Genomic DNA, 57,671 nt, shown 5'->3' with positions numbered 1-57,671 from the left:
CCGTGCTGGCGGTCGGGGTGCTGGTGTCGGTGTTCCAGGCGGCGACGCAGATCAACGAATCGACGCTGTCGTTCGTGCCCAAGATCGTCGCCGCCGTGCTGGTGCTGGCGGTCGCCGGTCCCTGGATGATCACGACGCTGGTCGAATACATCCAGCGCACGCTGCAGAGCATCCCGCAGGCGCTGGGTTGAGGCGGGGCGGCCCTGGATCCCGATGATCTCCTTCAGCGAAGCACAACTGCTCGCCTGGATCAATCCGATCCTGTGGCCGTTCATCCGCACGCTGGCGCTGTTTGCCGGGATGCCGGTCTTCAGCCAGCGTCAGGTGCCCGCGCGCGTGCGCATCGGACTGGCGTTGTTCATCGCGGTGGCGGCGCAGCCGTCGCTGCCGGCCATGCCGGTGATCCCGCTCGACTCGCTGCCGCAACTGCTCTCCGTGACGGGTCAGCAGTTGCTGATCGGGTTGGCGATGGGCTTCGCGGTCCGGGTCGTGTTCGCCGCGCTCGAATTCGCCGGTGAGCTGATCGGCTTGCAGATGGGGCTGAACTTTGCCGGTTTCTTCGACCCGTCCACCGGCTCGCAAGGCACGTCGACGTCGCGCTTCCTGGGCTCGATGGTGGCCTTCCTGTTCGTCGCGATCAACGGGCACCTGATGCTGATCAACTCGCTGGTCGAGAGCTTCCAGGCCTTCCCGGTCGGCGAGGAACCCTTCCGCTTCCTGCGCGTCGCGCAACCGCAGGTGTGGGGCGCGGAGATCTTCCGCATGGGCCTGTGGATCGCGCTGCCGCTGATCACGATGCTGATGTTCGTGAACCTCGTGCTCGGCATCATCTCGCGCGTGGCGCCGCAGCTGAACGTTTTCTCCGTCGGTTTCCCGCTGACGGTCAGCATCGGCCTGGTGGGCCTGGTCGCGACGCTGCCGCTGATGCATCAGCCGTTCATGATCGCGCTGGAGCGGATGCTGGCGGCGTTCAACTGAGCAGCCGGCGACACGCGCCGGCCGATGCCTCCCGGCACCGGCCGACTGATCCCGTCAGAGCTCGCGCAGCGCCGTGGTGACCGGCAGGCTCGCCGCCCGCACGGCGGGGAACAGGCCGCCGATGAAGCCGATGGCCAGGGCCCACTTCAGCCCCTCCCACAGCAGCTGGCCCGAGACCCGCAGCTCGAAGCTGAGCTTGCCGACGGACCCGGCCGCCATCGTCGACGCCGCGTGCCCGTTGAAGATCAGGTACGCGATCCCGCCGCCGATCATGCCGCCGATCGCGGCCAGCAGCATCGTCTCCAGCATCACCGCGACCACCACCGGCAGTCCCGGGAAGCCGATCGCGCGCAGCGTGGCGATCTCGCGGGCGCGCGTCGCGACGGCCGCGAACATGGTGTTCAGGGCGCCGAACACCGCGCCCACCGCCATGATCGATCCGACCACGATGCCGATGATCCGCAGGATCTTGGTCATCTGCTCCGACTGCTTCGCGAAGAACGCCAGCGTCGTCGTCGCATCGACCTTCAGCTGCGGATTGGCTTCGAGCGCCGCCTTGAAGTCCTTGAAGGCCTTCGCATCGGTCAGCTTCACGGTCACCGAGTTGCGGCTCGCGCCACGTCGGTAGGTCTCGGCGACGACCGGCGCATCGGCCCACAACTCCGATTCCATCGAGTCGCCCGACGCGAACACCCCCGCCACCGTCCACATCTGGCTGCCCAGGCGGATCTGCTTGCCGGGCTCCAGGCCCTCGAACTGACGCGCCGCACCTTGGCCGACGATCAGCTCCTTCAGGCCCGGCTGGAACTTGCGCCCGGCGACGATCCTGACCTGCGGTCGCACCGCGAAGGCCTCGTCGCCGACGCCGCGCATCTGGACGCTGCCCTCCTCGTCCGTCTTCGTGCCCTTGACCGGCAAGTTGGCCGCGACCACCGTCTCGGCCGACAGCAGCGGCTCTCCCTTGGCGGACTTCGCCACGCCGGGCGCCTGACCGATCTGCGTGATGTCGTCGCGCGTCATCACGGACGCCACCTCCGCCGCGGACGCACCGCGCAGCACGATGGCCGTGTCCTCGCTGCCGGACTTGCGCAGCGTCTCGGAGTAGCCCTCGGCCATCGCCAGCAGCGCCACCAGCACGCCGACCACGCCCGCGATGCCCACGACGATCACCGCCGACGAGCCGATCCGCTGCGGCAGCGTGCTCACGCCGACGCCGGTCACCGAGCGCGCCTGCGCGCCGCGCCTCGTCAGGAGCAGCCACAGCACCAGCAGCACCGCCAGGCCGAGCGCGCCGACCCACGGCAGCATCACCCACGCCACCAGCACGAGCACCAGCAGCAGCACCAAGCCCAGGTTCTTCAGGAATTTCATGGTCAGGCCCTCCCCGCCAATGCATCGGTGATGTTGAGCCGCATCGCGTTGAGCGCCGGCAGCGCGCCGACGATCACGCCGAACAGCACCATCAGCCCGACGCCCGTGGCCCAGCTGTTCAAACCGGCCGCCGGCAGGTTCAGCGTGCCGCCGCTGCCCGCGCTGACCGCCGGCCCGATGACGCTCGCCAGCCCGAGTCCGATCACGCCGCCGATGACCAGCAGCAGCACGGACTCCGCCAGCACCATCGCCAGCACGCTGTGGCCGGAGAAGCCGATCGTCTTCAGCACGGCGATCTCGCTGGTGCGCTCGCGCACCGCCTGCATCATCGTGTTGCCCGACAGCAGCAGCAGTGTGAAGAACACCGCGCCCATGATCGAGCTGACGATCAGGCCGATGTCCGCCACCTGCTTCATCCACGAGGCCATCGCCGCCTGCTCGGTCTGGGTGCGGGTCTCATGGTCCGAGTTGGCCGAGATCGCGTCGATCGCCTTGGCCACGCGGTCGGCCTGGTTCGCGTCCGCCACGCGTGTCACGTACCAGCCGACCTGGCCCTGGTTGTACGGCGTCGTGTCGTCGAAGTATTTCCAGTTCAGCAGGAACATCTGGTCGTACCAGCCGCCGGACTTCTTGTCCGCGGCGTGGATCAGGCCGACGATCTCGAACTGCCAGTTCTTGCTGCCGCTGCGATCCGGGAAGATCGTCGACTGCAGCGGGATCTTGTCCCCGACCTTCCAGTTGAAACGCTTGGCCAGGCCCTCGCCGACCAGCGCGCCGATGCGCGTCGACGCGAAGGCCTGCTTGGCCTGGTCGGTGACCACCATCTCCGGATACATGTCGAGGTAGTTCGGCGCGACGGCGAAGCTGAAGACCTGGTTGTGCGGATCCTGGTAGGCACCGCCGAACCAGTTCGCGAAGGTCACGAGCTTGACGCCGTCCACCGACTGGATGCGCTGCGTCAGCGCCATCGGCAGGGTCTGGATGAAGGACAGGCGCGAGCCCGTCTGCAGCCGCGAGGCGCCGTTGGCGGACTGGCCGGCCTGGTCGAAGGACGTGCGGACCGCATCCAGCAATCCGAACAGCAGGAACGCGGTGATGATGGACACCAGCGTGAGCACCGTCCGGAGCTTGCGCCGGAACAGCGCCGCCCAGATGAGGTGAAGGTATTTCATGGCGAGCCCTTTCTAACGGGACTGGACCTGGACGCCGCGGCGTCAGGCGGCCGCGGACACGGTCTGCCCGACCAGGGTGCCCTTGTCCAGGTGCAGCGTCTGGCGCGCTCGCTCGGCGGCCTTGGGATCATGGGTGACCATCACGATGGTCTTGCCGTGGTCCCGGTTGAGCGCCTGCAGCAGGGCCAGCACGTCCTCGGCCGACTGGCGGTCCAGGTCGCCGGTGGGCTCGTCGCAGACCAGCAAGGTCGGATCGGACACGATCGCCCGCGCGATCGACACGCGCTGCTGCTGCCCGCCGGAGAGCTCCGTCGGCTTGTGGCTGGCGCGGTCCGACAGGCCCACCAGCTGCAGCGCGATCGCGGCGCGCTTCTTGCGCTCCGCCGCGGACAGCTTGGTCAGCAGCAGCGGCAACTCCACGTTGCGCTGCGCCGAGAGCGTCGGCATCAGGTTGTAGAACTGGAACACGAAGCCGACCCGGGCCGCGCGCCATTTCGCCAGCGCGGCGGAATTGAGCTGGTCGATGCGCTCGCCGCCGATGGCGATGCTGCCGCCGCTGGGCTGGTCCAGTCCGCCGATCAGGTTCAGCAGCGTGGTCTTGCCGGAGCCCGACGGGCCCATCAGCGCCAGGAACTCGCCCTGCCGCACATCCAGGTCGATGTGGTGCAGCACCTCCACCTTCTGCTTGCCGCGGGTGTAGACCTTGGACAGGTCACGGATCTCGATCAGGTTGCTCACGGTGACTCCTCGCATCAACGGTTCATTCACGGGCCCGGGGCTCGCGGCCCCTGGCGCTCACTCGCCGGCCTTCAGCTTGATCTGGCCGCCGTCCACCAACTGTTCCGGCGGATTCAGGACGACGGGCTCGCCGGCCTTGAGGCCGTCCAGCACCACCGCCTGATCGCCCACCGGCGTCCCCTGCTTCACCTTGCGCGCCGCGGCGTTCTGGCCGACGACGACGAAGACCACCGCCGCGCCGTCCCGGGACGTGACGGCGGATTTCGGCACCAGCACGCCCGGCGGCGGCGCGGTCTTCGCATCCGCCTTGGCGGCCAGGAAGGACACGCGCACGCCCATGTCGGGCACGACGCGCTGGTCCTTCTGCTCCAGCGCCACACGCACCTTGACCGTCGCCTTGCCGCGGTCGGCCGCCGGCACCACCGCGATCACGTGCGCGGGGATGCGCCAGTCGGGATAGGCGTCCAGCACCGCTTCGGCCGGCATGTCGCCCTTGACCTGGCCGATGTAGGCCTCGTTGACATCGACATCCACTTCCAGCGATTCCATGTCGACGATGGTGCCGACACCGGTGCGGGTGAAGCCGCCGCCCGCGGACAGCGGCGAGACGATCTCGCCGACCTGGGCCGCCTTGGCGGTGATGACGCCGGCAAACGGCGCCTTGACCACCGTGTAGTCGAAGTTGACCTGCGCCTGCGTGGCCTGCGCCATCGCGGCCTCGGCCTCGCGGCGACGTGCTTCCAGCTGGGCGGCGGTGGTCGTCACCGCGGTGCGGGCCTGTTCCGCGGCCTGCTTCGTGGACATGCCGCTCGCGGCCAGTTCATCCTGGCGCCTCAGGTCGGACTGGGCCTGCGCCAGCTGGGCGCGCGTCGCGTCGATGTTGGCCTGGGCGCTCTTGACGTTGGCGCGCGCCATGTCGAGCGCCGCGCGCAGAGCGTGATCCTCGAGCCTGGCCAAGACCTGACCCTTGGCGATCCGGTCGCCTTCCTCGAAGAGCACCTCGGTCAGGGTCCCCGTGATCTGCGTCGAGACCGTGGCCGAGCGGCGCGCGGTCACATACCCGGTGGCCTGCAGCACCGCGCCGCCCCCGGCGCCTCCCCGCGGCAGCGCGTTGGTGGTCGCCACCTCCGGCACCTGCGACTGGGTCCACCACCACCAGCCGCCGCCGGCCAGCAGCCCGAGGACCACCAGCACCCCCAGCAGCACCCAGACCCAGGTCGGCGGTCCGCCGCCATGGTCGTCGCGCTCGTTCCCCTGGATGCGCAGCTCTTTCAACAGTGCGGTATCGATGACGGCCCCCTGTGTGTCAGTACGGGGCGCATTCTCCGAGGCGCCCCCTCCTCGTCAATGCTGACTTGCGATGAATGGCGGCTGGCTGGCGTGAACGTCCCCGGATGACGACGAACGGGGATGGCGGATTTCGACCGGGCCGTGGACTCAGCTCTCGACCAGGCCGTTGCGGATGGCGTAGACCGTCAGTTCGGAGTTGTTGGACAACGCCAGCTTCTCCAGCACCCGTGCGCGGTACACGCTCACCGTCTTCGGGCTGAGCATCAACTCTTCGGCGATGTCGGACAGGCGCTTGCCGGACGCGATCATCACCAAGGTCTGCAACTCGCGGTCGGACAGCTTCTGGTGCGCCTGCTCCGGCGCCGGCGCGGTCAGGCTTTCGACCAGCATCTGCGCGATCTCGGGGGTCACGTACTTGCGGCCCTGCGCCACCGTGCGCACCGCCTGCACCAGCAGTTGCGGATCGCCGCCCTTGTTCACGTAACCGAAAGCCCCGGCGCGCAGCGCGCGGATCGCGTACTGGTCCTCCGGGTACATCGACACGATGAGCACCCGCGTCGTCGTACCCTCGTCCTTGAGCACGTGCAGCACGTCCAGCCCGCTGCGGCCGGGCATGTTGATGTCGAGCACCAGCACGTCGCACTGCTTGTCGGCCGCCAAGGTGCGCATCAGGCTGCGCAGCTCGCCGTAGTCGCCGGCCTCGCCGACCACCTCGATGTCGGGCGCGTCGGACAGGGTGTCGCGGATCCCCCGGCGGATCAGCGCGTGGTCGTCGCAGAGGATGACTTTGATCATAGGGCGCCCCACGAAGAGGGGTCATGCCCCGCACCGGCCGGGATCGGATCCCCGTCGTCGTCCACGTCGAAGTCGCCGAACACGCCGCGCAACGGCACCGACAGGATCAGCGCCGTGCCCTGCAGGCCGCTGCTGAGGTCGACCCAGCCTCCCACCGTCGCCGCCCGCTCCCGCAGCCCTCGGATCCCGAAGCTGCGCGCCTTGCTCAGATCGCCCGGCGCGACGCCGTGACCGTTGTCCTTGATCTCCAGCGTCAGCACGCCGCCCTCCATGCTCAACTCCACGTCGACCTTGGTCGCCCCGGCATGCTTGGACACATTGGTCAGCGCCTCCTGCGCGCAGCGGTAGGCCACCAGCGGCACGCCCGCCGGCAGCTGGAACTGCTCGCCGACATGTCTCACCGCGGTGGCGATGCCGGTCCGGCGTTCGAAACGCGCGGCCAGCCACTGCACTGCTGCCAGCAATCCCTGTTCCAGGATGGCCGGCCGCAGGTTGTGCATGATGCGCTGGCTCGATTCAATGGCGCTGGTGACGGTTTCCAGCGCCGATTGCACGCGCTGCTGGACGTCCTCGTCCCTGCTGTGCCGGGCAATCCAGGCCAGGTCGAACTTCAGCGCCGTCAGCGAACCGCCGACGTCGTCATGGATCTCACGGGCGATCGCCGCGCGTTCCATCTCGACACTGGTCTGCAGGTGCCCCGCCAGTTCGTGCAGCTGCTGCTTGGACTTGAGCAGTTCACGGTCCGCCTCCTGGCGCGCCAGTTGGGCCTCGCAGGACTCGATCGCATGCAACAGCGCCGGCGCCAGCCGCGCCAGATTGTTCTTGAGCAGGTAGTCCGACGCCCCGGTGCGCATGGCCGCCACCGCCGTGTCCTCGCCGATCTCGCCCGATACCAGCACGAATGGCAGCACCAGGTGCCGCTGCTTGAGCATGTCCAGCACGACCAGGCCCGAAAACCCCGGCAGGTTGTAATCGGAAATCACCGCATCCCAGGTCCGGTCGAGGGCCGCCTCGATATCGGGCAGCGTGTCCAGCCGCGTGATCTCGAATCGCAATCCGGCCCGTTGCAACTGGGCCAGGATCAGTTGGTGATCCAGGTCGGAATCCTCGATATGAAGCAGGCGCAGGGAGCGCTCGGCCAGGGGGAGAGTCGGCATGGCCGGGAGTATGCCAAGTTTGTCGCGCATCCCTCATCTATGCCATCGAGCCCCCCGCTTTATTCATCTGGAAACCGTAGAGTCTTGGGTTTACCCTTATCGAGATTTGTCACGGTCTCGTCGATGAACTTCCGATCTGAGCTATTGGGACGACTTTGCACGGTTAGTCCCGTCGACAGATGCGTGGCAAAAGCCGAAGATTCTTGCCAGCCGACAAGTCCGGGCGCATGTTTGAGTTGGGCAGACATGAAGACGCACCAGGACACCCCTATGTGGAGCCAAGATGCAAATCGATGAGACGTCGGTCGAGCCGGAAGGCACAGGACTGATGCCGCTGCTCGCCGCTGCCGAGCTGCAGGACCATCTGATGACGGTCAACAACGATCTCGAGCGCCTGCAGCGCCTGCTCGACGACGCCTGCGAGGCGTTGTCGACGCATTTCTTCGGCGCGTCCGGCCTGGTGGACCAGATGCGCGAACGCCTGCCGGAAGCCAGGGACCAGGATGCGCTGCAGCAGTTGATGCTGCATCTGGCCGGGGCGATCACCGCGCTGCAGTTCCAGGACATGTCGACGCAGTTGATCGCGCACACCAGCCAACGGCTGCGCAACTGCTCGGACCAGCTCGCCCGGGACACCTTCGGGGACGACGAGGACGGCCTGGCCGTCGTCGAGACCGCCCCGCTGCGCCCCAATCCCGTCACGCAGGACGAGATGGACGCCGGCTCGGTCGAACTGTTCTGAATGTTCCATCGATCCGTCCGTTAGGTCACGAAATCACCGGGCACCGTCACCAGACCGCCCTCAAGGTCCTCAAGAATCTTCAGGTCCACCCGAAAACCGCTTGTCATCCGGAGAACTCAAAATGCCCTCGATCCTCGCCGTAGACGATTCGGCCTCCATGCGCCAGATGGTCTCGTTCACCCTCAAGAATGCGGGTTTCAACGTCGTGGAGGCGGTGGACGGGCAAGATGCTTGGGAGAAGTCGTCGCAACGCGATTTCGACCTGGTGCTGACCGACCAGAACATGCCCCGGATGGACGGCATCAGCCTGACCAAGAAGCTGCGCGACAACCCCAAGTTCAAGACCACGCCGATCCTGATCCTGACCACCGAGTCCAGCGATCAGATGAAGCAGGCGGGCCGCGCAGCGGGCGCCACCGGATGGCTGGTGAAGCCTTTCGACCCGGCCAAGCTGATCGAGGTGATCGGCAAGGTGATCCGCTGAAGGCAAGCTGGAGAGATTCATGGGAGATATGACCTCCGAGGGCGCCAACCTGGGCGCAGGCATCGACCTGAGCCAGTTCTACCAGGTCTTCTTCGAGGAAGCCGGGGAGAACCTCGACAACATGGAACAGCTGCTGCTGAACCTGGACATCGAGAATCCGGACGACGAGCAGATGAACGCCATCTTCCGCTGTGCCCACTCGATCAAGGGTGGCGCGGCGACGTTCGGCTTCAACGACGTGGCCGAGCTGACGCACCAGATGGAAACGCTGCTAGACAAGCTGCGTCGCCATGAACTGGCGCCGACCTCGCCGATGGTGGACGTGCTGCTGCAGTCCGGCGACGCGCTGAAGGCGCAACTGGCCCGGCATCAGGGCTCGGGCGCCGACGCGGTGGACACGTCCGCCCTGCTGAGCAGCATCCGCACGCTGGTGGAAGGCGGCACGCTGGACGGCGTCCGCGCGCCTGCACCCGCCGCCGCCGCGCCGGCCCCCGCGCCGAAGGCGGCTGCACCGGCCGCCGCGCCGATCAAGTCGACCGTGCGCCAGCTCGAACTGCTGGTCGGTCCGCTGAGCGACGCCGCGCAGGCCGACAACCTCGTTGAGCTGTTCAAGGAAATCACCGACCTCGGCACGATCGAGCCGCTGGACGGCGGCATCTCCGCCGACGGCATGCGCCGCTTCAAGGTGCTGACGAGCAGCACCGACAACGATCTGCTGGACCTGTTCACCTTCCACGTCTCGCGCGAGCAGGTCAAGCTGCTGCCGCTGAGCGAAGGTTTCGGCTTCCATGAAGGCGCCCCCGGCGCTCCGGTGGAAACCAAGAAGGACGAGGACCCCGGCTACGGCTTCTTCGACGACGCCCCCGGCGTGCCCGAAGCGACCGCCGCCGAAGCCAAGGCCGAAGCGCCCAAGGCCAGCGTGCCGGTGCCCGCCGCCAAGCCGGCCGCGCCCGCGCGCACCGAGGTCGCCCCTCGCGCCGGCGGCGCGAGCCCGGACCAGTCCACGCTGCGCGTGTCCGTCGAGAAGGTCGACCAGCTGATCAACCTGGTCGGCGAGCTCGTCATCACGCAGGCCATGCTGGCGCAGAACAGCCGCAACCTGGATCCTGGCCTGTACCAGCAGTTGGCGTCCGGCCTGGCCGACCTGGAGCGCAACACGCGCGACCTCCAGGAATCGGTCATGTCGATCCGCATGATTCCGATGTCGGTGGTGTTCAACCGCTTTCCGCGCATGCTGCGCGACCTCGCGGCCAAGCTCGGCAAGAAGGTCGAGCTGGTCACGCAGGGTGAGGCCACCGAACTGGACAAGGGCCTGGTCGAGAAGATCACCGACCCGCTGACCCACCTGGTGCGCAACAGCTGCGACCACGGCATCGAGTCGCCCGCCGATCGGGTCGCCAAGGGCAAGCCCGAGCAGGGCACCATCACGCTGGTCGCCTCGCACCAGGGCGGCTCCATCGTCATCGAAGTGCGCGACGACGGCCGCGGCCTGAACCGCGAGAAGCTGATCCGCAAGGCGCGTGAAAAGGGCATCGACGCGCCCGACACCATGACCGACCAGGAAGTCTGGGGCCTGATCTTCGCGCCGGGCTTCTCGACCGCGGACCAGGTCACCGACGTTTCCGGCCGCGGCGTCGGCATGGACGTGGTGAAGAAGAACATCACGTCGCTGGGCGGCACGGTGGAGATCGACTCCGCCGAAGGCTACGGGATGAAGGTCTCGGTCCGCCTGCCGCTGACGCTGGCCATCATGGATGGCATGAGCGTGGGCGTCGGCGAAGAGGTGTACATCCTCCCGCTGTCGTCGGTGGTCGAATCCTTCCAGGTCCAGTCCGACACCATCAAGACCGTCGGCGGTTCGGGCCGCGTGGTCGAGGTCCGCGACGAGTACATGCCCGTGGTCGAGCTCGAGCAGGTCTTCAACGTGCCCCGCTTCGACTTCGAGCACGTCAGCTCGATCATGGTCGTCGTCGAGGCCGAGGGCGGCAGAGTCGCCATGCTCGTGGACGAGCTGCTCGGCCAGCAGCAGGTCGTGGTCAAGAACCTGGAGGCGAACTACCGCAAGGTGACCGACGTCTCGGGCGCGACCATCATGGGCGACGGCCGCGTGGCGCTGATCCTGGACGTGGGCAGCCTGGTGCGGCGATCGCGTCATTGAGCGACCCGCGCATTTCTGAATCAGGGAGGACGTCGGCTGCCAGGCCGATGTCCAACGCATAAGAGGTAGACATGAATTTCAGCGCGTTGATGCGTCAATTCAGCATCCGGACCCGCATGATCGGCGCGATCGGCATCGTGCTGGCGCTGCTGATGGTGGTCGGCAGCGTCGGCCTGTTCGGGATGCAGTCGATGCGCGGCCAGACGCAGGAGTTTCTCCAGAAGTCCACCGCGCGCGGCAACCTGATCGGTGATCTCACGGGCACGATGGGCAAGCTCCGTGTCCATGAGAAGGACATGATCATCAACTACGAGAAGCCCGAGGTGGTGAAGGATCGCCACGCCAAGTGGGATGCCGCCCGCAAGAAGGCTTCGGAACAACTGGCCGAACTCTCCAAGCTCAGCGGGGCCGACGACCAGGACGCGATCAAGAAGCTGCAGACCGCGCTCGAAACCTACGCCGCGAAGTCCGCGAACGTGGTGACGCAGCTGGAAGCCGGCGCCTACGACCACGCCGCGGTCGCCGACCGTCTCCTGCAGCCGGCCAAGGACCAGGTGGTCGAGGCCGAGAAGCAGCTCGACGAACTGGGCAAGCGCCTGGAAGCCGAGTCGGAGACGATGCGCCAGGGCATGGAAAGCACGCAAGGCGGCGTGCTGTGGACCTTCGGCCTGGTGCTGGTGTTCGCCGCGATCGTCGTGGTGCCGCTGACGCTGCTGAACATGCGGACGATCTGCGCCCCGCTGGCCGACGCCGAGGCCCTGGCCGCCGCGATCGCCGAAGGCGACCTGTCGCGCCCGATGAAGCCGGTCGAAGGCGTCGACGAGGCGTCCAAGCTGATGCGCTCGCTGCACCACATGCAGGAAGCGCTGCAGTCGATGGTCGTCCAGCTGCGCACGGCCGCCGATTCGATCCGTACCGCGTCGGTCGAGATCGCCACCGGCAACCAGGACCTGTCCAGCCGTACCGAGCAGACCGCGTCCAACCTGCAGGAAGCCGCGTCTTCGCTGGTGCAGCTGACCGGCACGGTCAAGCAGACCGCCGACTCGGCACGCACCGCGAACCAGCTGGCCTCCTCCGCGTCCGGCGCGGCGGCCAAGGGCGGCGACGTGGTGAGCCAGGTCGTCTCGACGATGGACGAGATCAACGCCAGCTCCAAGCGCATCAGCGACATCATCGGCACGATCGACGGCATCGCTTTCCAGACCAACATCCTGGCGCTGAACGCGGCCGTGGAAGCGGCGCGCGCCGGCGAACAGGGCCGCGGTTTCGCGGTCGTGGCCGGCGAGGTCCGCTCGCTGGCACAGCGCAGCGCCGAGGCCGCCCGCGAGATCAAGACCCTGATCGGCGCCAGCGTCGAGCGCGTCGAGACCGGCTCGCGTCTGGTCCAGGAAGCCGGCAGCACGATGAGCGACATCGTCTCCAGCGTGCAGCGCGTGACGGACATCATCGGCGAGATCACCGCCGCGTCCAGCGAGCAGAGCGACGGCATCAGCCAGGTCAACCAGGGCGTCAGCAACCTGGACCAGATGACGCAGCAGAACGCCGCGCTGGTCGAGCAGTCCGCCGCCGCCGCGGAAAGCCTGAAGGACCAGGCCGAGCGCCTGGGCGGCGTGGTCGACCGCTTCCGCGTGTCGGGCCATGCGCCGGCGCTGTCGGCGACCGCGTTCACGGCCAAGTCCGGTGGCATCGAGTCAAAGCCGGCGGCGGCTTCGAGCACGGCGCCGACCGCTCCTCGCGCGGCGACGTCCACGGCCACGGCGACGTCGATGTCCCCGGTCAAGCCGGCGGCCAGGCCCGCTGCCGCGAAGGCCACGCCGGCAAAGTCGGCAGCGCTCGGAAAGCCGGCCTCCGCGACCGCCGCCAAGTCCACCACCACCACGACGGCGGCCAAGCCGGCTGTCGCCAAGCCCGCGACCTCGCCCAAGGCCGCGCCCGCACCGTTCACTCCCAAGCCGTCAGCACCGGCCACCACCGCCGACGACGGCGACTGGGAAACCTTCTAATCAGCCGCACGAGGTCAACACATGGAAATCGTCCAACAAACCGGCACGCAAGTCGTGCAAGCGAACTCCGGCGCGCTGGTACCGCAAGGCGCCGCGAACGCCGCGCCCGCCAGCGGCGAATACCTGACCTTCCGCCTGGGTCAGGAGGAATACGGCATCGACATCCTGAAGGTCCAGGAGATCCGTTCCTACGAGCAGCCGACCCGCATCGCCAACGCGCCCGACTTCATCAAGGGCGTGGTGAACCTGCGCGGCGTGATCGTCCCGATCGTCGACCTGCGCCTGAAGCTGGGCTGCGCGACGGCCGAATACAACAGCTTCACCGTCGTGATCGTGCTGAACGTCAAGAACCGCGTCGTCGGCGCGGTGGTGGACTCGGTGTCCGACGTGCTGGAGCTGAACCGCGACGTCATCCGCCCGGCGCCGGAACTCAGCGCCAGCACCGTCAACACCAGCTTCATCATGGGCATCGGCGCCGTCGCCGAGCGCATGCTGATCCTGATCGACATCGAGGGCCTGATGTCCAGCGCGGACATGGGACTGATGGACGCGGTCACGATGGCCTGACCGAACGACAAGACGCCCGGCCGCCCGGGCGTTTTTTTGATCGGTGCGCGCCGTGACGGCGCGTGAAGAGAGAGCGTGGTACGTGGGGGGACGGCGCCAGAGAGCGTAATGCCCGGCGCCGGCAGCAGCCAAGGAGCCCGTTCATGTTCGACTCGATCAAGACCCGGCTGATCGCGCTGGGCGTCGGCATCGTCGCCCTGACCTTGCTGGCGATCACCGTCGCCAACTATGTGACCGTGCGGGGCCATACCCGTCAGCAGGTCTCCCAATCCCTGGACGAACTGGCCGCGGCGCGCTCCGACGCGATCCGCCAGTGGGTCCGGTCGCAGCGCGACATCGTCGCCTCCCTGCAGCCGGCCGTCGCGGCGGCCGATCCGGTGCCGCTGCTGCAGCAGGCGGCGAAGTCGGGGCGGCTCGAGGCCGCCTACGTCGGCTTCGCCGACAAGAAGATCGTCTTCAACACCCCGCAGAACCTGCCGGCCGACTACGACCCGACCGGGCGCCCCTGGTACACCGGCGCGGCCTCCGCGTCAGGCATCGTGCTGACGGCGCCCTACATGGACGCCTCCAAGGGCCGGCTCGTGGTGACCTTCGCCGCGGCGGACAAGAGCGGGGGCGGCACCAAGGCCGTCATCGCCACCGACGTGTTCCTGGACGACGTGGTCGCGACGGTCCAGGCGATCAAGCCCACGCCCGGCGGCTTTGCGTTCCTGATGTCCAAGGACGGGAAGATCGTCGCGCATCCCGACGCGAAACTGGTGTTGAAGGGCGCCACCGCCATCTCCGAGCAGTTGACGCCGCAGGCGCTGGCGACGGCGCTGGATCCGGCCGCGGGATGGGTGGAGGCGTCGGTCGGCGGCGACACCTTCCTGGTCAGCGGCACGCCGATCGCGGACAGCGACTGGCAGCTCTTCGTCGCGGCGAAGAAGGACGAGGCCCTGGCCTCCCTGAGCGCGCTGCTGCGCACCGCCGTGATCACCGCGCTGATCATGATGGCGATCGCGGCGCTGGCGATGACCGGCACGATCAGCGCGATGCTGCGCGGCGTGGACCGCGTGCGCGCCGCGCTCGACGACATCAGCGCCGGCGACGGCGACCTGACGCAGCGCCTGCCCGCGGGCGGACGCGACGAGGTCGGCCGGATCGCGTCCTCGTTCAACCTGTTCGCCGAGAAGATCCAGCGCATCCTGATGGACGTGCGGTCGGCGAGCAACTCCATCACGACCGCCTCCAGCGAGATCGCGATCGGCTCGCAGGACCTGTCGCAACGCACGGAGGAGACAGCATCCAACCTGCAGCAGGCGGCGTCCTCGATGGAAGAGCTGACCGCGACGGTGCGCCAGACCGCCGATGCGGCGCAGACGGCCAACCAGTTGGCGTCGAGCGCGTCCAGCGCGGCGGCGCGCGGCGGCGAGGTCGTCGGCCAGGTGGTCTCGACGATGGACGAGATCAACGCCAGCTCCAAGAAGATCAACGACATCATCGGCACGATCGACGGGATCGCCTTCCAGACCAACATCCTGGCGCTGAATGCGGCGGTGGAGGCCGCGCGCGCCGGCGAGCAGGGCCGCGGCTTCGCGGTCGTCGCGAGCGAGGTGCGCTCGCTGGCCCAGCGCAGCGCCGAGGCGGCCAAGGAGATCAAGACACTGATCGGCGCGAGCGTGACCAGCGTCGAGGCCGGCTCGCGGCTGGTGCGGGCGGCGGGCGAGTCGATGAACGACATCGTCGGCAGCGTGCAGCGGGTGACCGACATCATCGGCGAGATCACCGCCGCGTCGACCGAGCAGAGCAGCGGCATCGCGCAGGTCAACGATGCCGTCGTCCAGTTGGACCGGATGACGCAGCAGAACGCGGCGCTGGTCGAGGAGTCCGCCGCCGCCGCGGAGAGCCTGAAGGACCAGGCCCACCGGCTGACCGAGATCGTGTCGGTCTTCCGGCTGGGTGCGGAAGGCATGGCGTCGGTCGCCCCGACGGCGAAGCCGCCCAAGGCGGCGATCGCCGCCCCGTCGTTCCCATCGTCGAAGGCACCGTCCTCCAGTCCGCCGGCCGCCTTGACGAAGCCGCCGATGACGAAGCCGGCGGCCAAGGGCGCCCCCAGGTCCCCCGCTGCCCCGACGCCGACGGCGCCCAAGCCCCGGCCGACGCCATCGCCGAAGCCCACGACCGCGGGGGCAGTCGCCCCGCCGCTGACGCGGCCGGCGCCGGCGGCCGACGACGGCGACTGGGAGACGTTCTGAGGCAGAGAATGCAGGTCTCGTGCACGGCGGGTCCGGCTTGATAGCCGGGACGCCGCCCCCACGATAGAAACCTCCCGCGCATCCGCGCGCGAAAGGCTGAGACACTGTCCCGGCATTTCGTCAGATTCACGAGGCCTGCATGACCGATACCGCCGCCGCGCCCTCCGCCGCGAACCCCTTGCTCTCGACCGCGTCGTTGCCCGACTTCGCCGCGATCGATCCCTCGCACATCCAGCCCGCCATCGCCGATCTGCTGGCCGAGGCCCAGAAGGCCCTCGATCGGGTCACCGCGCCCGATGCCCCCGCCGACTACGATTTCCTGTCCCGCACGCTGAACGTCGCTTCCGAGCGCCTGGGCACCGCCTGGGGCGCCGTGGGCCATCTGAACGCGGTCGCCAACACCCCGGCGCTGCGCGAGGCCTACAACGCCATGCTGCCGGCGGTGACCGAGTTCTACACCGCGCTCGGCGCCAACGAGGCGCTCTATGCCAAGTACAAGGCGATCGCCGCCCTGCCCGGCCTGACGCCCGAGCGCGCGCAGCTGCTGAAGCACGCCATGCGCGATTTCGTCCTGTCCGGCGCCGAACTGCAGGGGGCGGCCAAGGAGCGCTTCGCGAAGATCCAGGAACGCAGCGCCGAACTCGGCCAGTCCTTCTCCGAACACGTGATGGACGCGACCGACGGCTGGAGCTACCTCGCGAAAGCTTCCGAACTGAAGGGCGTACCGGCGGACGTGATCGCCAACGCCCGCGCCGCGGCGGAGAAGGACGGCAACACCGATCCCGACACGCACAAGCTCACGCTGCACTTCCCCGTCTACATGCCGGTGATGCAGTACGCCGAAGACCGCGCGCTGCGCGAACGCCTGTACCGCGCCTACGTCACGCGTGCCAGCGAGCTCGGCGACAAGCCGGAGTGGGACAACGGTCCGCTCATGCAGGAACTGCTGATGCTGCGCCAGGAGGAAGCCCGGCTGCTGGGCTTCGCCAGCTTCGCCGAGGCCTCGCTGGTGCCGAAGATGGCGACCTCGCCCGCGCAGGTGCTGGACTTCCTGCGCGATCTGGCCGGCCGCGCCCGCCCGTATGCGCAACGCGATCTCGACGAGCTGCGCGACTTCGCCAAGGCGGCGTTGCGCATGGACGACCTGCAGGCCTGGGACCTGCCGTTCGTGTCCGAGAAGTTGAAGGAAGCGCGCTACGCCTTCTCCGACCAGGAGGTTCGGCAATACCTGACCCTGCCGCACGTCCTGGACGGTCTGTTCCGCATCGTCGACCGCCTGTTCGGCGTGCAACTGGTGCCGGCGAAGGCCTCGGTGTGGCACGAGTCGGTGCAGTTCTGCGAACTGCGCCGCGATGGCCGCCTGATCGGACAGGTCTACCTGGACCTGTACGCGCGCAACGGCAAGCGGCCGGGCGCGTGGATGGACGAGGTGCGCAGCCGCTGGGCGCGGCCGGACCTGGCGGGCACCGGCGCGGAGCAGATCCCCGTCGCGCACCTGGTGTGCAACTTCCCGCAGGGCGCGGACGGCAAACCGGCGCTGCTGACCCACGACGACGTCACGACGCTCTTCCATGAGTGCGGTCACGGGCTGCACCACCTGCTCACGCGGGTGGCGGAGCTGGGCGTGTCGGGCATCTCGGGCGTCGAGTGGGACGCGGTCGAGCTGCCGAGCCAGTTCATGGAGAACTTCTGCTGGGAATGGGAGGTCATCCAGCAGCTTTCCGCGCACGTGGACACCGGCGAGCCGCTGCCGCGCGCGCTGTTCGACAAGATGCTGGCGGCGAAGAACTTCCAGGCCGGCCTGCAGACGCTGCGCCAGATCGAGTTCTCGCTCTTCGACATGCGGCTTCACGCGGAGCCGGGTTCGGAGACGCGCGTGGAGGACCTGCTGGCCGAGGTGCGCGACGAGGTGTCGGTGCTGCCGCCGCCCGCCTTCAACCGCTTCCAGCACAGCTTCTCGCACATCTTCGCCGGCGGGTATGCGGCGGGCTACTACAGCTACAAGTGGGCGGAAGTCCTCTCGGCCGACTGCTGGAGCGCCTTCGAGGAGGAAGGCGTGTTCAACCCGGCGACGGGCCGCCGCTACCTCGACGAGATCCTGTCCATGGGCAGCGTCCGCGACGCGATGGACAACTTCAAGGCCTTCCGCGGCCGCGAGCCGCAGATCGACGCGCTGCTGAGGCATCAAGGCATGGCCTGACCCCGCGATCCCGGGGACCTCGTCAACCGCGAGGCCCGGGCACGCGTTCCTCCCGGAACCGAGGGAAACCCGGTGGCGCCGGCGGCTTGAGCCGCTGGCAACATGGCGGCCAGGGCGCGGGCGACAGACCGGCGCCCTTCGAGGGAGACATCGCATGCTGAATCACCGATCGCGCCGCATGTCCGGCGCGCTCAGCCGCGCCGCCGCGGCCTGGGCCCTGCTGCTGGGCGCGAGCGCCGTGATGGCGCTGTCGCCGGTCATGCCGCCACCACCCCCCTCGATGAAGCCGCCACCGGTGGCGCCGCCGGTCCGCTGGATCTCGATCCAGGCCGCCGACGCCAGCACGCCGATCCGGCTGCGACAGGTGTCGGTGCAGGGCCGCATCAGCGGCAGTTCCGCGGTCTCCCGCGTCGAGCTCACGCTGTTCAATCCCAACGCCCGGGTGCTGTCCGGAGAACTGCAGTTCCCGCTCAACGGCGGCCAGACGGTGACCGGCTTCGCGCTCGACATCAACGGCGTGCTGCGTCGCGCCGTGCCGGTCGAGAAGGCCAAAGGCCGCCAGGTCTACGAGGACACCATCCGCAATCGCGTCGATCCGGCCCTGCTCGAGGTGACCGAGGGCAACTTCTACAAGCTGCAGGTGTATCCGCTGCCCGCGGGCGGCACGCGTCGCGTGGTGCTCGACATCCGCGAATCGCTTGAGAGCGCCGGCGCCGAGGCGTCGCCGGTTTGGCGGCTGCCGCTGCAGTTCAACGGTGCCGTGGACCGCCTGGCGGTGGATGTGCGGATCGACGGCGCCCCGCCGGCGCAACTGGCCGCCTCATGGGGCCCGGAGCCGCTGGCCGTCGCGCCGGCACCGGACGGCGGCAGCCGGTTGCGCGTGCTGCGCGATGCGGCGGAGGCCTCCGGCGAACTGCGCATCGCGCTGCCGGGCCGCCTCGCCGCGCCGGCCGTGACCACGGAACGTTTCAAGGGTCGGACCTATGTCCTGGCCGAGGTGCCGGTCGACACGGCGCCGTCGCCGCGACCGGTCCCGCGCACGGTGGGCCTGGTGTGGGACGCGTCCGCGTCGGGCGCCGCGCGGGACCACGATCGCGAGTTCGCCCTGCTCGACGAATGGTTCCGGGCCCTGCGCTCGGTCGAGGTGCGGCTCAAGGTCGTGCGCAACGACGCCGAACCGGTGGAACGTTTCGTCATCCGTGACGGCGACTGGCGTGCGCTGCGCCAGCGCCTCGAACGCGTGCCGTATGACGGCGCGACGGCGCTCGGCGCGATGGACACGCCCGACGGCAGCGACGTGACGCTGCTGTTCTCGGACGGCGTGGGCACCTGGGGCGCTGGCGGATGGCCGACGACGGGCAAGCCGCTGTTCGCCTTCTCGGCCTCGGCGGGCGCGGCCGAAGCGGCGCTGCGCCGCGTGGCCGAATCGCGCGGCGGGGCCTACGCGGACCTGCTCACGACGGACACCGCCGAGGCGGCGCGCCTGATGGCCGAAGAGCGGCCTCGCGTGCTCGAGGTCAGCGGACTGGGCGCCGGCGAATGGGAAACGGGATCCATGTTTCCGCAGGCGGGCCGACTGCTGATCGCTGGCGTCATGACGCAACCGCAGGCGACGATGAAGGTGCGGCTCTCCACACCCGGCGGCGCGCCCCGGTCGATCACGGTGCCCTTGCGCGTTGCAGCCGCCGAGCCGATCGCAGCGACGATGCCGTCGACGTCCACCGACACGGCCGAAACGTCCGAGGCGTCCGAGACGTCCGAGACGTCCGAGACGTCCGGGGCCGCACCCGCCGTCGGACTCGCCGCCTATCGCTGGGCGAGTTTCCGCCTCGGCCGGCTGGATGCCGACCGCGCGGCCCAGCGCCAGGCGATCCGCCGACTGGGCATGGACTTCGGGCTGGTGACGCGCGAGACCTCGCTGATCGTGCTGGACACGGCCGCCGACTACGTCCGTCACGACATCGAGCCGCCCGAGGACCTGCGCGCGGAATGGGAACGGCTGATGGCCACGCGCACGGCGACGCGCCAGGGCGATCGCGCGGAGGCCCGCCGCGACCTGATCCAGCGCTTCGAGGACAAGGTGCTGTGGTGGGCTGAGACACCGGCCCTGCGTGCGGCCGCCCGGCAGGTGGCCGAGCAGATCGCGGGCAAGAACCGTCGCGACGCGTCGGCACCGCGCCCGTTCGAGCCGCCGATGCCGATGTCGGTGCCCCCGCATCAGGAATTCAGGCCTGCGCCGATGATTGCGCCAACGACCCCTGCGCCTGCACCTGCACCTGCACCTGCACCTGCACCTGCACCTCCACCGATGTTCCGTCCGGCAGCGCCTGCTCCGGCCCCGGCTCCGATGGCGCCGGCCCGCGTCCGTCCCATCGCCGCGGAGTCCTCGCGGACGGAACGCGCGGTCGCGGAGGCCCCCGCTCCGATGGCGGCCGCTGCGGCGGCACCGGCCCAGCGTATGCGCGCGGCTCCCACGACCCCAGGCGCGCCGCAGGCCGGCGACGGCGACATCGCGCTGCGCGCGTGGCAGCCCAACGAGATCTACGCGCAGCGCCTGAAAGGCGCCGCCGACAAGGATGTCTACGCGATCTACCTGGACGAGAAACCGTCCTACCTGCGCAGCTCGGCGTTCTTCCTCGACGTGGCGGACCGGCTGATCGAACGCAAGCAGACCGCGCTGGGGCTGCGCGTGCTGTCCAATCTCGCCGAGATGGACCTGGGCAACCGCCAGCTGCTGCGCATCCTGGCCTACCGGCTGAAGCAGGCGGACCGTCCGCGCGACGCGATTCCCATCCTCGAGGAGGTGCTGCGCCTGGCCCCTGACGAGCCTCAGTCCTACCGCGACCTCGCGCTGACCTGGGCCGACGCGGGCGAATCGCAGCGCGCGGTGGACCTGCTGGCCGAAGTCGTGAACCGGCCCTGGCAGAACCGTTTCCCCGACGTCGAGCTGATCGCGCTGGCCGAGCTGAACGCCATCGCCGAGCGCTCGCGGCTCCAGGGCAAGGCACTGGACCTGTCGGCGATCGACGCGCGGCTGCGCCGCCCGCTGCCGCTGGCGCTGCGCGTGGTGATGAGCTGGGACGCGGACAACACCGACATCGACCTGTGGGTGACCGATCCCGACGGCGAGCGCGCGTACTACGGCAACGCGCTGACGCGCCAGGGCGGACGCATGTCGCGGGACTTCACCGGCGGCTACGGCCCCGAGGAGTTCTCGCTGCGCGTGGCCAAGCCGGGGACCTACACGGTGCAGGCCAACTTCTTCGGCCACCAGCAGCAGGTGATCGCGCCCTCGACGACGATCATGGTGCGCCTGTCCACCGGTTTCGCGACCGCGCGGCAGAAGGACCAGGACATCGTCCTGCGCCTGAGCGGCCGCGGCGACGGGGTCGTCGTCGGGACCTTCACCGTGAAGTGACGGTCGCCGCGGGAAGCGGTCCGGCGCCTGCGATCAAGCGCCGGGCTTGCGCCACGGCACCGTCTGGATGAGCCGCTTCGCGTCCTCGGGCGGCAAGGCCTTGGCGAACAGCCAGCCCTGCGCGACCTGGACGCCGAGTTCCTCCAGCAGGACCGCCTGCGCCTCCTCCTCGACGCCTTCGGCCAAGGTCTGCTTGCCGAGCGCGTCGGCGAGGCCGACGATGGTGCGCACGATCTCGCGCGATTCGCGACCGGCGCCCAGGCGCATCACGAAGCTGCGGTCGATCTTCAGCGTGTCGAACGGGAAGCGGTGCAGATAGGCGAGCGACGAGTACCCCGTCCCGAAGTCGTCGATCGACAGCTTGAAGCCCATCCGCGCCAGCTCCTGCAGCACTTCGGCGCTGCGCTGCGGGTTGGCCATCGCCATGCTTTCCGTGACCTCGAGCTTGAGCTGCGACGCCGGCACGTCGCCCAGCGCCTTGAGCGTCTCGCGGGCGTCGGTGAGCAGTTCGTCGTCGCGCGCCAGCTGCACGCCCGACACGTTCACCGCGATCTCGCCCTTGAAGCCGATCTCCCGCCAGCGGCGCAGCTGCAGCGCCGCCTCGATCAGCGTCCAGCGGCCGATCTCGACGATCTGGCCGCTCTCCTCCGCCACCGGGATGAAGTCGCCGGGCATCACCAGGCCTCGGGTCGGATGCTTCCAGCGGATCAGCGCCTCGAAGCCGAGCAGCGCCCGGTCCGACAACCTCACGAAGGGCTGGTAGTGGAGCTGGAACTCGCCCGCCTGCAGGCCGCGCGCGATGTTCTCCTTCACCCAGCGCCGCGATTGCTCGACCAGCTGCCGCGCCGGATCGAACAGGCGGGCATGGCCGGCGCCGGCCGCCTTGGCGCTGGCCAGCGCGCTTTCCGCGGCGGACATCAGATCGTCCGGACTGAAGTTGCCCTGCCCGGTGAACGCCCAGCCGGCGCACGCGGTGAGGCGGTGCGCGCCGGTGTGCGGGGAGATCCCCCTCGCCGAGGCTGCGGAGGCCGCCGAGGCCGCTGCCGCCGCGCTGAGCGTGCCGGTGCCGGCACCCTCGTCGACATCGACATCCAGGGTCTCGAACAGATAGGGTTCTTCGATGCGCGCCAGCGCCCACTCGGGCACGCGATCGACGAGCGCGCCGGCCTCGATGCGGGCCTCGAAGAGCACGCCGAACTGGTCCGCGCCCAGCCGCGCGACGACACGCCCGGCGCGCGCCGTCCGTCCGGAGGCGCCGGCCAATCGCCGCGCGCTCTCCACCAGCACCGCATCGCCGGCCATCCAGCCATGGCGCTCGTTGAACGCGCGGAAATCGTCCAGGCCCACCAGCGCGACGCCGATCGGGACCCCAGGCGTCGGATTGGCCAGCCGCTGCGCCACCAACTCCATGAACAGCGCGCGGTTCGGCAGGCCGGTGAGCCGGTCGTGCAGCGCCTCGTGCGCGACCTGCGCCTGCAGACGTTCGTTCTCGCTGATGTCGGTCAGCGAACCGGCCATGCGCACCGGCTTGCCGTCCTGGCGCACCGCGACGCCGCGTGCCAGCAGGGCCCGCGTCTGACCGCCCTGCTCGAAATGCAGCACGTGGTGGAACTGGAAACTGCGGCCCTGCAGGTGCGCGTCGAGATCGGCCCGGAACAACCCGGCCGCCGCCTCGTCCAACGGGCGCGTGAAGCGGTCGATGCCGGCAGGCGTCCCGTCCGATGCTGCGCCCGATGAAGTGCCCGATGACGTGCGCCGCGCGAGGCGGCGCCAGAAGCCGCGCTTCAAGCCGTCGGCAGGTTGCTCGCCGGGCGCGCGCGCGTCGCCCATCAGCGCGAGCCAGCGCGCCGAGACGTCGAGCCGATCGTCGGCGATGTCCCAGTCCCAGAGCCCGTCGTTGGCGCCCAGCGCGGCCAGCGCATAGCGCTCCTCGCTCACGGTCAGGCGCCGGAGCGCCTCGCGCCGTCGGGACTGATCGGCGAGCGCGCGCAGCGTCAGCGCGGCCAGGCTCGCCGCTGCCACGGCCAGCAGCGGCGCAGCCAGCGACAGGACGAGGTGTTCCTCCTCGAATGCCCACTGGGCGCCATAGAGTCCTCCCCCCACCAGCAGCGCCACCGCCGGCAGTCCGCGCCACAGCGGCCCACGCGCAAGCAGCAACGCGCACAGCAGCGGCAGCGCCAGCAACGCCCCCAGCTCCGCGAGCGACGCCCACGACGGGCGTGTCAGCGTGCGTCCGGTCAGGATGTTGTCGACGACGGTCGCCAGCCGCTCCATGCCGGGCAGGCCGGCGTCGAAGGGACTCGGGAAGTGGTCGCCGGCGCCGAGTGCCGACACGCCGATGATCACGATGCGGTTGTGCAGCGCTTCCTCGGGCACCTTGCCGTCGACGAGGTCGGCCATCGACACCGACGGGAAGCTGCCCGTTGGACCGTAGTAGTTGACGCCCTGCCGCGACAGCAGATCCAGCGGGACGCGCAGCGACCCCCAGCGCAGATCCCGGCTCCAGCGCAGCGTGGCCTCGGACCAGGGCTGACGCATCGCGTCGCCGGCGATGCGCACGGCCAGCGACGGATAGACCTCGCCGTCCAAGGGCAACGCCGGCAGGTCATGGCGCAGGGCGCCGTCGGCCTCGCGCACCGCCTGCACGTGGCCCAGCGAGGTCGCCGCGGACAGCAGCGGCTCCGGCGGTGCGTCGGCGCGCTCGGGCAGCAGCGCGCTGCGCGGCGCCCCCTCGGCCCGCATGAAGGCCTGCGCGAGCAGGCCGCGCGGCGCGTTGCCAGCGGGGCCGGAGGATGCGGAGGATGCGGAGGATGCGGAGGATGCCGAGGACGCTGAGGACGCGGCAGGGGCCGCCGCAGCCGCGCCGCCGTCGGCGCTCGCCGCCGGCGGCAGCGCGAACGGCAGCAAGACCGGCGCGCCACCGCGCATGGCGGCCGCGAGCATCGCGTCGCTGTCCGGCTTCGCGTCGAGCAGCAGCATGTCGACGGCGATCAGGCGGGGCTGGGCCGCCTTCAGCCGCGTGATCGCGTCCGCGAGCAGCGGACGACCCGGCGCCATGCCGCCGAAGCGCGCGGCGCTGGCGTCGTCGAAACGTACCAGCGTGATCGGATAGGTCGTGCCCGGCGCGAGCCGGCCGCGCCACTGCGCCTGCGCGTCCTGCACCAGGCCGTCCAGGCGCGACAGCGGCCCGGACTGGAAGCGGGAGATCCACAGCATCGCCGCGGCCGCCGTCACCAGCAGCGCGACGATCAGTTGAGCCCAGGCCCAGCGCGACGGCCAGCGCAGGACACCGCGCTGTCGCACCCGCGCGGCCCTGCCTGATCGCAGGTTCAGGGAGACGTTCGAAGCCATGCCCACACCGCGTCGCGACGGGCCCGTCATCAGACCCCCGACAGGCGGTCCAGCGCCGCACGGACCCTGTGCGCGGGCCATGGCGTCGCCGCGGTGCAGCCTTCCGAGACCTCGCAGTCCGTGCCGCCGGCCCGCTCGACGACCACCGGCACCTGCGCGCCCAGTCCGCGGGTGCGGCCCGCGGCGCGTGGTCCGGGCGACACGGCGACCTGGCCGGACTGCACGTGCACCGAGGTCTGCTCGTTGTCGCCGACCTCCACGAGGAACTCGGTGCCCCGCACCGCCGTCACCGCCGACGGTGTGCGGACTTCCCATTTGCCGGAGCCGGAGGGCGTGACCTTCTGCCCCAGCAGACCGCGTTCCAGCAGCAGGGACACGTCGCGGGCGCCGTCCGCATAGCCTGGCATCACGCCCGTGCCGGCGTCGGTGCCGAGGTTCAGCCGGGTCAAGGTCAGTTGGCTGCGATCGCCGACGACCAGGCTGGACCCGTCCGGGCAGCGCAGCCGCACGCGGCCGTTGTCGCCGGTGCGCAGCTGGGCGCCCTCGCCCACCTTGTCCCCGAGCCTCAGCGGCTGCGCCTGGCCCGCGACGACGCGCGTCGCGTCGCCCGCCAGCGCGGCCACCTCGCAGGCCTGCGCGCGCGCGGCCAGCGCGACCATCGTCATCGCCGCGATCAGCGCGGCATCCCTCATCACGTGTTTCATCGTTGTTGTCATGGTGTGCTCGTCACGGAGTGAATGCGGCGGCCGACATCATCACTGCGCCGGGTCGCCGAACAGCGCGTAGGCCGCCCAGTAATACGGATGCGTCCAGCGGCCCTGCCCCTCCTGGCCGTCGACGAGCTGCAGCTGCGCCCGGCGCAGGCCGGCGGCGCGCGTGTCGGCCGGCTGCAGCGCGGCACTGGTCAGCGCGGCGGCGGACGCGGACTCCACCGCCCAATGCGTCGCCAGCACGGACCGCGCGCCGGCGAAGAAGAAGCCGCGCACCAGCCCCGACATCGCCGCGCCGCCCTGCTCGCCGGCCGCCGTGTTGCAGGCCGACAGCAGCACCCACTGCGCGTTCATGCGCAGCGTGAGCACGTCGTCGAGCTCCAGCAAGGGCGACGCGGAGGCGTCCGTCTCGGCGGCCAGCGCCAGCGCCGGCTTCGAGATGCCCGGCAGCTCGCCCGGCATCAGCCCGTGGGTCGCGAAGGCCAGCACGCGTCGATCGGCCAGCGGCGTGGCCAGCACCGCGCTGCGCGTCGCCGCCGCGCCCAATCGCAGGTCGGCGGCGGGGTCGGCGCCCAGCGTGCGCGCGATCGCGAGCAGCTCCGCGCGCGTCTCCGGCAGCGGCGGGATGTCGGCATACCGGAAACCGAGCTGGGCGTCGTAGCTGCCGGCCGCACGCGTGGGCGTCGGGGCGAGCAGATGCCGCCCCGTCGCGCCGGGTTGGCCCTGCGCGGCCAGCGCGGCGGGCGGGGTCTTCCTGGTCTGCGTGGTCTGGGTCTGCGGGATCTGCGTGGCGGATGACTGGGCGAGGCCACGATCGAACACCGGATCACCGAAGCCGAGCAGCGCCTTCGGCGCCGCCGTCGGCGGCGCGGCCCGACGCAGCGCCTGCAACGACGCGCCGGACGGCAACTGCACGACGGCCTGCTGCCGCAGCAGCCAGGCCACGGGCCGCCCGGCGGCGGGCGCCTCGGTCACGAGCGCCGCGAGCGGCAGTCCCGCCAGCGGCCCGTCGCCGGCGACGATCAAGGTGTCGAGCCCCTGCCGGTTCAACGGCGCCAGCAGGTCGCGATACAGCGCATGCAATTCCGGCAAGGCCTGGGCGAGCGGCGCCTCGCGGCCCGCCGGCATCGCGCTGAGGTCGATGCGCTGGCGCAGCGCCTTCACGCGCCGGCCAAGCACGGCCGCGCCCTCCGGCACCGCGCGGAATTGCGCCGGCGCATCGGCGCGCAGCAGCCAGATGAGCGTCTGCTCATCGAGCGCGTGCACGACCAGCAGTCCTTCGCCCGGGCGCAGGCGGCCGCTCAGCGCGGCAGCGCCGGGCGTCGCCGGCGTGATCAGGTCCGCATACGCCGGATAGGCGGCGGCCAACTGCTGCCGCTGCGCGGCCAGCGCCTCACGCGCCGTGGCGGCCGCGCCCTGCTGCGCCCGCAGTTGCTGGCGCAACGCCTTCAGCAAGTCCTCGCGGGGCTTGCGCTGGTCCTTCGGCAACGCCTTGAAGGCCTCGCTCGACAACTCCTTGCGCAGCTTGTCCTCGTCCGCGATCAGCGCGGCCACCTGGCCGTACTGCCCGGAGGCGGCCTTGCGCAGCGTCTGTTCCTGGTCCAGCAGGCCGCGCAGCTCGGGCGTCGACGCCAGCATCCGCGCGGTGCTGTCGGCCAGCGCGCGCTGCGTGCTGCCCAGCTTGCGCCGGTCGGCGATCTGCAACGCGCGGTCGATCATCGCCGGCGGCAGCACCTCGCCCGCGACCGCGCGCCGCGCCGCATGCGCGAGGAACTCGTCGAACGCGAGCCCGAGCACGAAGCCGCGGAAGCCGCGCGCATCCAGATCCACCCAGCCGTCGCTGCGGTCCAGCGTCGCGGCGAAGAGCTGCTCGTAATCGCCCATCGCGCCGCTCGCGTCCCCGCGCAGCAGCCGCACGACGGCGCGCACCCCGGCGCTCTCGCGCGTCTGCGGATGGTCCTGGCCGTAGATCCGCGTGCGGTAGCGCAGCGTGCGCTCGGCCGTCTCCAGCGCCTCGTCCAGCCGGCCGGCCTTGGCCGCCAGCAGCGCGATCAGTCGGTTGTCCTGCGCCCGGCTGCGCGCGACGCCGTCGCCGCCGAGCTCCTCCAGGAACTGGCGATAGGCCTGGTCGGCCTCGACCCATCGCTTGAGGCCGAGCAGCGCGCGGACGATCTCCTGGCGCGCGAGCCAGCGCGTCTGGCTCGCCGCCGAGGCGTTCGCCCGGGCGAGCATCGCCTCGGACTGGCGCGCCGCCGCCAAGGCCTCCTCGTGCTGCTGCGACGCGTTGAGCGCGGTCGCGGCACGGTAGTGCCAGCGCGCGCCGGGGCCCTCCTCGAGTTGCCCTGCCCGCCACAACGCGAGGTTGTCCTGCGCGATGTCGGCCGCCTCGCGCGTGCGGCCCTGCGCGACCAGCGCGTAGACCAGCATCCCCTGCGAGCCGTCCAGCCAGCCCTGCCACTGCCGCAGCGTGTCCGCGGCGACGCGCGGCCCGCTGCCGGCCCGAAGCAGTTCCCGCGAGCGGGCGACCGCCTGACGCAGCGTCGCCACCGCCGCCGCGCCATCGCCGGTCAGACGCTCGACCTCGGAGCGCACCTGCAGCCGGTCGATCGTCAACGGCAGCCCGGGCTGCTGCTGGAGCGCCTCGGCCGCGAGCGCGTCAGCGCGGCGCCACGCACGCAGCATCACGTTGCGATCCTGGCCGCCGTTGGCCAGGAAATAGGTCTGACGCAGCGCGACGCCCGCGCGCGCCGCCGCGCTCAGCTGCCGGTCGGCCAGCAGTGGTTCGCAGGCCGCCAGCGCGGCGCCGGAGCTGCCCCAGGTGTACTCGGTGATCAGGTAGAGCCGGATCCAGCCTTCGCCATCGGGCCGGCCTCGGCCCAGCGTCATCAGCGCCCGGGCGATCTCGATCTGCCGGGCGCGGTCCTCGATCCGCCGCGCGGCGTGCCACTGACGCTGCAGCAGCGCATAGCGCGCGTCCGGCGCGTTCGATGCGTCGGGCAGCGGCTCGGCCAGCAGGCGCCGCGCCTCCTCCACGCCGAGCCCGCCCGCCAGGGCGTCCTGCGGATCCAGCTCCTCGGCGGTCGCGCTGCCGGACGTCTCCTCCTGCGCCTGCACGGCGGGGACGAGCGGCCCCAGCGCCGCGCAGGCGATCGCCCACGACGCCATCCGGCGCCCCAAGGCTCGTGCCGGCGCGCATCGACGCGGCGTCGGTGTCCGGCGCGTTCCCAACATCTTGTGCGGCTCCTGTCCGGCCTGCGCCGGGCTGGCAGCCATCCTAGGCGAAGGCCCGCAGCCCCCCAACACCGCGAGTGCGGTGTCGACGGCCCATGGACGGCCCATCGACGGCCCCTTTTCCGCCGCTGACAGCCCATCCGCACGAGGCGACGCGGCCTTGTCCGACAGACCGCCCGCGCCCTCGTCTCTTAAGGTGGATCAACGGCTCTCGGGCCAGCGATGGAGTTCGCGATGCGTTTCTTCCCGCCCCTTCCCCATCCGCCGGTCGGGCGGATGTTCCGGCACTTGAAGCACCCGTCGACGTCCCACGGCGCGCTGTTCTGGCTCGCCCACGCGGCGGTCCTGCTGGGGCTGCTGCTCATGGCGACCGAGGTGTCGGCGCAGCAAGGCGCCGGTCTGCGCGCGCAGTACGAGCAGCTCGCGCCGCAGCTGGCGCGCAGTCCGTTCCAGCGTCCGATCGTGCTGAGTTCGGCCGACGACACCGAGCGCCCCACGGGCGAGATGCACGCCGTGGTCGAGCATCCGTTCGGGGCGCTGTCCGGCGCGCTGCGCAACGCGGACGCCTGGTGCGACCTGCTGACGCTGCCGGCCAACGTCAAGCGCTGCGCCGTCGAGGATGACCAGGCACCCGGCGCGACCCTGCACATGGCCGTCGGCCGCAAGTTCGACCAGCCGATCGAAGACGCCTACGCGCTCGACTTCCGCTTCCACGTGCTGGCGGCGCAGCCGCAGTACCTGCTCGTGGAGATGAGCGCGAACAAGGGGCCGATGGGTACCAGCAACTACCGCCTGACGCTGGAGGCGGTGCCGATCGATGCGAAGCGCTCCTTCGTGCGGCTGCGCTACGCCTACGTGAACAACTTCGCCGCGCGCGTCGCGACCAGCGCCTACCTCTCCACCTCGGGCCGGGACAAGGTCGGCTTCACCGTCGTCGGCCGTGACGGCGACGGCCAGCCGCGCTACGTCGGCGGCATCCAGGGCATCGCGGAGCGCAACACGATGCGCTACTTCCTGGCGATCGAGTCCTACCTGGACACGCTGCCGGCGCCGGCCGAGCAGCGGCTCGACAAGCGCCTGCGCGACTGGTTCGCGGCCACCGAGCGTTATGCGCGCCAGCTCCACGAGCAATCGCTCGAGGAGTACGTCGCGATGAAGCACAAGGAGGCGCGCCGGCAGGTCGCCATCGCGCCGGGCGAATGAGGGCGAATGGGCGAGTGAATCCGCGAGTGCGGCCGGTGACGCGGCGCCCGCCTCAGGGCGCGCCGCGCGCCGGCGATTCGATCTGACGCGCGGCCCACTGCGCGCCGACCAGGATCGACGCCATCAGCCACAACGGCGCCGCCGCCACGCTCGCGGCGGCCAGCACGCCGAATCCCAGCGGCATCGCGACGGTCGCGCCGTTGGACGCAAGCATCCGCAGGCCGAGCGCCTGACCATGCCGGTCGGGCGGCGTGACCTGATGCATCGTCGCCAGCACCATGGGCTGCACCGCGCCGAGCGCCAGCCCCAGCACCGCCGACCCGAGCATCAGCCCGAGCGTGCCGGGCAACCACGCGTAGACAAGCAGCGTCACCGTCGCCACCGCCATCGCGGCGCGCAGCGCCTTCACGTCGTCGATCCGATGGGCCCAGCGCACGATGGCCAGGCGCACCAGCGTCGCCGCCGCGGCGAAGCTCCCCAGCACCAGGCCGATGCTGGACGCGGACAAGCCCTTCGCGTGACCGACCACCGGCACGACGAAGCTGTGCGCGTCCCAGCACGAGGACATCGCGACGTTGACGATCAGCAGATTGCGCAGGCCGCGGTCCTTCAGCAGGTCCCAGGCGGGGCGCGGCTTGACGCCGGCCGCTGACGGCGCAGGCAGGTGGCGCGGCACGCGGCGCGCGATCGCCCAGGCCGCGAGCGGCAGCAGGGTCGACAGCACCAGCGCGGCGGTGAACCCGGCCGTGTCGATGACGATGCCGGTGATGACCGGCGCGAACGCGTTGGACAGCGCCGGTCCGAGCGCCACCCAGCTGAAGACGCGCTTGAGTTGCGAGGCGTCATGCGCCATCAGGCCGGCTTCGCGCTGGATCGCGACGGCCGCGATCGCGACCGCGCCGCCGCACAGCAGGCAGCCCAGCGCCAGCAGCCCGACCCAGCCGAGCACCTGAGCGATCAGCGCCAGCACCGCGCCGGCGAAGGCCATCGCCACGCCGATGCCCACCGGTCGATGGAAACCGTGGCGATCGGCAAGCCGGCCGGCCCACAGCGACAGGCCCAGCGGCGCGACGGCGAACAGGCTGAGCAGCACCCCGACGAAACCGCCGCCGTAGCCCTGATGCAGCACCCACAGCGTGGCCGCGACGCGCGTCGTCGCCATGCAGGCATGCACCGCGACCAGCGACGCGATGACGGCCGCGAAACCGGCGTTCAAGCCGGTGTAGCCCTTGGCCGCCGACGCGTCGTCGCTCATCGGGCGACGCCTTCGTCCTCGACGTCGGTATCGCCCGCGGCGCCCGCGGCGCCCGCGTCGCCCAGCTTCAGCACGCGCGCGGCCTGGTCCTCGGGCAGCGCCTCGACGGACTTCAACTCACGGGTCATGACGCGGGTCCGTCGCTCGGCGAGCTCGATGTTGTTGCTCGCCTCGTCGAGCTTCTTCTTGGTCTTGGCCAGGACGTCGCCGAACTTGCCGAACTCCGTCTTCACCGCGCGCAGCACGTCCCACACCTCCGCGGAGCGCTTCTCCAGCGCCAGCGTGCGGAAACCCATCTGCAGGCTGGACAGGGTTGCCAGCAGCGTCGTCGGGCCGACCAGCATCACCTTGTGCTCGCGCTGCAGCGCCTCGCTCAGGCCGGGGCGGCGCAGCGCCTCGGCGTAGAGGCCCTCGGTGGGCACGAACAGCAGCGCGAAGTCGGTGGTGTGCGGCGGGCCGAGGTACTTCTCGCGGATGGATTTCGCCTCCAGCCGCAGCCGCGTCTCGATCGCGCGACCGGCCAGTTCCGCGGCGGGGGCGTCGGCGCGTTCCTGGGCGTCGAGCAGGCGCTCATAGTCCTCGCGCGGGAACTTCGCGTCGATGGGCAGCCAGATCGGCTGGCCGTCGTCGCGCTGGCCCGGCAGCTTGAGCGCGAACTCGACGCGGGCGCCGGTGCCCGGCACGGTCTCGACGTTCGAGGCGAACTGCTCCGGTGTGAAGACCTGCTCCAGCAGCGCCGCCAGCTGGACCTCCCCGAAAATGCCGCGCGTCTTCACGTTGGTCAGCACCCGGTTCAGCGACCCGACGTCGCGCGCCAGCGTCTGCATCTCGCCCAGGCCGCGGTAGACCTGCTCCAGCCGCTCGGCGACCTGCTTGAAGCTCTCGCCCAGGCGCTGTTCCAGCGTGGCGTGCAGCTTCTCGTCGACGGTCGCCCGCATCTGCTCGAGCTTCTTCTCGTTGTCCTGCTGGATGGCCTGCAGGCGGGCCTCGACGGTGCGCCGCGTCTCGGCCAGGCCGGCCTCGTTGCGCTGCGCCAGTGCCTGCAGCTGTTCGGTCATCGCCGTCGTCATGCGGGCCGCGGCGGCGTCCTGCGCCTCGCGCGCACGCGCCGCCTGCTGGGCGAGCGCCTGCTGGAACTGCGTGAGCGTCGCCAGCGTCTCCTGGCGAAGCCCCGCATTGCCGCGGCTGAGTTCGTCGCGCAGCGCGCGCTCCAGGCGTTCGAGGCGTTCTCCCGACTGCTGCATCAGCGGCGCCAGCGCCGCCGCCGTGTCGCCGTCCGACGTCCGTCGCCGGGTGAGCAGCCCTATGACGAGAACGATCAGGATCAGCCCGGAGAGGGCCAACTGCAGCAGGTCGGGAAAGGACATGCGTCCGATTCTCTCAGCGCTTGAGCACCTCGGGATTGAGCGCCGTCGGGGGAACGCCGCCGGTCAATGCGGCGATCAGGTTGTCCACGGCGAGGTCGCTCATCGCTCGACGCGTCGCGATCGTCGCGCTGGCGATGTGGGGCGTGAGCACGACGTTCGTGCAGGCGAGCAGGTCCGGATGCACCGTCGGTTCGCCCTCGAACACGTCCAGGCCCGCGGCGGCGATGGTGCCTGCCCGCAGTTCGGCGGCCAGCGCCGCGTCGTCGACGACGCCGCCGCGCGCGATGTTGGTCAGCGTCGCGGTCCGCTTCATCAGGCGCAGCTCGCGCTGGCCGATCAGGTGGTGCGAGGACGCGCTGTACGGCACGACGATGACCAGATGGTCGGCGCGCTGCAGCAGCTCGTCCTTCTCCACCCACTGCGCGCCCAGCGGGCCTTCCTGGTCGGCCGGCAGCCGCGAGCGGTTGTGATAGATCACCGGCATGCCGAAGCCGAGGTGGCCCCGCTTCGCGATCGCCGCGCCGATGCGACCCATGCCCAGCACGCCCAGCGTCGCGCCGTGGATGTCGGCGCCGGCGAACATCGTCACCGACCACTGCTTCCATTCGCCGCGGCGCAGGAAGTGTTCGCTCTCGGTGATGCGGCGCGCGGTGGCCATCATCAGCGCGAAGCCGAAGTCGGCGGTGGTCTCGGTCAGCACGTCCGGCGCGTTGGTCACCACGACGCCGCGTGCGGTGCAGGCCGGCACGTCGATGTTGTTGTAGCCGACCGCCATCGTGCAGATGGCCTTCAGCTCGGGACAGGCGTCGAGCAGCGTCGCGTCGATCTTGTCGCCGCCGGCGATGTACGCGCCGGACTTGCCCTGCAGGCGCCGGATCAGCTCGTCCTGCGACCAGCCGGTGTCGCTGTCGTTGGTCTCGACCTCGAAGTGCGGGCGCAGCCGGTCGACGATGTCGTCGAAGGTCTTGCGGGCCACCAGGACGCTGGGCTTGCTCATGGACACATCTCCTTGCAGGGAAGCGCCAACTGTAGAGCGGGCGCTCCCGGCGCCCGCTCGCAAATCGCCCAAGGACGGCGCAGCGAGGGCCGAAGGACGGGGCGGGGAGTGCCCAGGGAGGGCCCTCTCCCCGTCCTCGGGCGCCCGGGATCAGCCCCGGTCTGTCACTCCAGGAAGCGGGTGAAGGACGCGACCGCGTCCCGCTCGGTGACCAGCTTGTTCTCGACCGCCGCCGGATCCGCGTAGCCCAGCGACATGCCGCAGACCAGCTGCTGCTGGGGCGACAGGGCGAGCTCCTCCGCGATCACGCGGTGGAACTGCGTGAACGCCGCCTGCGGGCAGGTGTGCAGGCCGCGGCCGCGGGCGGCGACCATCAGGTTCTGCAGGAACATGCCGTAGTCCAGCCAGCTGCCCTGCTGCATCACGCGGTCGATGGTGAACATCAGGCCCACCGGCGCGTCGAAGAAACGGTAGTTGCGGCCGTGCTGCTCGTGCATGCGCAGCTTGTCGCCCTTGGTGATGCCCAGCAGCCCGTACAGGTCCCAGCCGACCTTGCGGCGGCGGTCGATGTAGGGCGAGACCCACTCGCGCGGGTAGTAGGCGTATTCCTCGCCGTGCGTGGCGAGCTCCTCCGGATCGTCGTACACCGCCTGGATGCGGTTCACCAATCGGTCCTTCGCGGCGCCTGTCAGCACGTGGACCTGCCAGGGCTGCGTGTTCGTGCCGGACGGCGCGCGCGCGGCGACGGCCAGCAGTTCCTCGATCAGCGCGCGCGGCACCGGCGTCGGCAGGAACGCGCGCATCGAATGTCGCGTGACGATCGCGGCGTCGACGGCGGCGGACTGTTCGGGCGTCGGCGGAACGAAGGGATCGGGGAAGGCATCGGGAAAGGCTTTGGGGAAGGTCATGGCATCTCCAGCGCGCTGAGCGCGCTCACGTAGGACTCGGGCAGTTGCGCCACCGGGCGACGCGTCTCGCGATCGACATACACGTGGACGAAGTGTCCACGCGCCGCGCACAGGGGCTCGCCTTCCGCGAACAGGCCGATCTCGTAACGGACGCTGGAACGGCCGCGCTTCGCGACGCGCAGGCCGGCCTCGACCTGCTGCGGGAAGGCCAGCGACGCGAAGAAGTTGCAGTGCGTCTCGATGACCAGGCCGATGACCTCGCCGTGGTGCAGGTCCAGCGCGCCCTGCTCGATCAGGTAGCGGTTCACCGCCGTGTCGAACAGGCTGTAGTAGACGACGTTGTTCAGATGGCCGTAGAGGTCGTTGTCCATCCAGCGTGTCGGGACCGGTAGGAAACGGGCGAAGGCCTCGCGCGACTCGGGGACGGGGCGGGGCTCGGTGGAGCCGGCGGTGGTGGCAGAGGCGGAGGCGGTGGCATCGGCGGTCATGGCGCCGATTCTTCCACCGCCGCGCGGGGTCAGGTGTCGCGCGGGCTACTGGCGCGGGCGCTGTCGTGGCGAGGATCGTCCCGCCACCGCGCCCAGGCAAGCGCCGCGGCCTGCAGCGTCCGCAGCTGCACGTCGACGGTGACGCTCAGGTCCTCGCCGTAGCCGCCGGCCATGCTCAGCGCGACCGGGATGCGGCGCTCTAACAGCGCATCCAGCACGATCCGGTCGCGCCGCAGCAGGCCGTCGGCGCTGAGCTTGAGCCGGCCCAGCCGGTCGCCCTCGTGCGGATCCGCGCCGGCCAGGTAGAAGGCCAGCGCGGGCGGCCGGTCCGCCGTCCGCCGCCAGACTTCGGCGAGCGCCGTCTCCAGCGCGTCGAGATAGACCGCGTCGCCGCACGCATCCGGCAGGCCCACGTCCAGGTCGCTGCTTTCCTTGCGGAAGGGGAAGTTCTTCTCCCCGTGGATCGACAGGGTGAACACGCTGTCGTCGTCCCGGAAGATGCTGGCCGTGCCATTGCCCTGGTGGACGTCCAGGTCGACCACCAGCACGCGCAGCCCGGGACGCTCCGGATGGCGACGGTGCCATTCGGCCTGCATCAGCCGCGCGGCGACCGCGACGTCGTTGAACACGCAGAACCCGCTGCCCTTGTCCGCATACGCATGGTGCGTGCCGCCCGCCAGGCTGGCGGCGACGCCCTCCTCCAGGGCGGCGCGGGCCGCGGCGATCGTCGCGCCGACCGAGCACACCGAGCGTCTCGGCAGCCCCGGCGCCCAGGGGAAACCGATCTCGCGCTGCGCCGCGGCGCTCAAGGTGCCGTGCAGGACCGCGTCGATGTAGTCCGGCGTGTGGACCAGCGCCAGCGCCTCCGGCCCGGCCGCCTCCGCCACCCGCGGCCGCATCACGCCCGGTTCCCGCTCCACACGCTCGCGCAGCATCTGGTACTTGGACTGCGGAAAACGGTGGCCCGGCGGAAGCGCCAGCGTCAAATGGTCGTAATGGAAGGCGAGCATGGTCAGGACCCTAGCAGAGCGCTGCGAAGGCCGCGCCGAGGCGACGTCGACTCGGCGTCGAGATCGCCCGGAGGCCCTCGCCAAGGCCGCGCGGTGGCTCGGAACCCGAACTTTGCTGCATTGCACAAAAAGTGCTTGCAATCATCGCCGGCGGTCCTATACTGATTCCATGCTGCACCGCAACAAATGTGTGGCGACGGCGCTCAGCCCGCCGCGTTTTCCCCGGCTGACCTCATTCCTCTAGGAGATTTCGCATGCTGACTGCTGACCAAGTGCTCGACCAACAGAAGAACCTGCAAGCCTCGTGGTTTGGCCTGACCGCCAAGGCCTTCGAAGGCTATGAAAAGCTGGTCGAACTGAACCTGCAAGTCGCCAAGACCGCCCTCGGCGAAGCTGCCGAGACCGCCCAGCAAGCCATCACCGTCAAAGATCCGCAAGAACTGTGGGCCCTGCAGACCGCGCTGCTGCAACCGTCGGCTGAAAAGGCCGTGGCCTACAGCCGCCACCTGTACGACATCGCCACCTCGACCTCCTCGGAGTTCGTCAAGCTGGCCGAGTCGCAAGTGGCTGACGCCCAGGTCAAGTTCGGCGCCGTCGTCGACAACGCCACCAAGAACGCCCCGGCTGGCACGGAAAATGCTGTTGCTTTGGTGAAGTCGGCGGTAGCCGCGGCCAACAACGCTTACGAAAGCCTGCACAAGGCCGCCAAGCAAGCCACCGACATCGCGGAATCCAATTTCAACGCCGTGACCAACACGGCGGTGAAGGCGACCCAGAACGTCACCCGCGGCGCCAAGCGCGCCACGGCCTGAGCGAGCAAGTTGCCGTATCGGTTGTCTCCTCGGTACCCAAGGAAGTCAAGCTTCCCAAGTGCCCTTCAAGCCCAGCTTCATGCTGGGCTTTTTTTCGCCTGTACGGATCGACGGCCATACGGAACGTCGTCATGCCGTCGCGCCGCCATCGAAGCGTCGGCGCCTGAGCGCCCCACGCGGCGACACAGGCACCGGGCCGGTGCTCCGGCAATCGCCCGGATGCCCGCGAGACGGGCGCGTGGCGGGGCGCGAAACGGGCGCGTGATGGGGAAGCCTCCCGGGCCTCAGTCCGCCGCCGTGGATGACGCCGAAGGCGCCGCCGGGGCTGCCGGGGCAGCTGGGGTCGCCGGTTCAGACGCAAAGCGCGCGTACTGGTCCGCCACGTCGCGCAGCACGCCTTGGACGGTGAACTCGCGCAACGCCTCGCGGTCGTAGAGCGGGTAACGCGGCAGGCCGATCACCATCATCAGGTAGCCCATGGTCCGGACCGACATCTGGTCGCACATCGAGCGGATCGCGACCTCCCCCGGCTCGAAGCCGTCCGGCGCGCAGGCGGCGACGCGTTCCCGCATCAAGCCGAGCAACCGGTTGTAGACGGGCTGCTGCGTCTGGCCGATCTCCTCGAGCGTGCCGGTCTGCGTCAGCGACATGTAGATCATGCGGAACTGCTCCGGGTGCCGTTCCCAGAAATCGAGCAGGCAGCGCGTGTGCGCCTCCAGCACCTTGCGGGGTCCGCGCTGGTCCTTGGAAGCGTCGAGCAGTTCGTCGGTCAGCGACTCGAAGACCTCGATCCACAAGCCGTCCAGCAGGGCCTTCTTGCTCTCGAAGTAGCTGTAGATCGCCATCGTCGAGATGCCGAGCTCCTGCGCCAGCCGACGCATGCTGAGCGCCTCCACGCCCTCGTCGCGATAGATCTTGCGCGCGCGCTCCAGCATCTCGCGCTTGAGCGCGGCCATCTCGGCCGGACCGCGCCGCAGCCGGGGCCGCTCGCGGTCGGAGTCCTGATCGGTGTTTGGCACGGCGTTCCCTACATCAAAAGGTTATTGTCGGTGTACGTTATCTCATACCAGGGATCAGGTTAAATCCTCACGAACCCTGGCTCCAGCCCATCATGGCGCATTTGTACACGTACGAAATATCAACCAGGAGGTCACGCGGCTGCGCACCCGCGAATACCGGCTGCTGCTGACCGAGGGCAATGCGCGCGCCAGCTACGCCGAGAAGCTCGCGCTGGGTCGTCAGACATCGAGCAGAAGCTGAAGGCGCACGAGCCGATGGTGTCTTCGCCCGCGGAGGGCGAGAAGCTCCCGCAGATCCGCGACCGGTCATACTGCGGCCTCATGGCCACCCGCACCCCCATCTTCTTCGCCAGCGCCGCGGCGTTCCGCGCCTGGCTCGACGAGCACGCCGCCACGGCCACCGAGGTCGTGGTGGGCTTCCACAAGCGCGCCACCGGTGAGCCCAGCCTCGCCTGGCCCGAGTCGGTCGACGAGGCCCTGTGCCACGGCTGGATCGACGGCGTGCGCACCCGGATCGACGACAGGCGCTACAAGATCCGCTTCACGCCGCGCAAGGCGGTGTCGATCTGGAGCGCCGTCAACATCGGCCGCGCCGAGGCGCTGATCCAGGAAGGCCGGATGAAGCCCGCCGGCCTCGCGGCGTTCGAACGGCGGCAGGAGGAGCGCTCGCGCGTCTACGCGTTCGAGCAGCCCAAGGAACTGGTCGAGCTCTCGCCGTCGCACGAGGTCATCTTCATGCGCGACGCGAAGGCCTGGGCGTTCTTCCAGGCGCAGCCGGACGGCTACCGACGCACCAGCATCTGGCACATCCTCAGCGCGAAGAAGCCGGAGACCCAGCTCGCGCGCCTGGACAAGCTGATCGAGGCAAGCGCGCGCGGCGAACGCCTCTGAGTTCTCCGGCCCGCCGGACAGGTCGGGCCGATGGAAGGGTTGCCAGGCGCGCCCACTGATCAGACCTTCCCTTCCCCTGGAGTCCTGATCTTGCGACCGTCCTTCCGTCCTGTCTCGCCGCGCCGCGCGGTGCTGACGATGATGCTCTTCTGCGCCGCGGGTGCCGCACTCGCGGACGCGTCCGCGCCAGCCACACCGGCGGAGAAGGTCCTGCCCACCGAATGGAAACCGTGGAACGGCCGCCACTATCGTCTGGAGGCCGACGGCCACCTCAGTTGCTACAGCGAGAACAGCAGCAAGTCCAAGTGCAGCATCAATGCGCCGGATCCGGCCAAGGCGCAGCCAGTGCGATGCAACGATCCGCGGTGGGGAGGCAAGAAGCACAAACGCACCGGGTACGAGCGCGCCGACCACTGGTGCAACACCGCCTATGCCAACCTGTTCGCCGAGTGGAAGAGCTACAAACCGCTGGGCTTCGACATGCAGCTCGCCACGACGCCTCGCGGCGATGTCATGTGCAAGTCCCAGGACGGCACCACTTGCCTGCCCGCGGATGCGCCGGCACCGACGAACCCCATCGACCCGCTGGTCTGCGGCAACCTCTTCAAGCAGCGCATGGGCGGACCCAGCACCGGCTATGACGATCCCAAGCACTGGTGCAGCTCGCCGGAATTTGTGATTCAACCTTTTGACAAACCGACCATCAACGCAGGCGAATATCCAGCATATGGCTTCGGCGGGCCGTCATCTTTCAAATCTCGCGTAATAATGCCGGCCTGGAAAGCCAAAGAGGCCCCGATCTGGCTATTTCGGATAAAACGACCTAAAGCCAGCGCAGCAAATGCGACATTGAGGATCAAACTCATTGGCCCGGAACAAGAATCGTCAAGCCAGTTTGCCGTGACTTATCTCAACAGCGCCACGAACAACGGCTCCTTTTTCAACAGCCGACGCGTGAAGAATGACGATGGCAAGGCTGCAGAGTATTTGCAGATCGGGACGCCAGACACGCCATTCGGGCCTTTCGCCAATAAACAAGTTGATGATGAGTCAGGGAATTTCGACGTTCAATGGGGCACCAGCCGCGACCTTACAGTGGGGTATCACGTAACACCCGACGGAAAAGTGAAATACTTTCAAGGTTCTGGCTGGGACCTCACCCGATACGATGATATCGAGTGGCGCGAGGGCACTTCGACAGGCACCTCAGAAGGACAGAACTGGCTTGAAGGCAAAGGCGAGATCAAGGTCGATTCCGAAAACTGGCATTCATTCAAGAATCAGCACCGCTACTTTGTGTATGAAATGCTGTTCGAATTTCCGGAAGCTATATTGATCAAGCAAAGACGTATCCCCGGTCACGAGTGACCGGATCGACATAGCCAGATGAATTGATCAGGCGCATTCAAGGTCCGGTCAGGCGTCTCACCGCGTCTTCGCCCCGATCTTCTTCCTGATCTCCGGCAGCATCGCCGTCGCCACCTCGCGTCCCAGCGCGATGGCGCGGCGGCGCGTGCTGAAGTCCGACCCGCTGAAGCCGTCCAGCTTGGGTCGCAGCACGACGTCCGCGCCCTGCAGCTCGTACTGGTTGATCGACTTGCCCATGATTGAGAAGGTCTGCAGCAGCATGCGCATCGCGTCGCCGGGGATCTTGGGATCGGGCGCTTCGCCGATGTCGACGGCGATGACGAACTCGGCCCCCATCTGCTTGGCGAAACGCACCGGCACCGGTGCCACGAGGCCGCCGTCCACATACTCGCGATTGCCGATCTTGACCGGCTGGAACACCGCCGGCACCGCGCTGGACGCGCGCACCGCGGTGCCCACATCGCCTTGCCGGAACAGGATGGGCGAGCCGTCGCCCAGGTCCGTCGCGACGATGCCCAGCGGCAGCGGCAACTGCTCCAGTCCGCGTCCGCCCGTCATCTGGCGGACGTAACGCGCCAGCGCCTCGCCGCGGATCAGGCCGCGCATCGGGAAGGTCCAGTCGGTGATCGCGCCCTCGTCCATCGCCTCGGCGACCGTCTGCAGCTCCTTGCCGGTCCGGCCCGCCGCATACAGTGCGCCGACCAGGCTGCCGGCCGAGGTGCCGCAGACCAGGTCCACCTTGATGCCGTTCTCCTCCAGCACCTGGATCACGCCGATGTGCGCGAAGCCGCGCGCCGCGCCACCACCCAGCGCCAGGCCCACGCGCGGCGGCTTGGGGATCGGCCTGGGCGTGACCGGCGTCGGCAGCTCGGGGTCAGGTGTTGTCACCACCGGCGGCGGCGCCGACGTCGGCGTGAAGGTCGAGCAGGCGCTCAGCGCACTCAGGCCCAGCGCGCCGGCAGCGGTCAGCCAGCGGCGGCGGGAGGGCCACGCGGGCACGGCGGTGGCAGGCTTGGTAAGGTCGCGGTCGTCACGGGGCATGGCGCAGGATTCTAGGGAAGCTCTGTAGCAAGGCTGTTGCAGCGCGCACGCACAATCGCGCCCCGGCAAACGAGGCCCGGCGAACGAGGCGTGCAAATCGGGGCCCGTAAATCGAAGCCCGGAATTCAAGGCCCGACATCGGCCCCGATCAGGAGAGCACATGAGTGGAAAGAGCGCGCTGCGGCGCTGGACCGTGCGGGGCCTGATCGGGCTGCCGTTCCTGCTGGTCGCGCTGGCGATCGCGGCCTGGGCCTGCGTGCGCGCCAGCCTGCCGCAGCTGGACGGCGACGCCGCGATCCCCGGCCTGAGCGCGCCCGTGAGCCTGGGCCGCGATGCGCTGGGCACGCTGGTCGTCGAGGGCCGCACGCGCCTGGACGTGGCCCGCGGCCTGGGATTCGCGCACGCCCAGGAACGCTTCTTCGAGATGGACCTGACGCGCCGATCGGCGGCCGGGGAGTTGTCCGCGCTCTTCGGCGCCAAGGCGCTGGAGCGCGACCGCAGCCGGCGCGTCCACCGCCTGCGCGCACGGCTGACCGATCGCTTCGAAAGCCTCTCGGGCGAGGATCGTCTGCTGCTGCTCGCCTACGCGGAAGGCGTCAACACCGGGCTGCACGCCTTGCCGATTCGCCCCTGGCAGTACCTGCTGCTGCGCGCCAAGCCGCAGGACTGGACCCCGGTCGACTCCTTGCTGGTGATCTCGGAGATGTACTTCATGCTGCAGTCCGGCAGCTTCGACGCCGGCTTCGACCGCGCGACGCTGCGCGAACGCGCCGGCGACGCCGTCTTCGACTGGCTCAACCCGCGCGGCGGCCGATGGGACGCGGCGCTCGACGGCAGTCAATCGCCGTCGACGCCGATGCCGACGCCGGAGCAGCTCGACGTGAGTCAGGCGCGCGCGCCTGCGACGCCGGCGAGCGGTCCCGCCAGCGCCCCGGCGAGTGTCCCGGTGAACGCCCCGGCGAGTGCCCGGGCCGGCGGTCGATCCAGCGACCGGTCCAGCACCGATGTGCCGGTCTTCGGCAGCAACAACTGGGCGGTGGCCGGTTCCCGCTCCACGCACGGCGGCGCGATCCTGGCCGACGACATGCACCTGGGCCTCGGCGTGCCGAGCATCTGGTACCGCGCACAGTTCCAGATCGGCGCCGGCCCGACAGGCCTGCGCGCCGCCGGCGTGACGCTGCCCGGCCTGCCGGCGATGGTGGTGGGCTCCAACGGTGCCGTCGCCTGGGGATTCACCAATGCCTACGGGCAATGGTTCGACTGGATCGAGGTCCCGCCCGACGCCAAGCTCACGACACGCACCGAGACGATCGAGGTCCACGGCGCCCCGGCGCAGACCCTGGCGGTGAGCGAGATCGGCGACGCGCCGATCGTGACCGTCGAGGGCGGACGCCGCTTCGCCCTGCACTGGATCGCGCACCAGGGCGCGGCCTACAACCTGGCGCTCGACCGCATGCTGCAGGTGCGCCATGTCAGCGACGCGCTCGCGCTGGCGCAGCGTGCCGGCATGCCGCATCAGAACCTGCTCGCCGCCGACCGCGACGGCCAGATCGGCTGGACCGTCGCCGGGCGCCTGTGGGCGCACCCGGGCCTGCCCGAGGCCTATGGCCGGTTCGTCGCACCGACGACGATGCGCCGCGACTGGCTCGATCCCGACCGCGCGCCGCAGGTGCTGTCGCCGGCGCAAGGCCAGCTATGGACCGCCAACAACCGCCAGCTCGACGGCGCGCCGGGCGACCTGCTCGGCGACGGCGGCTTCGACCTGGGCGCGCGCGCGCAGCAGATCCGCGACCGGCTTTCGGCCAGGGACAAGCACGACGAAGCCTCGATCGGCGCGATCCACCTGGACGACGAGGCGCGTTTCATGAAGACCTGGGCGGCACGCCTGCTGGCGGCGTCCCGCACCGATGCCGGCGCGAATCCGACGCATCGCGCCTACGTGCAGCTGCTGGAGAACTGGAACGGCCGGGCCGACGCCGACTCGGCCGCCTACCGCCTCGTGCGCCAGGCGCGGCTGCGCGTGCTGGACACCTTGTGGGACGCCTGGACGCTGCCGTCGCTCGGCGAGCGGCAGCTCGACCCGAAGCGGCGCATGCGCTGGCGCAACCAGTTCGAATACAGCGCCGCGCGCGCCGTCGACGAACGCCCGCCGCACCTGCTGCCGGCCGCGTTCGCGAACTGGGAGGCGCTGCTGCTGGCGCAGCTCGACGACGCTGCGCGCGAGATCGCGCCCGACGGCAACCTCGGCGGCGCCACCTGGGGCGCGCAGAACGCGAGCCGCATCCAGCACCCGCTGGCCAAGGCCATCCCGGCGCTGTCGCGCTGGCTGGACATGCCGTCGGCGCCGCAGGGCGGCGACAGCAACCTGCCGCATGTCGCCGGACCGGCGTTCGGCCAGTCGGAACGGATGGTCGTCTCACCCGGCCGCGAGGAGCACGGCTGGCTGTCGATGCCGGGCGGCCAGAGCGGTCACCCGATGTCGCCGTTCTACGGCGCGGGGCATCAGGACTGGGTGGAAGGCAAGCCGACGCCGCTGCTGGCCGGCCCGGTGATCCACAGGATCACGGCGCACCGCGACTGAACGGCGTCAGGGCGTCAGGGCGTCACGACGTCAGGGCGGGCGTGCCCGCGCGCCGCCACCGCGTCTGGACACCGCCGCCGCGCATCGATGCGCGTCAGCGGTCGATGGGCGTCACGTTGAAGACCTGCCGCAGGTAGGCCAGGAAGGTCTGGTCCTCGCACATGGTCTTGCCGGGGCTGTCGGAGAGCTTGGCCACCGGCTGGCCGTTCACGTGCGTGAGCTTGATGACGATGTTCAGCGTCGGCAGCCCCACATCGTTGCTGAGCTTGGTGCCGATGCCGAAGCCCAGTTGGACGCGATCCGCGAAGTGGCGGTACAGCGCCAGCGCCTTGGGCATGTCGAGCGCGTCGGAGAACACCAGCCGCTTGGTGTTGGCGTCGATGCGCAGCTGCTCGTAGTGGGCCAGTGCCTTCTCGCCCCATTCGACGGGATCGCCCGAGTCGTGGCGCAACCCGTCGAAGAGCTTGGCGAAATAGAGGTCGAAATCGGCCAGGAACGCGTCCATGCCGATCACGTCGGTCAGTGCGATGCCGAGGTCGCCGCGGTACTCCTGCACCCAGTCCTCGAGCGCGGCCTTCTGGTGGTCGCGCAGCCGCACGCCGGTGGCCTGGTAGGCCTGCAGGTATTCGTGCGCCATCGTGCCGATCGGCACCAGCCCGAGCTCCTTGGCCAGCAGCACGTTGGACGTGCCGCGGAAGGTCTCGGGCAGCTCGTCGCGCAGCGTGCGCAGGACCTCTTCGTGCCAGGCGCCGGAGAAACGCCGCCGCAGGCCGAAGTCGAAGAACTGGAACGGATGGCGACGCGGCGTTTCCTCCCGCGTGAAGGTGCGGATCAGGTCGATCTTCTGCGCGAGCCGGCGACGTCCCTCCTCGATCGCGACCGCCTGATCGAAGCGGCGGAAGTACAGCTCGTTGACCATCGCCAGCACGAAGATCTCGAAGGCCATCACATGCACCTGCGGGCCGCGCACGACGATCTCGAGCTTCTCGCCGTCCGCGCGCACCGTGATGAACGCGCGCTGGAAACGGAAGATGCGCAGCAGGTCGATGAAGTCGGGCTTCATGAAGCGCAGGCCGCTCAGGTACGCGAGCTCGTCGGCGCGGAAGGTCAGCGCGCAGAGGTGATCGATCTCGCGCTCCAGGTCCGCGACCAGTTCCGCCAACGGGTACTGCGGGGTGTTGCGGCAGGCGAAGCGGTACTCGGCCTGCGCCTGTGGGTAGCGATGCAGCATCGCCTGCCACATCGTGAACTTGTAGAGGTCGGTCTCCAGCAGGCTGCGGATCACCGGGGAAGTGGCGTCGGGACGGCTCATGGCCGGGGACTGTACCCGGGGGCCGCGCGGCTCGGCGATGATCGCGACTTCGCCACACGCCGAGCCAGTCCTTCGTGCACGAGCCCCTCGCCCACCTCCGCAACCGCAGCGTCCATCGTCGCCTGGGGGCGGCCGCGCTGCTGCTGATCGCCGCGGCGGTGCGCGCGCAGGTGCCCGTTGCGATCGACAAGCCGCCCGACGCCGCCACGGCGATGAAGATGGTCTACGGGGGCAACACCTGGCGCCACGAGCGCGCGGCGGCCTTCTTCGGCGGGCGTTCGCCGACGCTGCGCGCGGAGATCCGCGAGGTCTTCCGCGGGCGTTACGTCGAATCGAACGTCGACAAGCTGATGCTGGTCTACCAGCTGACGCCCGGGCCGCGCGACCAGTTCCGCTGCGCGGCCTGCGTGCCGGCGCTGGGCGCCGCCGTGCTGGCCGCGGACGGGGCCGGTCGCTGGCAGCTGCGCGCCAAGGGGCCGCTGCTGATGCCGGGCGCGCCGGGAGCGGGCGACGAGGATCTCCAGCTGATGCAGATCGCCGACGAGCGCTGGATCCTGCGCAGCCGCCGCTATGACGTCGATCGCGGTCGTGAGAGCCGCACGGAGCGCCTGGTGCTCGAACGCGACGGCGAGATGCAGCTCGGCGCGGAGCTTGGCTTCGACGGCAAGCCCGGTCCGCTCGCCTGTGGCGCGACCGCGGCGCCGCAGACGTCCGGCGTCAGCGTGCTGAGCCCTGGGCGAGGCCCGCGCGTCGAGATCGTGCTGCGCTTCAACGAGGGCGCCTGCAACGCGCTGCGCGAGGTGGTGCAGCGCACACGCATGGAGCTGCGCGACGGCCGTTTCCAGCTCGAACCGGACGCGCCCGAGCCGGACGACGACGACGCCCCGGCATCGGCCCCGAAGCGGTGAGCCGCCGAAGCGCCGACCGGTTCAAGCCAGCTTGTACGTCTGCAGATGGATGCTGGTCTCGGTCGCGCCGATGCCCTTGATCAGGCGCACGCGCTCCAGGATCTCCGCCAGTTCATTGAGGCTGTCCGCGCGCAGCTCGGCGAGCAGGTCCCAGCGTCCGTTCGTGTCGAACAGCCCCGCCACGCCGGGCTCGCCCAGCAGGATGCCGACGACCTCGCGCGTGCGGTTGCCTTCCACGGCGATGCTCATCCACGCCGTGATGTGCGGCTGGACCACGTCGGCCCGCAGCTTGACCGTGTAGCCCACGATCTGCCCGCTGTCCTCCAGCCGCGTCAGCCGGTTGGTCACCGTCCCCCGGGACACCTTCAGCTTGTGCGCCAGCGTCGCGACGCTCGCGCGGGCGTCCTGGCGCAGCAGCGCGATCAGTTGATGGTCGAGTGTGTCCATGTGGTGCGTCGGCGGTCGCCACGGGCGTGGATCGCCCTGGGTTAACCCGAATCTCACGGCACTTCGTCAGAGTTCGCTGACGAAATGCGCAAGTCACCTCGATTATTGATCAGTTCTCTGGCTTCCTGCTGACACGCCGATCCGAAGAATGGAGGCATTCCCACTCCCAAGAGTCCGCCGATGACGACCCGCCTCCTCCTCACGCCCGACGTCGCCCGCGTCGTCCGGCACGACGGCATCGCCCAGAGCTTCCAGGCCCTCGCCCGCTACATCGCCGACGACTACGTCCGTTGGAGCGAATTCGACAAGAGCGCCCGCGTCGCCAACCACTCGGACGATGGCGTGATCGAGCTGATGCCGATCTCGGACGCCTCGCTCTACAGCTTCAAGTACGTCAACGGCCACCCCAAAAACCACCGCGTGGGCCTGCCCACCGTGATGGCTTTCGGCGTGCTCGCCGACGTCGCCACCGGCACGCCGCGGCTGCTGTCGGAACTGACGCTCAGCACCGCGCTGCGCACCGCGGCCACCTCCGCCCTGGTCGCGCAACACCTGGCACGTCCCGGCTCGCGCACGATGGCCTTGATCGGCAACGGCGCGCAGAGCGAGTTCCAGGCCCTGGCCTTCCATCACCTGCTGGGCGTGGACGAGATCCGGCTCTTCGACGTCGACGCGGCCGCGACGGAAAAGCTGATGCGCCACCTGTCGCGCATCGAGGGCCTGACCCTGATCCGCTGCCGCGACACCGCCGAGGCCGTGCGCGGCGCCGACATCGTCACGACGGTCACGGCCGACAAGCGCAACGCGACCATCGTCACGCCGGACATGATCGAACCCGGCATGCACATCAACGGCGTCGGTGGCGACTGCCCGGGCAAGACCGAGTTGCATGGCGACGTGCTGGCGCGGGCGAACGTGTTCGTCGAGTACGAGCCGCAGTCGCGCATCGAGGGCGATGTGCAGCAGATGCCGGCGGATTTCCCGGTCACCGAGTTCTGGCGCGTGCTGCGCGGCGAGGCCACCGGCCGGCGCAGCGCCGACGAGGTCACCGTCTTCGACTCCGTCGGCTTCGCACTCGAGGACTTCGCGACGCTGCGCTGGCTGGGTGACCGCGCCGAGGCGCTCGGCCTGGGCCGCGAACTGGCCCTCGTGCCGGCGATGGACGATCCGAAGGACCTGTTCGGCGAGTTGGGCCTGGCGTCGGCGGCCGACGCCAAAGCCGAGGGAACCGCGGGCATCCCGGCAGGTCTCCAGGCGGCCCTCTTAAACTGCGTGCCTCATCGGAAGGACGCATGGACTACGCCCCCCTCCTCAAGGAAATCGGCCGCGGCGCTCGAGGCGCCCGCGACCTGACACGCGAGCAGGCGCGCGCGCTGTTCGCCGCGCTGCTGGACGGCACCGTGCCCGACCTGGAGCGCGGTGCCATCCTGATCGCCATGCGCATCAAGGGCGAAAGCCTGGACGAACTGCTCGGTTTCGTCGAGGCGATGCAGGCCGGGGCCGCCCGTGTGGCGGCGCCCGCCGGTCCCCAGACCGTCGTGCTGCCGACCTTCAACGGCGCTCGCAAGCAGGCCAACCTGATGCCGCTGGTGGCGATGCTGTTGGCTCGCGAAGGCATCCCCGTCCTGATCCACGGACGTCACGACTTCGACAGCCGCATCAGTCCGTTCGAACTTTTCGACGCGCTGGAACTCCCCGTCGCCCGGGACGTGAACGAAGCCGGCCAGCGCCTCGCCTCGGAGCGCCTGGCCATCCTGCCCACCGACGTCCTCCACCCGGGACTGGACGCCATGATGGCGCTGCGGCCCCGCATGGGGCTGCGCAACAGCAGCCACAGCGTCGCCAAACTGCTGGATCCGCTGCCGGGTCGCAGCGTGCGCGTGGTCGCGGTGACTCATCCGGAGTACGTGGACAGCATGGGCGAGGCGTTGCCCCGGTTGAGCATCGACGATGGGCGCGCGCTCCTCATGCGCGCCAGCGAAGGCGAGGCCTACCTGCACCTCCGGCGCAAGGCCCACCTGCAAGGCTTCGCGAACGGGCAAGGCCTGGATCTCAACCCGGCAAGCAACGAGGATCTGGACTGGCCGCTCTCCACCGCCTGCGAGCCCGCCGCGAACGCCGCCCTCATCCGCGCAGTCCTGGCCGGCACGGAGCCGCTGCCACCGCGGATCGCCGATCAGATCGCGGCTCTAAGCCGGCTGGCAACGGCCTGAGCGCGGCCTGCGGCCGCAAACCCACCCTCACCCCTCCCTCTCCCGCCCATGCGGGAGAGGGGGCCAGGCCGCGTCCGGGCCTTTTGCAGGAATCTTCATATGCTTATCTCGCCATAAGCAATCTACGAATTTGTAGTTCTCATATATATAAAGCGTTCATAGAGTGCAGACTCCCGGCCAGCCCTGGGCCAGCCGCGGTGTCAGATGACGCGGCGGAGCCCTTGTGAAACCCGGCCGGACCTAGCTGACGCCATGTACGCCTATACCGATTTCGACCGCCAGTTCGTCCACGCCCGCGCGGCCCAGTTCCGCGACCAGCTCGAACGCCATCTGGCCGGTCAGCTCCCTGACGACGACTTCCGCGCGCTGCGCCTGCAGAACGGCTGGTACATCCAGCGTCATGCGCCGATGCTGCGCGTCGCCGTGCCGTACGGGGTGCTGGACAGCCGCCAGCTGCGCCAGTTGGCGCGCATCGCCCGCGAGCACGACCGCGGCTACGGCCACTTCACGACGCGCCAGAACCTGCAGTTCAACTGGATCCCGCTGCCGCAGTCGGCCGACGTGATGGACCTGCTGGCCGATGTCGACATGCACGGCATCCAGACCAGCGGCAACTGCATCCGCAACATCACCAGCGACGTCACCGCCGGCGTGGCGGCCGACGAGCTCATCGACCCCCGCCCCTATGCCGAGGTGCTGCGCCAGTGGTCGACGCTGCATCCGGAATTCGCCTTCCTGCCGCGCAAGTTCAAGATCGCGATCTCCGGCGCGAAGGAAGACCGCGCCGCCATCGCCTGGCACGACATCGGCCTGCAACTCCGCAAGAACGACGCCGGCGAGGTCGGCTTCCAGGTCTTCGTCGGCGGCGGCATGGGCCGCACGCCGATCATCGGCCAGGAGATCAGCCCCTTCGTGCCGTGGCAGCACATCCTGCTGTACCTCGAGGCGATCGTGCGCACGTACAACCGGTTCGGCCGGCGCGACAACATGTACAAGGCGCGCATCAAGATCCTGGTGAAGGCCGAGGGCCAGGCCTATTTCGACGCGGTCAACGCCGAGTACCAGGCCATCCTCAGCGACGACGCCGGCAGCCACGAGCAGCTCATTCCCGAGGCCGAACTGGCCCGCGTCGCCGCGAGCTTCGTCGAGCCGCAAGGCGTGACCCCGGTGCCGGGCGTGGACATCTTCGAGGGCGCCTCGCCGGCCTACCGCCGCTGGCTGGAACGCAACGTCCACGCGCACCGCGTCAGCGGCTACCGTTCGGTGACGCTGTCGCTCAAGCGCGTCGGCCTGCCGCCGGGCGACATCACCGACGCGCAGATGGACGCGGCCGCGGCGCTCTCCGACGCGTACAGCCACGGCGAACTGCGCGTCTCGCACGACCAGAACCTGCTGCTGCCCTGGGTGCGCGAGAGCGACCTCGCCGCGCTCTTCGAGGCCGCGAAGGAACACGGCTTCGCCACGCCCAACATCGGCCTGCTGACCGACATGATCGTCTGCCCCGGCGGCGACTTCTGCGCCCTGGCCAACGCCCGCTCCATCCCGGTCGCGGCCGAGATCACCGACCGCTTCCAGGACCTCGACGAACTCTGGGACATCGGCGACATCGACCTGCACATCAGCGGCTGCATCAACAGCTGCGGCCACCACCATAGCGGCCACATCGGCGTGCTCGGCGTCGACAAGGACGGCAGCGAGTGGTACCAGATCACGCTGGGCGGCTCGGACGGCTCGACGCTGTCGGGCACCGCGGTGCCCGGCAAGGTGATCGGCCCGTCCTTCGCCGCCGACGAGGCCGCCGACGCGGTCGAGGCCGTGATCGCCACCTACCGCCGCGAGCGCGAGGCCGGCGAACGCTTCCTGCAGACGGTCCGCCGCATCGGCCTGGACGCCTTCAAGCAGGCGACCAACGAGATCCGCCGCACCACCGCCAAGCTCTGACCTCCGAACACCGACCGCCGCAGCCATCATGAAGTTCGTCTCCAAGGCCCAAGACCCCTGGCACACCTGCGCGGGCGAGGACGGTCCGCAACCGCATCCCGCCGCCGCCGACCACAAGCTGCTGACGCTGGAGCAGTGGCACGCCGTGCGCGACACCTGGCCGGAAGGCCTGGCCACCGGCGTGATCCTGCCCAACGACATCGACGTGCTCGACCTGAAGGCCGACCTGCCGCGCCTGGCGCTGGTCGTGCTGCAGTTCCCGAAGTGGGTCGACGGCCGCGCCTACAGCCAGGCGCACGTGCTGCGCTCGCGGCTGCGGTATGCCGGCGAAGTGCGCGCGATCGGCGAGGTCCTCGTCGACATGCTGCCGCTGCTGCAGCGCTGCGGCGTCGACGCGGTCCAGCTGCGCGGCGACCAGAACCAGGAAGCGGCCGAGCGCGCGCTGGGCTTCTTCCCCGGCCACTACCAGGCGGACGTCAACGAGACCCGCCCGCTGTTCGCCCGTCCGGGCCAGAAGACCGAGGCCTGAGCATGAGCGGCGAAGTGTCTTCGCTGGACTTCGCGCCGATCGGCGGCGCCTCCTCGTCCGCATCGAACGGCGTGTCCGCGCTGCCCGGCGCGGATGCCGGCGTCGGCTCGGCCATCGGCCTGTACGCCCGCAAGACCGCCGGCTTCGACGAGCGCGTCGCCCGCACGGTGGCGGTGTTGAAGCAGGCCGCCGCGGACTTCGGACCCGGCGCGCTGCAGTCGACCTCGCTGGGCGTGGAGGACATGGTCATCACCGACCTGATCGCGCGCCACGGCCTGCCCATCGCGCTGGCGACGCTGGACACCGGCAAGCTGCACGCGGAGACGCTGGCGCTGATCCCGCGCATCCACGACCGCTATGGCATCGAGGTCGAAGTCTTCGCGCCGGTGCAGGAACAGGTCGTCCACTTCGTCCGCGCCAACGGCGAGGCGCCGATGTACCGCAGCGTCGAGCTGCGCAAGGCCTGCTGCGGTGTGCGCAAGCTGGAGCCGCTGTCGCGCATGCTGGCCGGCCGCGGCGCGTGGATCACCGGCCTGCGGCGCGAGCAGAGCGCCAACCGCGCGGAAGTCCCCTTCCGTGAGGATGACGGCCAGGGTCGCACCAAGGTCAACCCGCTCGCCGAGTGGACCTGGGCCGACGTCTGGTACTACGTGCAGCAGCACGTCGTGCCCTACAACCCGCTGCATGACCAGTTCATGCCCAGCATCGGCTGCGCGCCCTGCACGCGTGCGATCGCCGTCGGCGAGGATTTCCGCGCCGGCCGCTGGTGGTGGGAAGACAGCTCGAAGGAATGCGGCCTGCACGCCACGCACACCGAGACCGACGACGAATCCGCGACCGAATCTGAACCCGAAGCGTCCCCCCCGACGTCGACCTCCGGAGCCCCGGCATGAACGCCCCCGTGAACCTCGAACAACTGCTGCCGCTGGCGGACCACCGCCACCTGGACCACCTCGAAGAGGAGGCCATCTTCATCCTGCGCGAGGTCGCCGCGGCCTTCGAGCGCCCCGCCCTGCTGTTCTCCGGTGGCAAGGACTCGTGCGTGGTCCTGCGTCTGGCCGAGAAGGCCTTCAAGCAGCGCGTCTCGGGCAACGACTTCAAGGGCAAGCTGCCCTTCCCGCTGGTCCATGTCGACACCGGCCACAACTTCCCCGAGGTGATCGAGTTCCGCGACCGCCGCGTCGAGGAAATGGGGGAGCGCCTGGTCGTCGGCCATCTGGAGGAGTCCATCAAGAAGGGCACCATCCGGCTGGCGCATCCGCTGGAATCGCGCAACGGCCACCAGACGGTGACGCTGCTGGAAACCATCGAGGAGCACCGCTTCGACGTGCTCATCGGCGGCGCCCGCCGCGACGAGGAGAAGGCGCGCGCCAAGGAGCGCATCTTCAGCCACCGCGACAGCTTCGGCCAATGGCAGCCGAAGGAGCAGCGCCCCGAGCTGTGGAACCTCTTCAACACCCGCATCCGTCCGGGCGAGCACTTCCGCGCGTTCCCGATCAGCAACTGGACCGAGCTGGACGTGTGGCTCTACATCGCCCGCGAAAACATCCCGCTGCCGTCGCTGTACTTCGCGCACGACCGCCAAGTGATCCGCCGCAAGGGCCTGCTGGTGCCGCTGACCGACGTGACCCCGCCGGAAGCCGGCGAGACCGTCGAGACGGCGCAGGTGCGCTTCCGCACCGTCGGCGACATGACCTGCACCTGCCCGGTGGAGAGCCCCGCCGCCAATGCCGCGGACATCGTCGCCGAGACGCTGACGGTCACCGTCTCCGAGCGCGGCGCCACGCGGATGGACGACCGCACGTCGGATGCTTCGATGGAGCGCCGCAAGAAGGAAGGCTATTTCTGACATGACGCTGCTTTCACGCCCACTTCGTTCACTGCCCCCCGAGGGGGCGCGGGCCTCCTTTGAGGCGGCCCGGCAGGAGTCCCGATGACCGCCGTTCACAAGATCCATCAATCCGACGTCGACACGACGCACCGCGCGCTGCGCTTCCTGACCGCCGGCAGCGTCGACGACGGCAAGAGCACGCTGATCGGCCGCCTGCTCTTCGACAGCCGCGCGATCCTCGCCGACCAGCTCGACACGCTGGCCAAGCGCGCCGCCGGCCAGCCGATCGACCTGAGCCTGCTGACCGACGGCCTCGAAGCCGAGCGGGAGCAAGGCATCACGATCGACGTCGCCTACCGCTACTTCGCGACCAAGCAGCGCAAGTTCATCATCGCGGACGCCCCCGGTCATGAGCAGTACACCCGCAACATGGTCACCGCCGCCGCGGGCAGCGACGCCGCGGTCGTGCTCGTCGACGTGACCAAGCTGGACCTGTCGGTCGACGACGTCCCGCTGCTGCCGCAGACGCGCCGTCACAGCCTGCTCGCGCACCTGCTGCGCGTGCCGAGCATCGTCTTCGCGATCAACAAGATCGACGCCGCCGCGGATCCGGGCGACGCGTTCCGCAAGGTCTCGCTGGCGCTGGAGAAGTTCGCCTCGGCGGCCGGCATCCGCGTGACCGCGGTCGTCCCCGTCTCCGCGCTGCGCGGCGACAACGTCACGCAGCCGCTGGCAGCGGACTGGTACGACGGTCCGTCGCTGCTGCAGGTGCTGGAATCGCTGCCGACCGTGCAGGAGACCGTCGAGGCGCCGCTGGCGCTGCCGGTCCAGTACGTGGCCAAGGACGGCGACGGCACCGGCAACAACCCGCGCGTGCTGTGGGGCCGGATCGCTCAGGGCCAGGTGCAGGTCGGCGACGAAGTGCAGATCCTGCCGAGCGGCCAGACCGCCATCGTCGGCGAGCTGCGCCGCGCCGGCGAACCGGTGGCCGCCTCCGTCGCCGGCGAATCGGCCGGGCTGCTGCTGGACCGCCAGGTCGACGTCTCGCGCGGCGACTGGATCGTCGCGCCGGGCGCGGCCACGCCCCGCCGCACGTTCGAGGCCACGCTGGCGTGGATCGACACCGAGCCGGCCGTCCTGGGCCGCAAGTACTGGGTGCGTCACGGCAACCGCTGGGTCCAGGCCCGCATCGCCGCGATCGATCACCGGCTGGACATCCAGACGCTGGCCGAGACCGAGGCGCACGAGCTGTCGGTCAACGAGATCGGTCACGTCACCATCGAGCTGCAGGCCGAGCTGCCGCTGCAGCCTTACGCGGACAACCGCGTCGGCGGCGCGCTGATCGTCGTGGACCCCACCAGCAACCGCACCAGCGGCGCGCTGCTGGTCCGCTGACGGCCCGCCCACGCGCGCCGACAGCCCGCCCCACCGAACGACCACCAGGAGCCACCGCCATGGGACGTGTCCTCTTCGTCAGCGCCGGACCCGGCGCCGCCGACCTGATCACGCTGCGCGGCGCGCGGGCGCTCGCGCTGGCGGACGTCGTGCTGTTCGACGCCTTGACCGACCCGGCGCTGCGCGAGCTCGCGCCGCAGGCGAAGTGGCTGGACGTCGGCAAGCGCGGCTTCTGCCATTCCACCAAGCAGACGGCGATCAACGCCGCGCTGGTCCGTGAGGCGAAGGCGCATGCGGTCGTCGTGCGCCTGAAGGGCGGCGACGCGAACGTCTTCGGCCGCCTCGAGGAGGAACTCCTCGCGCTGGCGGACGCGGACATCCCCTTCGAGATCGTCCCGGGCGTGACCGCCGCGATCGCGGCCGCCGCGCAGACCGGGCGCCCCCTCACGCGGCGCGGCGCGGGCCGCAGCGTCGCGCTGACGACCGCGATGACGCGCGAAGGCGAGATCCAGGCCGGACGATCGGCCGACACCGAGGTGTTCTACATGGCTGGCCAGCAACTGGCGGCCCTCTCCCGCCGGCTGCTGGGCGCAGGCTGGGAGGCCGGCACGCCGGTGAGCGTCGTGTCCCGTGCCGGCTGTGCCGATGCGCTGTCGAGCGAGCACGACGTGGCGTCGCTGGGCGCCGCCTCGATGCTGCACCAGGGCCGGCCGACGGTGGTCATCGTCGGCGCTGGCGCCGCCCCGCTGGCGGGCGCCCCGACCACCTCGACCACCTCGACCGCAGATGCCTCCGCCGGAACGCGGGGGGATGCCAGTCCGGATTTGGGCGATTACGCGACGCCGTCCTCACGCCAAGACCTTGAGCCGCGCGGGCCGGAATCCCTGGTCCAAAGCCCGAACGTTTAAAATCTCCCGTTTACCGTCAGCGCCATCCTGCCGATTGCCCGGGGACCGCTGATTTTCGAGGGCCGCCCGCCCGGCCCCGTCACTAGAAGAACCGCCATGACCCACGTCGTCACCGAAGCCTGCATTCGCTGCAAATACACCGATTGCGTCGATGTCTGTCCCGTCGACTGCTTCCGCGAAGGTCCGAACTTCCTGACCATCGACCCCGATGAATGCATCGACTGCGCGGTCTGCATCCCCGAGTGCCCGGTGAACGCGATCGTGCCGGAGGAAGACGTGCCCGGCGACCAGCAGATCATGATCAAGCTGAACGCCGACCTGGCGAAGAAGTGGCCCAGCATCACCAAGCGCAAGGCCCCGCTCCCGGACGCCGAGGAGTGGAAGGACAAGACGGGCAAGATCGATCAGCTGGTCCGCTGACCGATCCCGTCATCTCGCGGCGTCGGGTCCTGCTGCCGGCGGCCGCCCCACACAAGAATGGAAACGCAAGTGACTGAAGCGACCTCCGCCCCGCACGCGGGCGTGATCGAAACCGATGCCGTCATCGTCGGCGCGGGCCCGGTGGGCCTGTTCCAGGTGTTCGAACTGGGCCTGCTCGAGATCAAGGCTCACATCATCGACTCGCTGGCCTACCCCGGCGGCCAGTGCATCGAGCTGTACCCGGACAAGCCGATCTACGACATCCCGGCGCTGCCGGTGGTGACGGGCAAGGAGCTGACCGACAACCTGATGAAGCAGATCGAGCCGTTCGGCGCGACCTTCCATCTGGGGCAGGAGGTCACGACGGTCGAGAAGCAGGAAGACGGTCGTTTCTTCGTCGCGACGAGCAAGGGCACGCAGTTCCTGACCAAGACCATCTTCATCGCGGGTGGCGTGGGGTCGTTCCAGCCGCGCACGTTGAAGGTCGAGGGCATCGACAAGTACGAGGGTTCGCAGGTGCACTACCGCGTGCGCAACCCGTCGCAGTTCGCCGGCAAGAACCTGGTGATCATCGGCGGTGGCGACTCGGCGCTGGACTGGGCGCTGAACTTCTGCGGCGGCAACGCCGACGGCAATCCGCACAAGGCGGAGAGCGTGATCCTGGTGCACCGTCGCGACGGCTTCCGTGCCGCGCCGGCGTCGGTCGCCAAGATGAGGGAGCTGTGTGACGCCTACGAGATGCAGTTCATCGTCGGCCAGGTGGCCGACCTGGACGAGGGCGAGGATTCGCTCAAGGGCCTGAAGATCACCGGCGGCGATGGCGTCACGCGCGTGGTGCCTGCGGACCAGGTGCTGGTGTTCTTCGGCCTGTCGCCGAAGCTGGGCCCGATCGCCGAGTGGGGCCTGTCGCTGGAGAAGAAGCAGATCCAGGTCGACACCGAGAAGTTCCAGACCAACGTGCCGGGCATCTTCGCGGTGGGGGACATCAACACCTACCCGGGCAAGAAGAAGCTGATCCTGTCGGGCTTCCACGAAGCCGCGCTGGCCGCGTTCGGCGCCATGCCGATCATCAACCCGGACAAGCGCGTCCACCTGCAGTACACGACCACCAGCCCGAAGCTGCACAAGGTGCTGGGCGTCGAGACGCCGAACTTCGACTGAACGTCGGTCGGGCGCTCCCAGGAGCGCCTCGGAACACAAGCCCGCCTGGCGAATGCCGGCGGGCTTTTTCGTTTTGCGTACCGTCCGACGGCGCACGAGCGGGCGCGCCCCGCAGCGCGCGCCGCAGGCGATCAGGTGCTCTAGCCTTCGATGGCCGGCCTCGCGGCTTGCGGTACGGCCGGAGCGGGCGCACCGTTCGCTTGCGAAAGCATGCCCGCCAGCGAGTGCGCAACACCGGTGATGCCTTCATTGGACAGCCCCGCGTCCTTCATCACCGCATCGACGATGGGCTTGGCGATCTGATATTGAAGCGCCGAGTTCATCACCTGCTCGGGGAAGGTCGCGCCGCCGCCCGCGCCCTGGCCGTTCGCCGCGCCGGTGCCGTCGTTGCTCGCGACCGGCATGCCGTTGACCTGGAAGATGCGGATCGACTCGATCTTCTCCATCGGACGCACGGCCTGCTCCAGGATGGTGGGCAGTTGCTGCAGCAGCATCGTGCGCACCTGCAGGTCGATCTGCACGGCGGACAAGGTGTTCAACGCCTCGTTGATCGCACGACGCCCTTCGGCTTCCGCCAGCGCCGCAGCCTGCTTGGCCTTTGCTTCGATGGTCAGCGCCTCGGCGCGATCCAGCGCGGCCTCCTTCTCGGCGGCGGCTGACACCCGGACCGCGATGGCCAACTGCTCGGCTTCCTTCGAGGCCTCGATCAGCTGGATATTCTTCTCCCGCTCGGCGACCGCGACCTGACGCGCCGTGTTCACGAGTTCCTCGGCCTTCACGGACTCCGAGCGCGCCAGGTTAGCGGCGGCATCCGCTTCGGACTGCTCGCGCGATTTGGTCGCGATCGCGATCTGCATGTCCTGGCGCGCCATCTCGACCTGCTTGCGCTGCTCCGCGCGCTGCGTCTCGGTCTTGCGCTCCAGCTCGATCTCGCGGGTCTGGACAACGAGATTCTTCTCGATCTCCGCCGCCTTGATCTCGCGATCCGCCTCGATGCGCTTCTGGCTCACCTGACGCTCGGCCTCGATCTTCGCAGCCTCAGCCTGGCGGCCGCGCTCGGCCTG

At 69.7% G+C, this 57,671-nt stretch carries 46 protein-coding genes (2 of these 46 cut by a window edge); 26 read left to right on the top strand and 20 right to left on the bottom strand.

The window, feature by feature from the left end; genetic code table 11:
* On the top strand, positions 1–191 hold the 3' portion of the coding sequence (fliQ, locus tag AC07O8_RS06595) for a flagellar biosynthesis protein FliQ (protein WP_088403381.1). It extends 79 nt beyond the left edge of the window; only the last 191 of its 270 coding nucleotides appear in the window; the start codon falls outside the window, past its left edge; it ends in the stop codon at positions 189–191.
* 22 nt (positions 192–213) lie between these two features.
* On the top strand, positions 214–978 hold the full coding sequence (fliR, locus tag AC07O8_RS06590) for a flagellar biosynthetic protein FliR (RefSeq protein WP_495047278.1): 765 nt from the start codon (positions 214–216) through the stop codon (positions 976–978).
* A 54-nt stretch (positions 979–1,032) separates the two neighbouring features.
* Here fliR and AC07O8_RS06585 read toward each other — a convergent pair whose 3' ends face one another.
* From AC07O8_RS06585 to AC07O8_RS06560, 6 genes are all read right to left on the bottom strand, one after another.
* Positions 1,033–2,349 carry an ABC transporter permease gene (locus tag AC07O8_RS06585; protein WP_495047277.1) on the bottom strand — a complete coding sequence of 439 codons (1,317 nt, stop codon included), beginning with the start codon at positions 2,347–2,349 and terminating at the stop codon, positions 1,033–1,035.
* A gap of 2 nt (positions 2,350–2,351) precedes the next feature.
* Positions 2,352–3,521 carry an ABC transporter permease gene (locus AC07O8_RS06580; protein WP_495047276.1) on the bottom strand — a complete coding sequence of 390 codons (1,170 nt, stop codon included), beginning with the start codon at positions 3,519–3,521 and terminating at the stop codon, positions 2,352–2,354.
* Positions 3,522–3,563: 42 nt separating this feature from the next.
* The gene (locus tag AC07O8_RS06575; protein WP_297531348.1) at positions 3,564–4,274 is read right to left on the bottom strand and encodes an ABC transporter ATP-binding protein; all 711 of its coding nucleotides are present in this window, start codon (positions 4,272–4,274) and stop codon (positions 3,564–3,566) included.
* Between the two features lie 42 nt (positions 4,275–4,316).
* Positions 4,317–5,534: an efflux RND transporter periplasmic adaptor subunit gene (locus AC07O8_RS06570; RefSeq protein ID WP_495047275.1), complete on the bottom strand. Its 1,218-nt coding sequence runs from the start codon at positions 5,532–5,534 to the stop codon at positions 4,317–4,319.
* Positions 5,535–5,696: 162 nt separating this feature from the next.
* Positions 5,697–6,344 carry a response regulator gene (locus AC07O8_RS06565; RefSeq protein WP_297531346.1) on the bottom strand — a complete coding sequence of 216 codons (648 nt, stop codon included), beginning with the start codon at positions 6,342–6,344 and terminating at the stop codon, positions 5,697–5,699.
* Positions 6,341–7,501, bottom strand: a complete 1,161-nt coding sequence (locus tag AC07O8_RS06560) for a hybrid sensor histidine kinase/response regulator (RefSeq protein WP_495047274.1) — start codon at positions 7,499–7,501, stop codon at positions 6,341–6,343. Before AC07O8_RS06560 ends, AC07O8_RS06565 begins: the two co-directional genes overlap by 4 nt.
* 283 nt (positions 7,502–7,784) lie before the next feature.
* On the opposite strand from AC07O8_RS06560, the gene AC07O8_RS06555 reads away from it, so the two are divergent.
* The 8 genes from AC07O8_RS06555 to AC07O8_RS06520 all read left to right on the top strand — a co-directional run bounded on the left by AC07O8_RS06555 (position 7,785) and on the right by AC07O8_RS06520 (position 21,310).
* Positions 7,785–8,243: a hypothetical protein gene (locus AC07O8_RS06555; RefSeq protein ID WP_495047273.1), complete on the top strand. Its 459-nt coding sequence runs from the start codon at positions 7,785–7,787 to the stop codon at positions 8,241–8,243.
* Positions 8,244–8,364: 121 nt separating this feature from the next.
* Positions 8,365–8,727 carry a response regulator gene (locus AC07O8_RS06550; protein ID WP_067068294.1) on the top strand — a complete coding sequence of 121 codons (363 nt, stop codon included), beginning with the start codon at positions 8,365–8,367 and terminating at the stop codon, positions 8,725–8,727.
* Between the two features lie 19 nt (positions 8,728–8,746).
* Positions 8,747–10,885, top strand: a complete 2,139-nt coding sequence (locus AC07O8_RS06545) for a chemotaxis protein CheA (RefSeq protein ID WP_495047272.1) — start codon at positions 8,747–8,749, stop codon at positions 10,883–10,885.
* Between the two features lie 71 nt (positions 10,886–10,956).
* Positions 10,957–12,888 (top strand): methyl-accepting chemotaxis protein, encoded by a 1,932-nt coding sequence (locus tag AC07O8_RS06540; RefSeq protein WP_495047271.1) that lies wholly within the window; start codon positions 10,957–10,959, stop codon positions 12,886–12,888.
* A 21-nt stretch (positions 12,889–12,909) separates the two neighbouring features.
* Complete coding sequence (locus tag AC07O8_RS06535; protein ID WP_297531341.1) at positions 12,910–13,455, top strand: chemotaxis protein CheW; 546 nt, start codon at positions 12,910–12,912, stop codon at positions 13,453–13,455.
* 143 nt (positions 13,456–13,598) lie between these two features.
* A complete protein-coding gene (locus AC07O8_RS06530) occupies positions 13,599–15,692 on the top strand; it encodes a methyl-accepting chemotaxis protein (protein WP_495047270.1) in 2,094 nt (697 codons plus the stop codon).
* Between the two features lie 139 nt (positions 15,693–15,831).
* Complete coding sequence (locus tag AC07O8_RS06525; RefSeq protein WP_495047269.1) at positions 15,832–17,892, top strand: M3 family metallopeptidase; 2,061 nt, start codon at positions 15,832–15,834, stop codon at positions 17,890–17,892.
* Between the two features lie 154 nt (positions 17,893–18,046).
* Complete coding sequence (locus tag AC07O8_RS06520; RefSeq protein ID WP_495047268.1) at positions 18,047–21,310, top strand: DUF2135 domain-containing protein; 3,264 nt, start codon at positions 18,047–18,049, stop codon at positions 21,308–21,310.
* Positions 21,311–21,343: 33 nt separating this feature from the next.
* Here AC07O8_RS06520 and AC07O8_RS06515 read toward each other — a convergent pair whose 3' ends face one another.
* The 3 genes from AC07O8_RS06515 to AC07O8_RS06505 are packed head-to-tail and all read right to left on the bottom strand — an operon-like array spanning position 21,344 to position 28,536.
* Positions 21,344–24,661, bottom strand: coding sequence for an EAL domain-containing protein (locus AC07O8_RS06515; RefSeq protein ID WP_495047267.1), 3,318 nt, complete (start codon positions 24,659–24,661; stop codon positions 21,344–21,346).
* A gap of 29 nt (positions 24,662–24,690) precedes the next feature.
* Positions 24,691–25,365, bottom strand: a complete 675-nt coding sequence (locus AC07O8_RS06510; protein ID WP_495047266.1) for a FecR family protein — start codon at positions 25,363–25,365, stop codon at positions 24,691–24,693.
* A gap of 51 nt (positions 25,366–25,416) precedes the next feature.
* On the bottom strand, positions 25,417–28,536 hold the full coding sequence (locus AC07O8_RS06505; protein ID WP_495047265.1) for a CHAT domain-containing protein: 3,120 nt from the start codon (positions 28,534–28,536) through the stop codon (positions 25,417–25,419).
* A 300-nt stretch (positions 28,537–28,836) separates the two neighbouring features.
* Here AC07O8_RS06505 and AC07O8_RS06500 point away from each other — a divergent pair, with 300 nt between their 5' ends.
* Positions 28,837–29,805 (top strand): hypothetical protein, encoded by a 969-nt coding sequence (locus AC07O8_RS06500; RefSeq protein ID WP_495047264.1) that lies wholly within the window; start codon positions 28,837–28,839, stop codon positions 29,803–29,805.
* A gap of 52 nt (positions 29,806–29,857) precedes the next feature.
* On the opposite strand, the gene AC07O8_RS06495 is transcribed toward AC07O8_RS06500, so the two are convergent.
* From AC07O8_RS06495 to AC07O8_RS06470, 6 genes are all read right to left on the bottom strand, one after another.
* Positions 29,858–31,060, bottom strand: coding sequence for an MFS transporter (locus AC07O8_RS06495; RefSeq protein WP_495047263.1), 1,203 nt, complete (start codon positions 31,058–31,060; stop codon positions 29,858–29,860).
* A complete protein-coding gene (locus AC07O8_RS06490; protein WP_495047262.1) occupies positions 31,057–32,427 on the bottom strand; it encodes a DNA recombination protein RmuC in 1,371 nt (456 codons plus the stop codon). Before AC07O8_RS06490 ends, AC07O8_RS06495 begins: the two co-directional genes overlap by 4 nt.
* A 13-nt stretch (positions 32,428–32,440) precedes the next feature.
* Positions 32,441–33,424: a 2-hydroxyacid dehydrogenase gene (locus tag AC07O8_RS06485; RefSeq protein ID WP_495047261.1), complete on the bottom strand. Its 984-nt coding sequence runs from the start codon at positions 33,422–33,424 to the stop codon at positions 32,441–32,443.
* 164 nt (positions 33,425–33,588) lie between these two features.
* Positions 33,589–34,332: a nitroreductase gene (locus AC07O8_RS06480; protein WP_495047260.1), complete on the bottom strand. Its 744-nt coding sequence runs from the start codon at positions 34,330–34,332 to the stop codon at positions 33,589–33,591.
* Positions 34,329–34,820 (bottom strand): acyl-CoA thioesterase, encoded by a 492-nt coding sequence (locus AC07O8_RS06475; RefSeq protein WP_495047259.1) that lies wholly within the window; start codon positions 34,818–34,820, stop codon positions 34,329–34,331. The genes AC07O8_RS06480 and AC07O8_RS06475 overlap by 4 nt, the downstream gene beginning before the upstream one ends.
* A 29-nt stretch (positions 34,821–34,849) precedes the next feature.
* Positions 34,850–35,830: a histone deacetylase family protein gene (locus AC07O8_RS06470; protein ID WP_495047258.1), complete on the bottom strand. Its 981-nt coding sequence runs from the start codon at positions 35,828–35,830 to the stop codon at positions 34,850–34,852.
* Between the two features lie 254 nt (positions 35,831–36,084).
* Between AC07O8_RS06470 and AC07O8_RS06465 the strand changes: the two genes are divergently transcribed.
* Positions 36,085–36,642 (top strand): phasin family protein, encoded by a 558-nt coding sequence (locus tag AC07O8_RS06465; protein ID WP_495047257.1) that lies wholly within the window; start codon positions 36,085–36,087, stop codon positions 36,640–36,642.
* 284 nt (positions 36,643–36,926) lie between these two features.
* On the opposite strand, the gene AC07O8_RS06460 is transcribed toward AC07O8_RS06465, so the two are convergent.
* Positions 36,927–37,661 (bottom strand): TetR/AcrR family transcriptional regulator, encoded by a 735-nt coding sequence (locus AC07O8_RS06460; protein WP_495047256.1) that lies wholly within the window; start codon positions 37,659–37,661, stop codon positions 36,927–36,929.
* Positions 37,662–37,982: 321 nt separating this feature from the next.
* Here AC07O8_RS06460 and AC07O8_RS06455 point away from each other — a divergent pair, with 321 nt between their 5' ends.
* Both AC07O8_RS06455 and AC07O8_RS06450 read left to right on the top strand, forming a co-directional pair.
* Positions 37,983–38,552: a YdeI/OmpD-associated family protein gene (locus AC07O8_RS06455; protein ID WP_495047255.1), complete on the top strand. Its 570-nt coding sequence runs from the start codon at positions 37,983–37,985 to the stop codon at positions 38,550–38,552.
* Between the two features lie 129 nt (positions 38,553–38,681).
* Entirely contained in the window at positions 38,682–39,920 is a 1,239-nt protein-coding gene (locus tag AC07O8_RS06450) for a hypothetical protein (RefSeq protein ID WP_495047254.1), read from the top strand.
* 57 nt (positions 39,921–39,977) lie between these two features.
* Here AC07O8_RS06450 and AC07O8_RS06445 read toward each other — a convergent pair whose 3' ends face one another.
* The gene (locus tag AC07O8_RS06445; protein WP_495047253.1) at positions 39,978–40,961 is read right to left on the bottom strand and encodes a patatin-like phospholipase family protein; all 984 of its coding nucleotides are present in this window, start codon (positions 40,959–40,961) and stop codon (positions 39,978–39,980) included.
* Between the two features lie 160 nt (positions 40,962–41,121).
* Between AC07O8_RS06445 and AC07O8_RS06440 the strand changes: the two genes are divergently transcribed.
* Entirely contained in the window at positions 41,122–43,542 is a 2,421-nt protein-coding gene (locus AC07O8_RS06440) for a penicillin acylase family protein (protein ID WP_495047252.1), read from the top strand.
* Between the two features lie 94 nt (positions 43,543–43,636).
* On the opposite strand, the gene pncB is transcribed toward AC07O8_RS06440, so the two are convergent.
* Positions 43,637–44,854, bottom strand: coding sequence for a nicotinate phosphoribosyltransferase (pncB, locus tag AC07O8_RS06435; RefSeq protein ID WP_495047251.1), 1,218 nt, complete (start codon positions 44,852–44,854; stop codon positions 43,637–43,639).
* A gap of 74 nt (positions 44,855–44,928) precedes the next feature.
* On the opposite strand from pncB, the gene AC07O8_RS06430 reads away from it, so the two are divergent.
* On the top strand, positions 44,929–45,762 hold the full coding sequence (locus AC07O8_RS06430; protein WP_495047250.1) for a hypothetical protein: 834 nt from the start codon (positions 44,929–44,931) through the stop codon (positions 45,760–45,762).
* Positions 45,763–45,783: 21 nt separating this feature from the next.
* On the opposite strand, the gene AC07O8_RS06425 is transcribed toward AC07O8_RS06430, so the two are convergent.
* Positions 45,784–46,209, bottom strand: coding sequence for an Lrp/AsnC family transcriptional regulator (locus AC07O8_RS06425; RefSeq protein WP_495047249.1), 426 nt, complete (start codon positions 46,207–46,209; stop codon positions 45,784–45,786).
* Positions 46,210–46,389: 180 nt separating this feature from the next.
* On the opposite strand from AC07O8_RS06425, the gene ocd reads away from it, so the two are divergent.
* The 10 genes from ocd (at position 46,390) to AC07O8_RS06375 (ending at position 56,607) form a co-directional block, all read left to right on the top strand.
* Positions 46,390–47,562, top strand: a complete 1,173-nt coding sequence (gene ocd, locus AC07O8_RS06420; RefSeq protein ID WP_495047248.1) for an ornithine cyclodeaminase — start codon at positions 46,390–46,392, stop codon at positions 47,560–47,562.
* A complete protein-coding gene (gene ybiB / locus AC07O8_RS06415) occupies positions 47,502–48,422 on the top strand; it encodes a DNA-binding protein YbiB (protein WP_495047247.1) in 921 nt (306 codons plus the stop codon). The genes ocd and ybiB overlap by 61 nt, the downstream gene beginning before the upstream one ends.
* A 252-nt stretch (positions 48,423–48,674) precedes the next feature.
* Entirely contained in the window at positions 48,675–50,363 is a 1,689-nt protein-coding gene (locus AC07O8_RS06410) for a nitrite/sulfite reductase (protein ID WP_495047246.1), read from the top strand.
* A gap of 28 nt (positions 50,364–50,391) precedes the next feature.
* The gene (locus tag AC07O8_RS06405; protein WP_495047245.1) at positions 50,392–50,892 is read left to right on the top strand and encodes a DUF934 domain-containing protein; all 501 of its coding nucleotides are present in this window, start codon (positions 50,392–50,394) and stop codon (positions 50,890–50,892) included.
* Positions 50,893–50,894: 2 nt separating this feature from the next.
* A complete protein-coding gene (locus tag AC07O8_RS06400; protein ID WP_495047244.1) occupies positions 50,895–51,785 on the top strand; it encodes a phosphoadenylyl-sulfate reductase in 891 nt (296 codons plus the stop codon).
* Entirely contained in the window at positions 51,782–52,741 is a 960-nt protein-coding gene (gene cysD / locus AC07O8_RS06395) for a sulfate adenylyltransferase subunit CysD (RefSeq protein ID WP_495047243.1), read from the top strand. Before AC07O8_RS06400 ends, cysD begins: the two co-directional genes overlap by 4 nt.
* 84 nt (positions 52,742–52,825) lie before the next feature.
* The gene (locus AC07O8_RS06390) at positions 52,826–54,118 is read left to right on the top strand and encodes a sulfate adenylyltransferase subunit 1 (RefSeq protein ID WP_495047242.1); all 1,293 of its coding nucleotides are present in this window, start codon (positions 52,826–52,828) and stop codon (positions 54,116–54,118) included.
* Between the two features lie 59 nt (positions 54,119–54,177).
* Positions 54,178–55,026, top strand: coding sequence for a uroporphyrinogen-III C-methyltransferase (gene cobA / locus AC07O8_RS06385; RefSeq protein ID WP_495047241.1), 849 nt, complete (start codon positions 54,178–54,180; stop codon positions 55,024–55,026).
* A 96-nt stretch (positions 55,027–55,122) separates the two neighbouring features.
* The gene (fdxA, locus tag AC07O8_RS06380) at positions 55,123–55,446 is read left to right on the top strand and encodes a ferredoxin FdxA (RefSeq protein WP_297529664.1); all 324 of its coding nucleotides are present in this window, start codon (positions 55,123–55,125) and stop codon (positions 55,444–55,446) included.
* 57 nt (positions 55,447–55,503) lie between these two features.
* Positions 55,504–56,607 carry an NAD(P)/FAD-dependent oxidoreductase gene (locus AC07O8_RS06375; protein WP_495047240.1) on the top strand — a complete coding sequence of 368 codons (1,104 nt, stop codon included), beginning with the start codon at positions 55,504–55,506 and terminating at the stop codon, positions 56,605–56,607.
* A 140-nt stretch (positions 56,608–56,747) separates the two neighbouring features.
* Here AC07O8_RS06375 and AC07O8_RS06370 read toward each other — a convergent pair whose 3' ends face one another.
* A protein-coding gene (locus AC07O8_RS06370) for a flotillin family protein (RefSeq protein WP_495047239.1) crosses the window boundary here: on the bottom strand, positions 56,748–57,671 show its 3' portion. 810 nt of this gene lie beyond the right edge of the window; 924 of the gene's 1,734 nt are visible here — the last part of the coding sequence; the start codon falls outside the window, past its right edge; the stop codon is at positions 56,748–56,750.

It is taken from the genome of Roseateles sp. GW821-FHT09G09 (genome assembly GCF_059415965.1).
This window is presented reverse-complemented; position numbering and strand designations above follow the sequence as displayed.

Excerpts from the sequence above, each read along its gene's own strand:
- AC07O8_RS06520 (WP_495047268.1), top strand. The coding sequence starts at position 18,047 with ATGCTGAATCACCGATCGCGCCGCATGTCCGGCGCGCTCAGCCGCGCC.
- AC07O8_RS06555 (WP_495047273.1), top strand. The coding sequence starts at position 7,785 with ATGCAAATCGATGAGACGTCGGTCGAGCCGGAAGGCACAGGACTGATG.
- AC07O8_RS06530 (WP_495047270.1), top strand. The coding sequence starts at position 13,599 with ATGTTCGACTCGATCAAGACCCGGCTGATCGCGCTGGGCGTCGGCATC.
- AC07O8_RS06480 (WP_495047260.1), bottom strand. The coding sequence starts at position 34,332 with ATGACCTTCCCCAAAGCCTTTCCCGATGCCTTCCCCGATCCCTTCGTT.
- AC07O8_RS06500 (WP_495047264.1), top strand. The coding sequence starts at position 28,837 with ATGCGTTTCTTCCCGCCCCTTCCCCATCCGCCGGTCGGGCGGATGTTC.
- AC07O8_RS06410 (WP_495047246.1), top strand. The coding sequence starts at position 48,675 with ATGTACGCCTATACCGATTTCGACCGCCAGTTCGTCCACGCCCGCGCG.
- AC07O8_RS06485 (WP_495047261.1), bottom strand. The coding sequence starts at position 33,424 with ATGAGCAAGCCCAGCGTCCTGGTGGCCCGCAAGACCTTCGACGACATC.
- AC07O8_RS06495 (WP_495047263.1), bottom strand. The coding sequence starts at position 31,060 with ATGAGCGACGACGCGTCGGCGGCCAAGGGCTACACCGGCTTGAACGCC.
- AC07O8_RS06470 (WP_495047258.1), bottom strand. The coding sequence starts at position 35,830 with ATGCTCGCCTTCCATTACGACCATTTGACGCTGGCGCTTCCGCCGGGC.
- pncB (WP_495047251.1), bottom strand. The coding sequence starts at position 44,854 with ATGAGCCGTCCCGACGCCACTTCCCCGGTGATCCGCAGCCTGCTGGAG.
- AC07O8_RS06445 (WP_495047253.1), bottom strand. The coding sequence starts at position 40,961 with ATGCCCCGTGACGACCGCGACCTTACCAAGCCTGCCACCGCCGTGCCC.
- cobA (WP_495047241.1), top strand. The coding sequence starts at position 54,178 with ATGGGACGTGTCCTCTTCGTCAGCGCCGGACCCGGCGCCGCCGACCTG.
- AC07O8_RS06425 (WP_495047249.1), bottom strand. The coding sequence starts at position 46,209 with ATGGACACACTCGACCATCAACTGATCGCGCTGCTGCGCCAGGACGCC.
- AC07O8_RS06375 (WP_495047240.1), top strand. The coding sequence starts at position 55,504 with ATGGAAACGCAAGTGACTGAAGCGACCTCCGCCCCGCACGCGGGCGTG.
- AC07O8_RS06565 (WP_297531346.1), bottom strand. The coding sequence starts at position 6,344 with ATGATCAAAGTCATCCTCTGCGACGACCACGCGCTGATCCGCCGGGGG.
- AC07O8_RS06585 (WP_495047277.1), bottom strand. The coding sequence starts at position 2,349 with ATGAAATTCCTGAAGAACCTGGGCTTGGTGCTGCTGCTGGTGCTCGTG.
- AC07O8_RS06490 (WP_495047262.1), bottom strand. The coding sequence starts at position 32,427 with ATGTCCTTTCCCGACCTGCTGCAGTTGGCCCTCTCCGGGCTGATCCTG.
- AC07O8_RS06540 (WP_495047271.1), top strand. The coding sequence starts at position 10,957 with ATGAATTTCAGCGCGTTGATGCGTCAATTCAGCATCCGGACCCGCATG.
- AC07O8_RS06575 (WP_297531348.1), bottom strand. The coding sequence starts at position 4,274 with ATGCGAGGAGTCACCGTGAGCAACCTGATCGAGATCCGTGACCTGTCC.
- AC07O8_RS06400 (WP_495047244.1), top strand. The coding sequence starts at position 50,895 with ATGAGCGGCGAAGTGTCTTCGCTGGACTTCGCGCCGATCGGCGGCGCC.
- AC07O8_RS06545 (WP_495047272.1), top strand. The coding sequence starts at position 8,747 with ATGGGAGATATGACCTCCGAGGGCGCCAACCTGGGCGCAGGCATCGAC.
- AC07O8_RS06505 (WP_495047265.1), bottom strand. The coding sequence starts at position 28,536 with ATGGCGTCGTGGGCGATCGCCTGCGCGGCGCTGGGGCCGCTCGTCCCC.
- AC07O8_RS06440 (WP_495047252.1), top strand. The coding sequence starts at position 41,122 with ATGAGTGGAAAGAGCGCGCTGCGGCGCTGGACCGTGCGGGGCCTGATC.
- AC07O8_RS06560 (WP_495047274.1), bottom strand. The coding sequence starts at position 7,501 with ATGCCGACTCTCCCCCTGGCCGAGCGCTCCCTGCGCCTGCTTCATATC.
- fdxA (WP_297529664.1), top strand. The coding sequence starts at position 55,123 with ATGACCCACGTCGTCACCGAAGCCTGCATTCGCTGCAAATACACCGAT.
- AC07O8_RS06455 (WP_495047255.1), top strand. The coding sequence starts at position 37,983 with ATGGCCACCCGCACCCCCATCTTCTTCGCCAGCGCCGCGGCGTTCCGC.
- AC07O8_RS06405 (WP_495047245.1), top strand. The coding sequence starts at position 50,392 with ATGAAGTTCGTCTCCAAGGCCCAAGACCCCTGGCACACCTGCGCGGGC.
- AC07O8_RS06390 (WP_495047242.1), top strand. The coding sequence starts at position 52,826 with ATGACCGCCGTTCACAAGATCCATCAATCCGACGTCGACACGACGCAC.
- AC07O8_RS06535 (WP_297531341.1), top strand. The coding sequence starts at position 12,910 with ATGGAAATCGTCCAACAAACCGGCACGCAAGTCGTGCAAGCGAACTCC.
- AC07O8_RS06510 (WP_495047266.1), bottom strand. The coding sequence starts at position 25,365 with ATGAAACACGTGATGAGGGATGCCGCGCTGATCGCGGCGATGACGATG.
- AC07O8_RS06515 (WP_495047267.1), bottom strand. The coding sequence starts at position 24,661 with ATGGCTTCGAACGTCTCCCTGAACCTGCGATCAGGCAGGGCCGCGCGG.
- AC07O8_RS06475 (WP_495047259.1), bottom strand. The coding sequence starts at position 34,820 with ATGACCGCCGATGCCACCGCCTCCGCCTCTGCCACCACCGCCGGCTCC.
- ybiB (WP_495047247.1), top strand. The coding sequence starts at position 47,502 with ATGGACTACGCCCCCCTCCTCAAGGAAATCGGCCGCGGCGCTCGAGGC.
- AC07O8_RS06580 (WP_495047276.1), bottom strand. The coding sequence starts at position 3,521 with ATGAAATACCTTCACCTCATCTGGGCGGCGCTGTTCCGGCGCAAGCTC.
- ocd (WP_495047248.1), top strand. The coding sequence starts at position 46,390 with ATGACGACCCGCCTCCTCCTCACGCCCGACGTCGCCCGCGTCGTCCGG.
- cysD (WP_495047243.1), top strand. The coding sequence starts at position 51,782 with ATGAACGCCCCCGTGAACCTCGAACAACTGCTGCCGCTGGCGGACCAC.
- AC07O8_RS06550 (WP_067068294.1), top strand. The coding sequence starts at position 8,365 with ATGCCCTCGATCCTCGCCGTAGACGATTCGGCCTCCATGCGCCAGATG.
- AC07O8_RS06465 (WP_495047257.1), top strand. The coding sequence starts at position 36,085 with ATGCTGACTGCTGACCAAGTGCTCGACCAACAGAAGAACCTGCAAGCC.
- fliR (WP_495047278.1), top strand. The coding sequence starts at position 214 with ATGATCTCCTTCAGCGAAGCACAACTGCTCGCCTGGATCAATCCGATC.
- AC07O8_RS06525 (WP_495047269.1), top strand. The coding sequence starts at position 15,832 with ATGACCGATACCGCCGCCGCGCCCTCCGCCGCGAACCCCTTGCTCTCG.